Below are 57,671 nucleotides of genomic sequence, written 5' to 3'. Positions count from 1 at the left end.
CCGCGTGCCGACGAACCAGCCTGGAAAAGGAACGGGGTGCGCTGGGCACTTGGCAGTGCCAGGTGCGGACCGTCAATGGAGTAGTAGTCGCCGCGGTGGTTGATTTTGTTGACCTTGGCCGGATCTGCGTAGATTCCGGAAATCTTGTCGGCCAGCAAGGCGTCCTCTTCCCAGGAGCCCTCCCACAGCTTGTAGGCGGCGTCGACGTATTCTTCGGCCCAACCGTAGCGGTCATCATGCCCGACCAGTTCTTTCCCGCCGAAATTGCGGTGCGCATTTTCCAGTACGCTGGTGACGATATTCCAGGCCACACGCCCCTGCGAGAGGTGATCCAGGGTGGAGATCTGCCGGGCAAACTGGAATGGATGGGATTGGATGACCGAGCTGGTCATCGCCAGGCCGATGTCCTTGGTGCTGGCGGCCAATGCCGAAAGCAGGACCAGCGGATCATGGCTGGGGACCTGCAGTCCCTTTCGTACGTGCGATGCCCAACCACCCTCATGCTCGCCGTAAAGGCCAACCACGTCAGCGAAGAACAGCGAATCGAACTTTGCCTCTTCCAGCTTCTTGGCCAGGTCAACCCATAGGCCCAGTTCATGGAACCGATGCTGCTGCGCTTCGGGGTGGCGCCACATTCCGCCAAGGATATGGCTGGAGGTGTTCATCAAGAAGGCCGAAAGCAGCAAGCGCGGGCGTTCGTTGAAAGTACCCATGATTATTTTCCTGCCTTTGCTTCGCCGATCGAGTTCAAACCAGTAGGAATGCTGCCGTTGATGAAGTAGTCCCCCACCGAGCGTGCCTTGAAGGCCACCGGATTGTGGGTGGCCACCGTGCGGGCATTGCGCCAGAAGCGGTCCAGCGACTTGGAGGTCGAAATCGCCGAGGCCCCGGTGACGTCGAAGAGCTCGCTGGTGGCGTCCAGGACCAGCTTCGGCGTGGCCACGTGGGCTTGCTGGACGGCAAGCTCTGCGCGCAGGTAGGCCGCTTGCGGGTCCAAGCCCAGATCCTCGTCGAGCGCCGAATCCAGTTCCCGGGCTGCGGTGACCACGATGCTCTCTGCAGCGAAGACATTGGCCGCCAAACGGCCGACAAGTTCCTGGATCTGCGCGTCATCCTTGAACAGCGCGCCGGAGCCGGTGTTGAAGGTTCGCGTGCGGTTGGCAACGATGCCTGCTGCGGCATTGCGGGCCCCCTTGCCGATACCTGCCAGTACGGCGAGCAGGCACAGCTGGAAGAAGGCAGGTTCGAGGGTGGAAGCTATCTTGCGCTGAATGATATTGGCTTCTTCCACCGCAACGTCAGTGAATATCGCGGTGCCGGTACCGGTCAGCGGCTGGCCGAAGCCATCCCAGTCGTCAAGGATCTCCACGCCCTCGGCATGGCGATCGACGATGGCGTATTGGCGCCCCTCAATCCCGTCGGTGGTCGCCATGACCACTACCCAATCGGCGAAGATCGAGCCAGTGGTGTAGTACTTCTCGCCGCGCAGCACCCAGCCTTGCCCGGTCTGGACCAGCTTGGTATTGGTGGTGCCAAGGGCATTGCCGCCACGCTCGGTCGCAGCGTTGCCGAAGATTTCCCCGGCAAGCACCCGCGGGAACCAGCGGTCCTGGAACTCTGCCGGCTGCAGGGAGATGGTTTCGACGAAGGAGAAGTGGCTGCGCAGCAGGTGCGCTACATTCGAGTCCGCCGCGGCCAGCTCGATCAGCAAGCGGAACAGATGCTCGTGGCTGATAGGCGAACCGCCATGGCTTTCTGGCACACGCAGCGTGGTGAAACCGGCATCCTTGAGCCACTGCACCTGCTCGAAAGGCAGGATGCGCTGCTGCTCGCGTTCGGTAGCGCCCTGCGCGACACGGGTGAACACTTCGTTGAAGTGTGCCAGCAGTTCCTGGTAAGCCGCTTCGGTATGCTGCTGGGACGAAGGGCGGAAAATTGCCAAGGCTTCAGCGCTCATGGTTGCTCCTTTATGATCTGGGAAATGGTTTGGAATGGCTAGGCGCTGCGCGTGCCGGCCAGTTCGCGAAGTACGTTGCCGGGATTCGCCGCAAGCAGCGTTCTGGTGTACTCATGCTGGGGGTTGGAGTAGACCTCTTCGACAGTGCCCGACTCGACGATTTGCCCTCGGCACATCACGCCGACGCGGTGACTAATCCGTTCCACTACATGCAGGTCGTGGGAGATGAACAGATAGGTCAGTTGCTCTTCACGTTGCAGCTGGTCGAGCAATTCAAGGATCTGTTCCTGGGTCAGTACATCCAATGCACTCAATGCTTCATCAAGAACCAGAACTTTTGCGCCGCTAGCTAGAGCACGGGCTATAGCTACCCGCTGGCGCTGGCCTCCGGAAAGTTCACCCGGACGTCTGCCAACCAGCTGTTCAGGAAGGTTCACTTGTTCCATCAGCTGCGCTGTACGCTTCGCACGCCAAGCGCTATCACCCAGGCGGTAGTTGACCATTGGCTCAGCGATGATCGAGCCGATTGCCTGGCGGGGGTCAAGTGCCGAGTCAGGGTTCTGGTAGACCAATTGCGCTTCCCGCCACAGATCATAGCGCTGCTTGCCGCTGATGCCGGCAACTTCTTTTCCGTTGACCAACACCGAACCTTCGGTGGCTGGGTGCATTCCCATGATGATTTTGGCTGTAGTGGATTTTCCTGAACCCGATTCGCCGACCAGCGAGAACGTGGTGCCTCGCTGCACTTCAAAACTGACGTTGGAAAGAACTTGGTGTTCGTCGCGGCCTTTGCCGAAGACCTTGCTGAGGCCATCCACAGTGATTGCCATATCCTCCGAGTCTGAAGGTTGCTGTCGATCCTGATGCGCATAGGCCTGATCGAGCAGTGCCTTGGTATATGGTTCGGTGCTTTGCGCTACCAACGCTGGAACGCTGCGGTCCTCCAGGATCCGGCCAGAATTCATCACCAGTACGCGGTCCGCAATGTCAGTCGCAACAGCAAGATCATGGGTGACAAAGAGGACTGTGGTTCCCCTCTGGCGTGCCAGTGACACGAAAACTTCCAATACCGTGCGTTGCACGGTGACGTCCAAGGCGCTGGTTGGTTCATCAGCGATGAGCAGCTGAGGGTTCAAGGCAAAGGCAATCGCAATCAGCACGCGCTGCTTCAGGCCACCAGAGAGTTCGTGCGGGTATTGGTCCAGTCGGCTTTCCGCACGGTCGATATCAACGCTCTCCATCAGCTCAATTGCCTTGGAACGCCATTGCGCCTTGGGAACTGAACGTGACGGATGCAAACGGAAGACTTCAATGATCTGAGAGCCAATGGTCTTCACCGGATCCAGAGAAGCACCAGGATCCTGTGGAACTAATCCAATGCCTGCGCCACGAATCGCACGCCAATCGGCCATGGAAAGATTAGTGACTTCTGTACCGCCGAAACGCACGCTTCCCTTGACCTTCGCGCTTTGCGGCAATAAACCGATGAGTGTCTTGGCCAGGGTGGATTTGCCCGAGCCGGATTCACCAACAATGGCAATGATCTGCCCCGCGGGGACTTCCAAATTGATATTGTCAGCAGCTACTGTGCCCTGGTCGTACTGGACCGTTAGATCTTCAATGCGGATCGCTGCTGAAGAAGCGTCGTTCGTTGCGTTCATGGTCTTGTCCGTTCATCAAAGAGTAGGGCTAGAAGCGGAATGCCTTGTTGATGGCACGTCCCAGTACTGCTGTCAGCATTACCGCCGCCACGATAACCAATCCCGGCAAAGTGGTCAGCCACCATGCCACCGAAAGATACTGGCGTCCTTCGGAAATCAGCAGTCCCCATTCAGGGGTCGGCGGTGGCGAGCCGAAGCCCAGGAACCCCAAACCGGAAATTGCAAGAATCGCAGCACCCAGATCTACAGCCAGCAAGGAGAGAACCGGACCGATGATGTGCGGGATGATGTGGCGACGTAGCACAGTGAAGTATTTGCCGCCGCTCATCAAGGCCGCCTGCACGAAATCGCGTGATCGGACCCTGAGCACTTCAGTGCGCACGAGGCGAGCGAATGCCGCGATCGAAGCGATACCCACACCTAGGCCCAAGGACAGCGGTCCCGGTTCAGTTGCGGTAACCAGAATCAGCGCGATCAGGAAGGCAGGAACTGCCAGGACAACATCGACAAAGCGCATTGCAACGGTGTCTGCGAACCGTCCGGCGGTCGCCGCCAGCAGTCCGAGGACCGAACCCACTACGCTTCCAACCAAGCAAGCCAGACCGGCGGTCAGCAGTGTCTGGTGAGTTCCGTAGACAACTCGGCTGTATACGTCACGCCCCAGATGATCTGTTCCGAACAGGTGCTCCGCATTTGGCGCTAGCAGTTTGTCAGCCGGCACACCCGTAATTGGGTCTTGTCCAGTAAAGAACGAAGGGAAGAAAGCCCACGCCGCAAATAAGAACAGCGGAATGAGAACCCACCAGGCAGCTAACCAGCGTACTGCTGGATTACGTTGACTGGTTACAGTGCTGGTTGGAACTTGGCGCTGATCTTCATTGGCCACTGATCCAATGTGCTTGGTCAAGAGAGTCATTAGTCCTTCTTTCCTTATGCAACCAGCGAGCGGGTTGACCTGCTTGTCGAAGCGACGATTCGCGGATCAATCTGAGGGTGGATGAGATCTACCAGCAAGTTGACCCCCGTGAAGACAATGGCTGTCAGAAGCACCAGTCCTTGGACCAATGGGATATCCTGCGCGGTAACTGACTGCAAGATCAGCTGGCCTAATCCTGCACGCGAAAACACCGTCTCCGTGATAACCGAACCAGCAAGCAGAGCGCCAATGGTGATACCCGCAATGGCTAGTGCGGCAGGGGCCGCGTTCTTCAAGGTGTGCCTGTAGAAGATCCACGCTTCGCTGGCGCCTTTGGCTCTCAGCACGTCGATGAATGGCTGCCTATTAACTTCCTGCACGCTTTTGATTAGCACCTGGGCGATCGGAGCGCTCAGGTGCACGGCGAGTACGAAGATAGGCACTGCCAGCGACATGAATGAGCCGTCCGGGAACAGTGACATCACTCCGAGCTGCACTGCCAGCAGCTGCAGGAGCACCAGGCCCAACCAGAAAACAGGAATGGACACCATTAGCGGTGGCAGATTCAGCAGCGTCTTGCGCAGTTTTTCGCCCTTGGACAGGCTCGCCGCTGAGGCGATGATCAGGGCGAATACCACCGACAAAACGAATGCGCTGCCAGCCAGAATCAGGGTGGATCCAGCTACTTCACCGATTCGATTCGCTACTTCCGAACCGCTGGACAAGGAATATCCGAGATCTCCGCGAAGCAATCCCAGCAGCTGCGTGAAGTACTGCACGAAGACCGGCTGGTCGTATCCGTAGTACGCCTTCATCTGTGCAATGGTGGCCGGATCCGCGGCTGAGTCAGTGCTCAGGAAGATCGTGACCGGGTCATTCGGCAAGGCCTGCACAGCGATGAAAACCGCCGTGTAGGCCAGCCAAATGACCAATATTGCCTGTCCCAATCGTTTTGCGATGTAAATGCCCATGAGCTCGGTTCCTAGCCGTCGTTCTTCCAAGCACCTTGGAAGATTGGTGCGGTACCGGAAGTGAATTCAACGTTGGCGGAGTTATTGGCCCCATAGACCTGAACTTCGTCCCAAAGAATCAAGGTCAAGGCTTGGTCAAGCACCAGGGTACGCTGTTCTTCTTCCACCAACTTCAGGTGCTCTTCTTCGGTGGTTGCTGACTGCTCTTCGGCGAAAAGCTTGTTCAGTTCAGGATCGGCGCGAAGTGTCTGATTGTTGTTCGCAGTTGCGTAGACCGGGCCCAGTCCGCCGTATGCGAACTGGCGGGTGCCGAAGAACTCCACTTTGTCGTCGACAAGCGCGTTGGTCAGGAAAGTATTGTCCGCCGCGCGGTTGACCAGCTGGACGCCAATCTCTCGCCATTGCTGTTCAATCAGTTCGAACGCTGGCTTGATGACCACGGAGTTATTGGAGGTGGAGACCGTTACTTCCAGTTTCTTTCCGTCCTTCTCGCGAATGCCATCCGCGCCCGGCTTCCAACCGGCTTCATCCAATAATTGCTTGGCCTTTTCTGGGTTGTACGCCAGTTCGGAAGATAGGTCTACGAAACCTGGAGCCTTATGGTTCAGGATCGATCCGGAGATGACGTAGCTATCCGAGAGAACGGTTTCCTTAATGGCCTGGCGGTCGATTGCAATCTGCAGCGCTTGGCGGACTTTGACGTCTTCAAGCTTTCCCGAGCCAACACGTACTGCTGCGTGGTTGGTGGTCAGGTCTACGCCTTCAGCAGCTAACACCTTGCCACCGTTGGTACCCAGCACTTGTTCATCCACCGGTTGCAAGCCTCGGACGAGATCTACCTGCGCGGACTGAACTGCCCCGGCACGGCTAGCTACCTCAGGAAGGTATTTGATAACCAAGGTATCCAGGTATGCATCGCCCTGGTTAGAGGCAGATTCTGGTGCCCAAGCGTAGTCATCGCGGCTGGTGAAAACCACTTCTTCATCAGGCTTTTCCGATTCAAAGACAAACGGTCCGGAACCAACAATCTTGGAGATCGAGGACTGCGCGGCGTTATCCAGTTCAAGGGTTTTCGGGGACACCAATCCAGCAGTTACTGAAGAAGTCGCCCGAAGGAAATTGGCATCCGGACGCTTGAGCGTGACCTTGACCTTGTTGTCCCCAACGACCTCTGCCGACTTGTAGGCGGCAAAGTCAACGTTCGGTGCAATCTGAGCTTCCTTGATGCCCTGACCCAGCGCGTCCAGGTTCAGTTTCACGGCTTTGGCATCCAGTTTGGATCCGTCTGAGAAGGTGACTCCGTCGCGAATGGTGAACGTGAACTCGGTCTTGGCATCGTTGGCTTCGAATCCGCTGGCGATCCAGCCAACCAGCTTGCCAGCTTCCACGTCGTAGTAGGTCAGGCGATCAAGGACGGAATTCAGTACGTTGGCCTTCTCATAGAAACGCGCTGCCTGAGTCTGCCAATTGTTGATGGGGGTAACTTCAGCAAAAGTGAAGGTACCGCCTTCTACTGGTTCCCCTGGATCGGCTGCTGCTTCAGCGGCGCCAGTAGTATTGGCGTTGTTTCCGCATGCAGTGAGTGACAAGCCCAGAACGGCAAGGATTGCAGTGGCCTTCAGGCCAAAATGTGCTGTACGCATGGTTACAGATGTCCTCTCGGTTGGTGCCCCGAGGATTACGCATAGATTCCCTGTACGTTCTGCCTTGATTCCGGGACTACCCACGGCGAGTTTCTTCCGGCAGACCGTTGAGAAATTTAGCAATCTCCATCGGTCCTGGCCTTAGCACCGCTCCCGTTTACGGGTGGTTGCTGCGACTTCAACGAGCCAGGTCTCTCGGTCGCTCTGGATGGGGTGTCCGGCTGTACCGGCCGAACAGTTCAAGTCTGCAACCCCTGAATTCAGCAGACAAGCGTTACGTAAGCAGGGGTCATGAAGTCGCAGAACGCGTCCTGAAACAGCCGATACACGTCATGCTGCGCGTCATAAAATGCAATGCGCCGGACATAAAACGCTTTGTGACGCCAACTGTGGACAGATCCATGCGAATCCTTGCTTAATCGGCATTCCCATTCGATGGTTCCGGGAATTACCTCACGTCCTCGCCGGTTGTAGCAGATGCAGACCAACGAGAGGACCCCATGAAGATCGCAATTACCGGTGCCACCGGACAGCTTGGAAATCTAGTCATCGACGCGCTGCTTGCGCGCGGGGCGAATGCCGCTGATCTGGTCGCCATTGGCCGCTCCGAGCAGAAGCTGGAACCACTGGCAGGCAAAGGCCTGGAAACCCGCGTTGCCGATTACAACGCCCAGCCAACTCTCGTGTCCGCACTCGAAGGCATAGACAAGCTGCTGCTGATTTCGGCCAGCGAGGTGGGCCAGCGCGTTGCCCAGCATGAGAACGTCATCAACGCGGCCAAGCACGTGGATGTCTCGCTGATCGCCTACACCTCAATTGCCAACGCCCTGTCCGGCGGCATGAAGCTCGCCGACGAGCACATCGCCACCGAACGGCTGCTGGCCGGATCCGGCATCGACTACGTGCTGTTGCGCAATGGATGGTACATCGAGAACTACACCGACCAGCTGATGGGCTACCTCAACAGCGGCACGGTGCTCGGTGCCGCCGGCGATGGCAAGATCAGCGCTGCCGCCCGTGCAGACTATGCGGATGCCGCTGCGGCCGTGCTGCTTTCCGAGGAGGACCAGAACGGCAGGATCTACGAGCTGGGCAGCGATAAGCCATTCACCCTCGCCCAGCTTGCTGGCGCGGTTGGCGCTGCCGCCGGCCAGGACATCGCCTACCAGGAAATGGATCCAGGGCAACTGGAAAAGATCTACGCTGATGCCGGCGTCCCCGGACCGTTCGCGCACATCCTCGTCGATACCGACATGCGCATTCGAGAAGGAGCGCTGGAAGTGGACTCCGGGGAGCTGGCTCAGCTGATCGGCCGCGCCCCGGCTTCCTTGGGCAAAGTCATCAAGGACAACCTGGACAAGTAGCCCAGGTGCACTAGGGTTCCAGCGGGCAGGCATTGGCGGCGATCGAGGCCGCGGTGCCTGCCCGCCGCTTTAACGCGTCACAACCCGGAATATTCGCGCGGCAATGCCGAAATTGCCGCGCAAACCCATGGTGCTGCGTGTCACAACCGCGCGGCGAGTTCCCGCTCCCGTAAATTTGCGCATACTTCATCCCCACCTGCAGAGGAGATCAAAGCATGCCACGAGTACGTTTAAGATCAGTTGCCTGCGCGGCAGCCATCGCCTTGGGCCTGGGAGCTTTCTCAGCGCTTCCGGCGAGCGCCGAACCACGGCACACCCAGAAGGACCCGACCGCCATCGGCACTGGAGGCGCAGTCTCGTCGGTCGATCCGGAAGCCACCGCTGCCGGCATCGAAATCCTGCGCAAGGGAGGCAACGCTGTCGATGCGGCTGTGGCAACCGCGGCGGCACTGGGCGTCACCGAACCCTATAGCGCAGGCATTGGCGGCGGCGGATACTTCATGCACTACGATGCGAAGTCGGGCAAGGTCAGCACCATCGACGGCCGCGAAACCGCACCGGCAGGCATTGCGCATGATGCATTCATCGATCCTGAAACCGGCGAGCCGTATAACTTCACCCCGGAACTGGTCACCAGTGGCGTGTCCGTGGGCGTGCCCGGGACCTTGGCCACGTGGCAGCGCGCACTGGATAATTGGGGTTCGCAGAACCTGAAACAGGTTCTGCGGCCGGCAACCCAGATCGCTTCACGCGGCTTTGTCATTGATGAGACGTTCCGTGAACAGACCCTGGATAACAAGGAACGATTCGCCGCGTTCACCTCCACGAGCGAATTGTTCTTGCCCGGCGGAGATGCCCCGGAGGTCGGGAGCATTTTCAAGAATCCGGATCTCGCACACACCTACCGGATGCTGGCCAAGCAAGGCCTCCAGGGATTCTATGAGGGCGAATTGGCTGCCGAAATCGCCCTAACGGTGCAGGCTCCGCCAAAGAGCGAAGACACCGCCCTCCCGGTTCCCGCAGGGCAGCTGGGCACTGCCGACCTGGCCGGCTACGAAGTGGTGGAGCAGGCACCAACTAAGGTGGACTACCGGGGCTATGACGTCTTCGGCATGGCTCCTTCGTCCAGTGGCGGAACGACCATCGGCGAATCGCTGAACATTCTGGGCGAGTTCGATTTGCCAGCTATGGAAGCACCCGATGCCTTGCATCATTATTTCGAGGCAACTGCGCTCGCCTACGCTGATCGCGGCAAGTACGTCGGCGACCCCGCTTTCACCAACGTCCCGACCCAGACGCTGACGGACAAATTATTCGGTACGGATCGTGCTTGCGCCATTGATCCGGAGCAGGCTGCAACGAAGCCGGTCGCTCCGGGCGACCTTGAAAACTATGATGGCCAATGCCCCGCTGCCACCAGCGAACCGGTAGAAGAGCAGGATACGGAAAACATCTCCACCACCCATTTGTCGGTCGTGGATCGTTGGGGCAATGCCGTTTCCTACACTTTGACCATCGAACAGACCGGTGGCTCGGGCATGGTGGTTCCCGATCGCGGATTCTTGCTGAACAACGAGCTGACCGATTTCTCCACGGTGTACGACCCGCAGGATCCGAACCGCATTGAACCTGGCAAGCGCCCACGTTCCTCGATGGCTCCAACCATTGTCTTGCAGGACGGCGATCCGGTGCTGGCCATCGGTTCCCCCGGCGGTTCAACCATCATCACCACGGTTCTGCAGACCCTGGTGAACCGCATCGACCTGGGCATGAGCATCAGCGAAGCCATCGCCGCTCCGCGTGCTTCCCAGCGCAATACGGCCGCTGTCACCGCGGAACCGGAGTTTATCGAAGCCCACGGTTCCGCGCTCGAAGCCTTCGGCCACAAGCTCACGCCAGCTGGCGATTCCTTCACTCCGCAGGCGGAAATCGGAGCGGTTGAAGCGGTGGAAATCGCTGCCGATGGCACGCTCACCGCAGCGGCCGAGCCCACGAGGCGCGGCGGCGGTTCAGCCATGGTGCTGAAGCCAACCGAATAGGCCCGCAGGCAGATGGCGGCCCCGGCGACTTCTTCCGAAGTTGCCGGGGCCGCCATTTGCTGCGCTATCAGGCTATGCGCCTAGGCCTGCGCAGCCATCCGGTTGGCGATCTTGTACTGGGCTGCGCGGTGGGTGTCCTTCACGCGGTCTCCCTCGCCGAACATCTTGTGGCGCAGCGAGCCCTCGGTGTATTCGGTCTTGTAGACCCCGCGCGCCTGCAGCTCGGGAACCACGTACTCGACGATGTCCTCGAAGGTGCCCGGTGTGACGGCATAGGCGAGGTTGAAGCCGTCCACGTCGGTGTACTCCACCCAGTCGATGAGCTTCTCGGCTACCTCGGCGCCGGAACCGACGGAGACCGGGCCGAATCCGCCCACGCCGATCCATTCGGCCAGCTGGCGGATGGTCCACGGCTTGCCGGTATCGCCGCTGGCCTTCTTGAAGGTTTCCACCGAGGACTGGATGGCGTTGGACTTCACGTCGTCGCCGATGACATCGTCGGGGCCGTAGACGGACATGTCGATGCCGGTCCAGCCCGACAGCAGTGCGAGCGATCCCTCGATATCCACGTAGGAGCTGTAGTCCTGGAACTTCGCCTGGGCAAGTTCGGTGGTTTCGGCGGTAATGATGGTCTGCATGGCGAAGACCTTGATGTCGTAGCGGCCACGCCCGGCGGCCTCGGCAGCGTCACGGATCTTGCTGACCGCTTCCTTCAGCAGGTCGCGGGTGGGGCAATTGACGAAGATCGCTTCGGCGTTCGACGCGGCGAACTCGGTGCCGCGCTTGGAGGCGCCGGCCTGGTAGATCACCGGGGTGCGCTGGGTGGACGGCTCGGTGATGGCGATGCCCGGAACCTTGAAGTACTTGCCTTCGTGCTCGATCGGGTGCACCTTGGCCGGGTCGGTGTAGACGCCGGTGGCCTTGTTGTTCTGCACCGCGTCGTCTTCCCACGAGCCTTCGAGCAGCTTGTAGACCACCTCGAGGTACTCATCGGCGTGGTTGTAGCGCTCGTCGTGCTCCATCTGGTCTTCCTGGCCCATATTGCGGGCCGCCGATGGCAGGTAGCCGGTGACGACATTCCAGCCCACGCGGCCGTTGGTCAGGTGGTCCAGGGTGGCCAAGCGGCGGGCGAAAGCGTACGGGTGCTCATAGGCGGTACCTGCGGTGACGCCGAAGCCGAGGTTCTCGGTCACAGCGGCCATGGCGGAAACCAGCATCATCGGGTCGTTGACCGGCGCCTGCGCGCCGGAGCCCAGCGGGGTCACGTTGGTGCCCTTGTACACGTCGTAGGTGCCCAGCACGTCGGCAAGGAACAGCCCGTCGAACTTCCCCTTTTCCAGCACCTTGGCCAGGTGGGTCCAGTAGCCCAGGGTGTTGTAGGTCGAGGCCTTGTCCTGCGGATGGCGCCACAGGCCCGGCGACTGGTGCACCACGCAGTTCATGTCGAATGCGTTGAATAGGATCTCGCGCTTGTTCTCGCTCATGGCTTTGCCCCCATAGGTTGGTAATCGTGGAAAGTTGCTGGTGTGCGTCGCAGGCCCTCAGGCCCGCTGGGTCGAATCCTCGCCGGTGACGGACAGCCGTTGCGGCTGGACCCCATTGATCTCGTAGTCCCCGACGATGCGCGCCTTGTAGATCGCCGGGTTATGCGTGGCGATGGTGCGCGCATTGCGCCAGTGCCGGTCCAGGTTGCAGCCGCTTCTGGTGGAAGAGGCGCCCAGTGCGTCGAAGAGCTTGCTGGTCACGCCGATGGCCAGTGGCTGCACCACGGTTTGCGCGCGGTTGGCGGCCAGCTCGCATACTGCGTAGCGTTCCTCGTCGTTCAGTCCCGGATCGCCCAAGGCGGCTTCAACTTCAAGGACTGCGCCGATCACCACGGAGTCGGCAGCGAAGGACTCCGCGGAAACTTCGCCCACCAGCTGGAGGACCTGGGGTTCCTGGTATACCGGCACCCCGGTTCCAGTGGTGAAGATGCGGGTGCGCGCCTGCACCGCGTGACGCAGGTCGTTCAGTGCGGCGCGGGCGATGCCCGCCTGCACGGCCATGAGCACCAGCTGGAAGATCGCCGCTTCGGAGTCATTGGTCTGCTGCGGCATGAAGCAATCCACCGGGACCTGGTGGAATTCGGTGGTGCCGGTTCCGGTGAGGCCCTGGCCGAACCCATCCCAGTCGTCGAGGATCTTGACGCCGCTGCGCTGGGTGGAGACCACGGCGATCTGGCGGCCGGCGAGCTCCGGGTGGGCCACCGCAACGGTGGTCCAGTCGGCAAAAATGGTGCCGGTGCAGTAGTACTTTTCACCGTCGATCACCCAGCGTCCATCCAAGACGCTGGCCTTGGTGTTCAAGGTGCCCAGGGCGTTGCCACCGCGTTCGGTGTAGGCGTTGCCGATAATCTGCCCGGCAGCGATGCGAGCGACCCACTTCTTGCGCAGTTCTTCGTCGTCCAGCACCAAGACATTCTCAACGAATGCGATATGCGCGCGCCACAGCTGGCCTACGTGGGAGTCCGCCTCGGAAAGCTCGATGAGCAAGCGGAAGACATCCACCAGCCGTGCACCATAGCCCCCGTCGGCAACGGAAAGGCGCAACGCACCGAACCGCTCGCGATTCAGCAGGCCTACCTGCTCGAAAGGAAGCACGCGGTTCAAGTCGCGGTCCTTGGCGGTTGCAGCGATCTGCGCAAAAACGGGACGGAAGATTTCGGCCAGCCGGTCGTATTGCTCATCCGCACTTGGTCCGGGGGTGATTTTCAGCAATTGCCTAGTCGGCAACTGTTCTTCAAACTTGTCCAGGTCCATTGCGGTGGCCTGCGAAGGGTCACTGAGCTGGTTGAAGTCCAGTCCGAGGGCATTGTGCGATTCACCAATAGGCATCAGGGTTCTCAATTCTTTCCATCGGTCCTGGCGGTAGCACCGTCCCGCTATTGGGGTGGTTGCTGCGGCGTCGTGGAGCCAGATCTCTCAGCCGCTCTGGATGGGTCGTAATTCATTTGTAACGGTAATAAACCGGTGATTCCAACCCGCGAAGTCACATTTCGTCCCAGTGCCGGCAGTGCCCATCTTCAAATTTCACAGCCTATTCCGTGTCCTGCCGAAGATGAGTTGCAAAGTTTTGCTTAATGTCGAGCAAACCGGCCTGCAATAAAATAAATAACGAAATTTCTGGGCAATGTGACGTAGTTGTCGAAGATTTTTTCATATTACGCGAGATTTGCGTTCAAATCGTTCGACTCGTTGTAATGGACACGTAACCATCCCGAGCGGCCGAGAGATCTGGCTCGTTGACGCCGCAGCAACCACCTTTGGAGTTTTGCTCTGCAGGCCGGTGCTACCGCCAGGACCGATGGAGATGAACATGACTCTTTCCTTTGCAGCGCCCGAGGCAGCTCCCGTTGTCTCAGCTTCAAGCGCCCTGGACGTGCAGTTCAGCAACGTGTCGCGGACCTTCACCACCAAGATGGAAAACCGCACCGTCCTGGCCGATATCAACCTGCAAATTCCAGCAGGTCAAGTCGTGGCCATTCTTGGAGCCAGCGGTTGCGGAAAATCCACGCTGCTGCGTTCAGTATCGGGCTTGGACCACCCCACCACCGGCACCATCCGCACCGGCACCCGCGAGGTCACCGGCATCAACGAGTTATGCGCCGTTGCTTTCCAGGAGCCCCGGCTGCTGCCATGGCGCTCGGTTCGCCAGAACATTGCACTGGGCCTGGCACCGGAAACCGATAAGCGCTCCGGCAACGCGCTGATCGAGGAGTTGATCGAGCTGACCGGTCTGAGCCATGCAGCCAGCTTGCGCCCACGCGAGATCTCCGGAGGCATGGCGCAGCGGGTTTCGCTGGCTCGCGCGCTGGCTCGGCGCCCGGGTGTATTGCTTCTTGATGAACCCTTTGGCGCCCTCGATGCGCTGACACGCTTGAAGATGCAGGATCTGCTGCTCTCGATTCACGCATCGTTCCCCACCACCGTTCTCATGGTGACCCATGATGTGGACGAGGCGTTGACTCTGGCTGACCGCGTGATTGTTCTGGGGCGAGGCGCTGGGCATAGTGCAGCGGGCGTCATCGAAGATCTGTCCATCTCAGCTGGGCATCCACGCCGGCATACCGATGAAAAGTTCGTTGCAGATCGCCTGCACCTATTGCGCCTGCTCGGCGTCGACCCAACCAACCATTAGTCCCGGCCACGCCGTGGGTCCCGAACCATTCGTCCCCTTTGCCTTTTCACCTACACCGCTTGCACGCACAATTCTAGGATTCTCCATGCTTTTGAACCGTCTCACCCGCCGCACTGCATTGTCCGCCGCCGCCTTGATCGTTGGCGCAGTTGCCCTGACCGGCTGTGCTGGCGAAAACGCTACAGCCTCCTCGGATGGTCAGACCCTGTCCATCGACTTTGCCACTTACAACCCGCTGAGCCTGGTACTCAAGGAAAAGGGATGGTTGGAAGCAGCCGCCAAGGAGCAGGGCGTAAATGTCGAATGGATCCAGTCCGCAGGTTCCAACAAGGCCAATGAAGCTCTTCGCGCCGACGCAATCGATGTTGGTTCCACAGCCGGTTCCGCTGCGCTCCTGAACCGTTCTAACGGTGCACCCATCAAGACCATCGCACTGTATTCGCAGCCGGAATGGGCGGCCCTGGTAGTGGATAAGGACTCGAAAATCGAGTCCGTTGAAGATCTCGCTGGCAAGACCGTGGCCGCTACAAAGGGCACCGACCCATACTTCTTCCTGCTGCAGGCGCTGGAATCCGCGGGCTTGAGTGAAGCTGACATCAAGCTGCAGAACCTCCAGCATGCCGATGGACGTACCGCCCTGGCCAACGGCTCGGTTGATGCCTGGAGCGGTTTGGATCCGATCATGGCCGCTGCCGAAAAAGACGGCGCGCAACTGGTTTACCGGAACTTGGATTTCAACACCTACGGTGCGCTGAACGCTCGCGAAGACTTCATTGATCAGAGCCCCGAACTCGCCCAGCTCGTTGTCGATGCCTACGAAAAGGCTCGTGGCTGGGCAGCTGACAATCCCGAGGAAACCGCAGAAATCCTGGCCGACGTAGCAGGGCTCGAACCAGGAGTTGCTGCCACCGTCATTGAGGAACGCTCCAATCTGGACGTTCCGGCAGTTCCCGACGCCAAATTCACTGGAGTCCTGAGCAAGATTGCTCCCACGCTGGTCGCTAGCGGCGATGTCTCGGAGCAGGAATCCGTTGATGAAGCTCTGGAAACCCTCATCGATGACCAGTTTGCCGTCAAGGCAGACGCAACAAAGATCTCCGGAGAGTAACCAGCCATGAGTCCCACTAACGTGGCTGGAACCCGCGGAAGCCAAACACCTGCCAAGCAGAAGGCCAGCATGGCCGCAACGATCCTGCGTGCCCCGAAATGGCTGCTTGCGCTGGTCTTGCCGCTGACCACCCTGGCTGTGTGGCAATTTGTCACCGTTACCGGAATCGTTGCTCCGTGGACACTGCCAACTCCGGGTTCAGTGGTTTCTGCTGCCATTGAGCTCTTCCAGGATGGCGAACTCGGAAAGCACATCGGCATCTCCACTCAGCGTGTTCTTCTCGGTTTCGCCTTCGGATCATTGCTGGGCTTGGCGCTGGGTGCGCTTGTCGGGCTGTCCAAATTGGCAGATGCATTTCTGGGACTGAGCATCAGCGCCCTGCGTGCAGTCCCTTCCTTGGCTTGGGTTCCGCTGCTGGTGCTCTGGATGAAAATGGGTGAAGATTCCAAGGTCACACTCGTGATCATTGGTGCCTTCTTCCCGGTCTTTACCACCGTCGCCTTGGCGTTGCGCCATGTCGATGCCCACCTGGTCGAAGCAGCCCGCGCCTTCGGGTTGAAGGGATTGAAGCTGCTGCGCACCGTCCAGCTGCCCGCAGTGGTCCCTTCGATCTTCTCCGGACTGCGTTTGGCACTAGCCCAAGCTTGGCTCTTCCTGGTCGCAGCCGAACTCCTCGGCGCGTCAATGGGCCTTGGCTTCTTGCTCACCGACTCGCAGAACAACGGCCGATTGGACCGCCTAATCATGACCATCGTGCTGCTGGCCGTCTTTGGAAAGATCACCGATGCCCTGCTGTCGATAGCAGAACGCTGGGCTATCAAGCGCTGGACCTGAAACCGGACCAGCTAGTACCCGCTGACAAAACTACCCCTCACCAAAGAAAGTTTGCGATGACCACCGAATTGGCAACAACCTCAACTCAAGTTTCAGAGGCAGCACGCCAGGAATTCTGGGACGAAGCGGCGAACCTCTTGGATTGGGACACCCCGTGGCACACCACCAGCCGCATCATTCCGGCCGATCCGGATGCCAAGCGCGGACCGGAAATTTCTTGGTACCTCGGCGGCAAGCTGAACGCCGCAGTGAACTGCGCCGACCGCCATGTAGCTGCGGGACGCGGCCAGAAGGTCGCACTGTATTTCGAAGGCGAGCCCGGTGACCGGGTAGCCGTCACCTACAAGAATTTGCAGGAGCGGGTCTCCCAGGCAGCCAACGCCTTGGAATCCCTGGGTGTGGTGAAGGGCGACCGCGTGGTCATTTACCTGCCGGTGCTCATTGAAACAATTGTCATCACCTTGGCTTGCGCCCGCATCGGCGCCATCCACTCGCTGGTCTTCGGCGGGTTCTCCGCCGAAGCGCTGAGGTTCCGTGTGGAGGACACCAAGGCAAAGGTCCTGGTCACCACCGACGGCCAGTTCCGCCGTGGCACTTCGGTTCCGGTCAAAGGCAACGCCGATGCGGCCGTTGCCGGCGAGAACGAAATCGAAAAGGTCCTGGTTATCCGCCGCACCGGCGACGAAATCCCGTGGACCGAAGGCCGCGACATCTGGTGGCATGAGGTGGTTGATACCCAGTCCACCGAGCACCACGCGCAGGCATTCGATGCGGAAACACCGCTGTTCATCATGTACACTTCGGGAACCACCGGCCAGCCGAAGGGCTTGGTTCACACCACCGGCGGGTACCTGACGCAGGCGGCCACCAGCTACAACCTGCTGTTCGCCAACCCGGACGAGTCCCAGCGCGCCAAGGACGTGCACTGGTGCACCGCCGACCTCGCCTGGGTCACCGCGCATACCTACGAGATCTACGGCCCGTTGGCCAATGGCGTCACCCAGGTAATCTACGAGGGCGTCCCCAACGCCCCGCACCCGGGCCGCCACTTCGAGGTCATTGAACGCTACAAGGTCACCAGCTACTACACCGCTCCCACCTTGGTCCGCTCGTTGATGGGCTGGTTCCCGGATGGCATCCCGGCCCAGTACGATCTGTCCTCGGTGAAGATCGGCGGCACTGTGGGTGAAGCCGTCAATCCCGAGGCATGGAAATGGTTCCGCCAGCAGATCGGCCGGGACAGCGAAGCAGGACTGCCGATGGTTGACACCTGGTGGCAGTCCGAATCCGGCGCGACCGTGCTTTCTCCCCTGCCGACCGATGGACATTTCAAGCCAGGCTGCGCCGCACGCGCGCTGCCGGGCATCTCGGTGGACATTGTCGACGATGGCGGCCTGAGCGTGCCAGCCAACCAGCAGGGCAATATTGTCATCACGCGCACTGGCCCGTCGATGGCCCGTACCGTATGGGGCAACCCGACGCGCTACTACACCAGCTACTGGGAACAATACGTAGAGCAGGGCTGGTTCTTGGCTGGCGACGGTGCCCGCTTCGATGAGGACGGCGATATCTACATCCTGGGCCGCACCGACGACGTGATCAATATTTCCGGCCATCGGCTTTCCACCATTGAAATCGAATCGGCATTGGTCACCCACCCCGGCGTGGTGGAAGCCGGCGTTTGCCCCACCCCGGATTCCAAGACCGGACACGCTGCAACCGCCTTCGTGGTACCGCTGGACAAGACCCTGGTTGCCGAGTCGCCTGACGAGCAGCTCGTTGCACGGCAGGCCGAGTTCATTGCTGAACTCCGTGATACCGTCGCGGTGCAGATCGGCCCGATTGCCAAGCCGCGGGAAATCGTCCTGGTTCCGGATGTGCCCAAGACCCGTTCGGGCAAGATCATGCGCCGCCTGCTCACCCAGCTGTTCGAGGGCACCACGCTCGGCGACACAACGAGCCTGCAGAATGAGCCGTGCATTCCGGAGATCAACGCGATCTGCCGCGCGCGCGGCTAATCGCTGCTCCCAAGCCCCTTGGGGTTAAACAAATGAAGCTTCTTCCCCGGCTGGGGAAGAAGCTTCATTTGATTTGCCGGTTAGGAATCCCCGGCCGTTGGCTTCTGGCTCTGGCCATCGGCCGCGCTGCCCTTGCCGTCCTGCACCGGGTCAGCGGTGGCTTCGGTGGCGAAAAGCTTCACTTCGGAGGCCCTTCCCTCGGCCCTGACCAAAGGGATTTCGGTGGTCATCAAGCTGAACTGGCCACCCTCATGGCGGTCAACCGCCTGGCCCACGGACTGCTCCAGGACCTTTCGAGCCACCTTGCCGCGAAGCACCAGCGGATCCTTGCTCAGGTCCTTCCACAACGCCACGCAGAGCAGGAGCATCACAATCACGAATGGCAGCGCCGAAACAATAGTGATGTTCTTCAGCCCGGTCAATGCCTCCGCCGGATGATCGCCGCCAGCCAGCAGCATCACCGCGGCCACAGCGCCGGTGGCCACGCCCCAGAAGATCACGGCCTTCTTGGATGGCTCTTCAGCGCCGCGTTCGCTGAGCGCACCCATCACGATCGAGGCCGAGTCTGCGCCGGTCACGAAGAAGATCGCAATCAGCAGCACGGTGACGACCATCAGCACGGTAGCCATCCAGCCCGACAGCGGGAGGCTGCCAAGCATGTCGAAGAGGATCAAATCGAAGTTGATGTCTGGTGCGCCATCAACAATGCTGGCCAGCTTTTCCCCGGTTTCCCCGGCGCGTTCAGCGCGTTCCTGAATACCGATGGCGCCACCGCCGAAGATTGCGAACCAAATCAGGGTGACACTGGATGGAACAAGCAGCACACCGGTGACGAACTGGCGAATAGTGCGGCCACGGGAAATGCGGGCGATGAACAAGCCGACGAATGGGCTCCAGGAGATCCACCATGCCCAGTAGAAGACAGTCCACGAGGACAGCCAATCAGACATTGCACCGTCGCCGGCGGCCGTACGCGAGGCCATCTCTGGCAAGTCGCCGATGAAAGCGCCAATGGCATCGGGAATGACGTTCAGGATGAACAGAGTTGGGCCGCCAATGAAAACGATCAATGCGATGATCAGTGCCAATACCATGTTGGTGTTGGACAACCACTGGATACCGCGCTCGATGCCGGAAACGGCAGAAGCGACAAACAATGCGGTCAGAATGCCAATGATGATAACCAGAACGCCGGAACCGACCTTCTCCATCATCCCGGTGGCCTGGATGCCGCCGCCAATCTGCAATGCGCCCAGACCCAGCGAACAAGCCGAACCGAAGAGCGTGGCGATGATGGCCAGGATATTGATGGTGCGCCCGCCCCAACCATGGATGGCCCGGTCGCCGAAGATCGAGCTGAACATGGCTGAGAACAGCTGGGGGCGTCCCAGCCGGAAGCTGCCGTACGCCATACCCAAGCCAACGATGGCGTACATGGCCCATGGGAATAAGGTCCAGTGGAAGAGCGTGGTGCCCATAGCGGTGCTCAATGCATCACTGGTGGAACCTTCCACCGTTCCCGGAGGAGGCGACATGTAGAAGTACAGCGGCTCGCCCACGCCGTAGAAGACCAAGCCGATGCCCATGCCGGTTGCGAACATCATCGAGATCCACGAGACCGTGGAGAACTTTGGCGTCTCGCCGTCCTTGCCCAGCGGGATGCGTCCAAAGTTCTTGGCCGCTACGACGATGGCGAAGACCGCGAAAACCGCGGCAGCAATGACAAAAAGCCAGCCAGTGTTGGTGATAACCCAGTCAAGGGCCGCGCTGGAGGCCTTGCCCAGCCCTTCGGGGCTAGCGAAACCCCAAATAATAAAGGCCAGCGCTAGAGCGCCGGCGATTCCGAATACCCAGTAATCCGTACCGGAAAGTGAGTACTTCTTAGGTCGTCTGTGACGAACTGAATGCAGTTCCTCAACGAGGTCGCCGATTGATTGATCCGTCTGCTTCATTGCGGTCTTCCTTCACTGGTGAGATCCCGCGGATAAGATCCGGGCGGAATCTGCCGAGCCATCGCCTCTCGAGTAAACGATCGCCATGCAGTGTGATTGATTGCGAATTGCTTTTCGGGTGTCGGTCCACTGTGTCTAAATCTCGCGTTGAAGCAGCCTGAAAGAAACAACCATTCTCCGCTAATATCCCGCGAATTATTCCTGCGAGTTGACTCGATTTAGCACGATTTTGACACGATAAATCCCAAAATGGGCCTTTTCCAGCATGGTCGACATCTCATCAAGGGTCAAATCAGATCCTTGATTTCTCGCCGTTTCCGGATCTTCAGCACCCCGGGATCACATTGTTTACGCTGGCAGCGCCATCCATGTGAGCTTCCTCGCCCCACAGGATTTTTCGCTCCCCGAACCCGTGGAATCATCAATTGGACCGCAATATTTCCCAAGATAAAACCACGCACTATTCGCTTTCTTATTTCGGGTGAAATGTCTGCGATTTCGTAATTTTCCTCCCCCAGAAGCAAACCACGCTTGAACATGCATCATACGGAATACTTACTAATGAAGCACCGATTCAACCAGTCAGCTGGAGTCCACCCACTTTTAACGCGAAATACACTGGAACTTATCTTGACTGATTCAAAATAAGCAGGCATGCTGGGTACATGACATCACAGGCAAGGATCGAGCAGGTGCTGAAGGCGGCATCGATGCGGGTCACGCAACCGCGCGTTGCGGTACTTTCCGCCGTCGCGACGCACCCGCACGCGGATACCGAAACTATCATTTCGGCTGTCCGTGAAGATCATCCCAATGTGTCGCACCAAGCTGTCTACGATTCACTCAGGCTCTTCACGAAACTGGGTGTCATTCGGCAGATACAGCCACAGGGCCATACTGCCCGCTATGAAGCCCGCGTTGGCGACAATCACCACCATGTGGTGTGCCGCCAGTGCGGAACGCTGGCGGACGTCGACTGCGCTGTCGGCGGCGCCCCGTGCCTGCATGCTTCCAATGACCATGGGTTCAGCATTGATGAAGCCGAAGTGATCTATTGGGGCACCTGCCCGGATTGCCAGGCTGCGAACGCATAGTTGCTGTCTAAGTAAACCCCTAGATTTGCCATCGTCATCAGCGCAGCTGCTGCGCGATGGATAAAACCAGATAAACCCTAAACAATCCGGAAGGAAAGAGCACATGTCTGAGATGACTGCAGGTCAGTGCCCAGTAGTTGGCGGCGCGGGTCGAATTCACCCTACCCAGGGCAATGCCAACACCGAATGGTGGCCGAATAAGCTGAATCTGAGGATTCTGGCCAAGAACCAGCAGGTTTCCAACCCGCTGGACGAGAACTTCGACTACATTGAAGCCTTCAATGCCCTCGACTTGTCGGCAGTAAAAGCCGACCTGACCGAAATCATGACCCAGTCGCACGACTGGTGGCCAGCAGACTTCGGCCACTACGGCCCGTTCTTCATCCGCATGGCTTGGCACTCCGCAGGCACCTACCGCTCGCACGACGGCCGTGGCGGCGGCGGCGCAGGCCAGCAGCGCTTCGCTCCGCTGAACTCGTGGCCTGACAACGTTTCGCTGGACAAGGCTCGCCGCCTGCTGTGGCCAGTGAAGAAGAAGTACGGCCAGTCGATTTCCTGGGCCGACCTTATCCTGCTGGCTGGCAATGTGGCTCTGGAAGACATGGGCTTCGAGACCTTCGGTTTCGCCGGCGGCCGCAAGGACGTTTGGGAAGCAGATGACGATGTCTACTGGGGCCCTGAAAAGGTCTGGCTGGACAGCGAACGCTACACCGGCAAGCGAGACCTGGATGCTCCTCTGGCAGCAGTGCAGATGGGCCTGATCTACGTGAATCCTGAGGGTCCTGACGGAAATCCGGATCCGCTGGCCTCGGCCGTAGACATCCGCGAAACCTTCCGCCGCATGGGCATGAACGACGAGGAGACCGTCGCGCTGATCGCCGGTGGCCACACCTTCGGCAAGACCCACGGCGCGCATGCCGATGACAAGATCGGCCCGGATCCAGAAGCAGCTCCGCTCGAAATGCAGGGACTGGGCTGGAAGAACGGCCACGGCACCGGCAAGGGCGCGGACACCGTCTCCTCGGGTCTTGAAGTCACCTGGACCTACCACCCAACCCGCTGGGACAACGAGTTCTTCCACATCCTCTTCGCCTACGAATGGGAACTGTTCGAATCCCCAGCAGGCGCCAAGCAGTGGCGCCCGGTCAACAATGGCGGAGCCGGCTTGGTCCAGCCTGCATTCGAGACCTTGGAACACCGCGAGCCACGCATGCTTACCAGCGACCTGGCCCTGCGCTTCGACCCGGTCTACGGCCCGATCTCCAAGAACTTCAAGGAGAACCCAGACCAGTTCGCAGACGCCTTCGCCCGCGCATGGTTCAAGCTGACCCACCGTGACATGGGCCCGAAGTCCCGCTACTTCGGCCCAGAGGTTCCCGCTGAGGACCTGCTCTGGCAGGATCCACTGCCAGCAGCTCCGCAGACCACCTTGGGTGCAACTGAAGTTGCCGCACTTAAAGCCCTGATCAACGATTCGGGACTGACCGTCCAGCAGCTGGTATCCACGGCTTGGAAGGCCGCTTCGACCTTCCGCACCTCGGATAAGCGCGGCGGCGTTAACGGCGGCCGCATCCGCCTGGAACCACAGGTCTCCTGGAGCGTGAACCAGCCTGAGCAGCTCAAACCGGTAATTGCCAAGCTGGAAGAGATTGTTGACAACTTCAACGCCACTTCCGGGATCAAGGCTTCCTTCGCGGACGTCGTTGTCCTAGCCGGCAACGTCGGAGTCGAGCAGGCAGCCCTGGCAGCTGGCCAGCAGGTCGAGGTTCCATTCACCCCGGGCCGCGTAGACGCAACCCAGGAGCAAACCGACGTTGACCAGTTCGCATGGCTGGAACCAGTTTCCGACGGATTCCGCAACTACGACTCGGGCTTCGTCAAGCTGCCTAGCGAGTACCTGCTGATCGACCGCGCGAATCTGCTGGGCCTCTCGGCACCGGAAGCGACCGTACTGCTCGGTGGACTGCGCGTCATCGGCAATAACTGGGACGGCTCCAACTTGGGCGTCTTCACCGACACCCCAGGCGCGTTGACCAACGACTTCTTCGCGAACCTGCTGGAGCTGGGGTTGGAATGGACCCCGTCCGCTGACGAGCAGACCTACACCACCACCGATGGCCGCTGGACCGGTAGCCGCGTGGATCTGGTCTTCGGTGCCAACTCCGAGCTGCGTGCACTGGCCGAGGTTTACGCTTCGGATGATGCCAAGGAGAAGTTCGTCAATGACTTCGCCTCCGCTTGGGCCAAGCTCATGGACGCAGATCGCTTCGAACTGCGCAGCAAGTAGCAGCTGCTGGGCTGCAAGCCCGTAGCAATTAGTGCTGGGCTGCTGCTTCCCGCAAGGGAGGCAGCAGCCCAGCACTTGTTTCATGCGGGAACTGCCCGTCAGAACAGCGTCGCGGCGCCGCTGGCGAAGTCCGGGTTCTCCAGCTTCAGCAGCTCGGACTTGGCTTCCAAGCCTCCCAGGTAGCCGCCCAATGAACCATCGGTGCGCAGCACCCGATGGCAGGGCAGCACGATGGGAATCGGGTTGGTGGCGCAGGCTGAACCGACGGCCCGCACCGCCTTCGGCTTGCCGATCTGCTGCGCCAGCTGGGCGTAGCTCAGGGTACGCCCGTAATCGATATGACCCAGTTCCAGCTGCACCTGGCGGCGGAACTCGGTGGAGAGCTGCAAGTCCACCGGAAGATCGAAGCCATGCCGTTGGCCCGCGAAATACTCATCCAGTTGCCGGACGGCACTATCCAAGCTCGACTTGTCGCGCAGGATCCGCGGGCTGAGCCTTTCCGAGAGCACCTCCAGAATCCGGTCATGGCCTTCGGATTCAAAAGCGACCCGGACCAGCCCGGCATCGGTACTGGCCAGCAGCAAGGCCCCCACGGGGCTATCGACCACGCGATAGGCAACATCAACAAGTTCCCGTGCACGGGCCCGTTCAACGAGCCGGTCCTGCAGCGAGTCGAGGACTTGCGCTTCAGCGGCCGTAGCCTGCTGCCGATAATTTTTTCCGTTCATGGCTGCTCCCGCCATAGTTCTTGGTCATCCATCCGGGCCCGCAGATTCTTGATCCCATCGGCGCCCGAACGCCGGGCGGCAGCTTCGGTGCCGGAAAGGATTCCGGCAATTTGCGCGTAGCTCATTCCGCCCAGGTAGCGGTAGGCCACCACCTGCCGCTGCGTGCCAGGAAGCTGGTTCACCTCATGCCACAGCTGCAGGTTTTCCAACTGCAGATCCGGCCGTTGGGCTGATGGGGCCAGGCTGTCCACGTCTTGGCCGATGAGGATTTCCGGCTTGTTCCTGCGCAACTCGTCAATGGCTTTGTTCCGGGCAATACGCACTAGCCATGCCAGGACATTGGCGTCCTCCGGCAGTTGCGGGTACGCCTTGAGCGCGGCAAGGAACGTTTCGGACCAGGCGTCTTGCGCGCGATGCTCATCAAGCAGGGCACGGCAAACGCGCAGGACGTTCAGTCCATAGTCCTGGACTATCCGCTCGAACGGTGCTTGCATGGCTCTCCTGGAATTCTTGCGCCTTCATGGCTTCTCACCATGTAAACGTACGAGGAGACCATTTTGTGAGGCGTGAACGAAAAAAAATTTACTTCTCGCAGAGACCCCATGGATTCCTAGAATGCCACCAGATCCAATTCGCTGGCGATCTGCTCAAGGCGGATCAAGTCCAAGTGGAGCATTTCGCCATTTTCCACGCCTTGGGGATCCGTGGTTCCGGCCAATGCGTCGCGGATGGTGCGCATGGTGGCCCCATGGCTGACAATCATGACCTTGCGCCCGGCATGCCTGCTGGCCAAGTCCAGCAGCGCTGGCACTGCACGGCTCAAGATCTGGGCACGCGGCTCACGCAGGTCCTTGGCAGCAGCCGATTCCGCTTCGCTGACCTCGGCCATGATCCGGCCTTCCAGCGGGCCGAAGCCGCGTTCAATGAGTTCCGGAACAGCGTTCCCCGTCTCAGCCCCGATCTGCTGGGCAATCAGCGCGGCAGTTTCCTGGGCACGTTCCAAGGGTGAAGCAAGTACCAGCGACCAATTCTGGCCGATGAGCCTGCGTCCGACCTCGCGAGCCTGTTCGCGCCCGGTATCGTTCAACGGAATATCGGTTCGTCCCTGCAAGCGTCCTGCAAGGTTCCAGTCTGTCTGCCCGTGTCGAACCAATGCCAGAGAAGTATCCATGAATCCAGCCTAACCGGGGCAACAGGTATCGAAGAATCTCCGATATCAGCTCCAATACGCAACGTTACGACTCATAGTTGGGTCACGAACGGTCATGTTGCGAAGATTATTACACCATCCCGAGCGGCTGAGAGATCTGGTTCGATGACGCCGCAGCAACCTGCCACATCCGGTGGATACGGTGCTACCGCCAGAAACGATGCAGCCGCTTACCCGTTGGACCACGGCAGGAAGCGACATTGATTCCGGGATTCCTGCCTCGATCGCGGCCCGCCCTGCGGTGCACGCGAAACCCCAGTCGACAAGGAGTCGTAAGCCACCATGGCAGATCACAAGTTTGGTTTCCGCACCCGCGCATTGCATGCCGGAGGCACCCCCGATGCCGAGCACGGCTCACGCGCAGTGCCGATCTACCAGACCACTTCGTTCGTTTTCAAGGACGCTGACGATGCGGCCAACCTCTTTGCCCTGCAAAAGTACGGCAACATCTACTCGCGTATCGGCAACCCGACCGTGGCGGCTTTCGAAGAGCGCATGGCTTCGCTGGAAGGCGGCATCGGAGCGGTAGCCACCGGCTCGGGCATGGCCGCGGAATTCGTCACCTTCGCGGCCTTGGCCCAGGCAGGCGACCACATCGTGGCATCCTCCAAGCTCTATGGCGGCACCATCACCCAGCTGGATGTCTCGCTGCGCCGCTTCGGCATCAACACCACTTTCATCGACTCCAATGATCCCGCCGACTTCGAAGCGGCGATCCAGGAGAACACCAAGGCCGTCTACACCGAAGTTGTGGCCAACCCGTCCGGCGACATCGCTGACCTGAAGGGCCTGGCCGAGGTGGCGCACCGCCACAATCTCCCGCTGGTGGTCGATTCGACGCTCACTCCCCCGTACATCCTGCGCCCTATCGAGCACGGCGCGGACATCGTGATCCACTCGGCTACCAAGTTCATCGGCGGGCACGGCACCACCCTGGGCGGCGTGGTCATCGAGTCGGGCAAGTTCAACTGGGGCAACGGCAAGTTCCCCACCATGACCGAACCGGTAGCCAGCTACGGCAACGTCTCCTGGTGGGACAACTTCGGCGAGTACGGCTTCCTGACCAAGCTGCGCAGCGAGCAGCTGCGCGACTTCGGACCGGCCCTGCCGGCCCAGTCCGCATTCCAGCTGCTCCAGGGCCTGGAGACCTTGCCGCAGCGCATGGACAACCACCTGTCCAATGCGAAGCAGGTCGCGGCCTGGTTGCAGGCCGATGAGCGCGTGACCTACGTGAACTACGCGGGCCTGGAGTCCCACCCGCAGCACGCGCAGGCCAAGGAGCTGCTGCCCATGGGCGTCGGCTCGGTCTTCAGCTTCGGGGTCAAGGGCGGGCGCGAAGCCGGCTCGAAGTTCATCGAGGCCCTGCAGCTGGCCAGCCACCTGGCCAACATCGGCGATGCCCGCACCCTGGTGCTGCACCCGGCCTCCACCACCCACCAGCAGCTGAGCGCCGAGCAGCTGGTCTCCGCGGGCGTGCCAGAAGATTTGATCCGACTGTCGGTAGGGCTGGAAGATGTCGAGGATATTCTCTGGGATCTGGACCAGGCGCTGGCCGCTTCGCAGGAAGTGATTGCCGGTTCCGCCGCAGGGTTCGAGGCACCGGCCTATGACGGTTCCGCCTGCGCATTGCCAACCGCTTCGAAGGGAGCAATCTAATGGCTGCCGTTGAAACCACTTGGGAAGGCCCGGGAGCCGCACAGCGCCTGGAGATCCTGCGCGACACCAAGTCCATCGCCATTGTCGGCGCCTCGAACAAGCCATCGCGCGCCAGCTATTTCGTGGCTACCTACCTGCTCTCCTCCTCCAAGTACAAGGTGTACTTCATCAACCCGGTACTCGATGAGATCCTGGGCCAGCCGGTGTACAAGTCGCTGGCCGATCTGCCGGAAACCCCGGATCTGGTGGAGGTCTTCCGCAAGCACGATGACCTGCCTACCGTGTTGGACGAGGCTCTGGCCGTAGGCGCGAAAACACTGTGGCTGCAGCTGGGATCCTGGCACGAGGAAGTGGCCCAGCGCGCCGAGGCCGCGGGCATGAATGTGGTCATGGACCGCTGCGTGAAGATCGAGCACGCGCGCTTCCACGGCGGCCTGCGCCTGGCTGGATTCAACACCGGCGTGATTTCTTCCAAGCGCCAGGTACTTGCCTAGGGAGTCCAAGATTCCAGGAAATGGGTGCATGCAACATTGCGTTGCATGCACCCATTTTTCTGCGGCAATTCCCCGGAATCGGCCGGTTTGGTCAACGACGCTGAACTTTTGCACGGAGCATTCCGAAGGAAGAACAAGACCTCTAACGAACCATGGTCGACGCAATTGGCCCACGGCATGCCGTGGGTGTGGCCCCGAAGTGCTCGACGCGTTCAATCACAGATCGAAAAATCTGCAAACCACAGCACTGCAACGCAAGGCCAAACGACCCAAACCCTAAAACAGGCAGAGAGAATCGATTTCGATTCGCTACGAGCGCGAACGAAAGAAGAAAAATCCCGCCCGCACTGCTATATGAAAACTCAATTCCCCTGGCCCGAGAACATTCCAGCATCTCGCAATAGCATTGCGCCTGAGCTGGTCAAGTTTTTGGGACACGAACTTTGATCTTTTTGTACATTTCCTCAAGCCGTCAAAGCTAGAGGATCCCTTTCCTGATATGAGTCCAGAACCGCCTGGGGCTAACTCCGCCATTTGCCGTATACGGGCGCTTCCGGTTGTACCAAACCGCGATGCACTCCTTCACTGCGGCACACGCAGCCACCCTGCTGCTGAAGAACCTGTGGTGGAACATTTCCTTCTTGGTCGTCCAGAAGGCTGACTCGGCGACGGAATTATCCCAGGGACACCCCGGCGCGTCCCGTCGACTACCGCACCCTGTGCGCAGCACACCACCTCTGGAACGCGCCGAGGTACATTGGGGCCTCGGTCTGAATGGAACACACTACCAAACTGGATGAACGCCTGCGACGCAGCAAGCCCCCTCGAGTCAATGGCCAACTACGTTTACATGTTCTTACCCATTGACCAGCCCACGATCTGTCGCGAATTCAAATCGATCACCGTCGCCAAATACAACCAGCCTTCACCGGCGCGCAGGCAGGCAATATCGCCTAACAGTTTCGCCGCAAGCCGCGAGGAGCGGAAGTCAGGCATGCCGAGATTGTCGACCCTATGGTTTTCTATACGCACCGTCCGGGATTGGCGCTCACGCACGGTCGTGGTTTTGAAGGCGCTCATCCGCCTGGCCCGGATTCTCAGCTCTTTCATGAGCGACATCACCGTGGATGTCGAGATGTCTTCCTCATGGTTTTTGCGGATCAAATCCACTAATTGTCCGCCACCGGCGACCTGGTTGGACGCCTCACACTCGTCCTGGAGCAGTTTCGTGCGGTGTGCTCGCAGGACTTAGGCTTCGCTCAGCTCTTGGCAGGCGTTCAGACATCGGTAGTGACTGCCCCTGGAATTCTGGGTTTCCTGCCCATCCAGTTCACTGGATACTCGCCTATGTGGGCTTCGATGAAGTCTAAGACCGCGCTTACTCCTTACTGTTCGAGGCGCGATAGGCACCGACAACTTTTATGAAGCCGTTCTCCCGTTTCACCTTCAACAGTTCTTTGCGCAGGTTCTCGTTGTGGACCGTTTCACTGGGCCGTGTTCTTCGGTTTCCGCTATGGGACGCTCGGCGCGGTCGGCGCGGGATTCTGAGCGCTCATTGACCTCTATTTGAAATAAGAGCGCCATAGGTACGTCTAGTACTGTTTAATGCATTTAAGAGTTTTTTAAATTTACGACATCGAAAGGCTTTGGATGTCGCGCTCACAATCAATTACCCTGCGTCCATTTCGCAGCGCAGACACCGAATTCTTTGCCAGCATGGCCTCGGATGAACGTGTAGCTCGTTTTATTGGGTATGGGGAGCCATGGGACCGGCAAACCATCAACGCCTGCGTTAAGCAATCCCTCCAACATGAACCACTCGACACTGTGGGGGGCTCTCGATGGTTCCTAGCTACTGAAGCAAATGCAGCAGTGGGCCTCGTGTTTTGCACCCGGCAGGAAAGTTGCGTGGAAATCGGTTACTGGGTATCTCCAGATCAATGGGGGCGAGGAGTTGGTGGAGCCGTGCTCGATAGCACCCTGATTTCAATTCCCAAGATATACGGAATTACGAAATTCAGTGCCCGCGTAGCTCCGGCTAACACTGCTTCAACCCGACTGCTCACCAGTCGAGGATTCAGACTGGAAAAACGTGATGACATGCTTGAGTACTACACACTGGAATAGCCTTCTGTGGGTAACCGAACGCAGCCTAGATTCCTGATTGAACCAGTTGGGGGTGAAATGTATTTGGTTTAGTAGCCGATCCGTAGAATTTTGGCACGCGATTATTGAACCGTTCTTCAAGGGGTTCGGTAGAACTAACATGAAACCTGCTATGTCATGCCGAATACTTTCTATACTGCAAATATGACTTCCCCTCCTACCTCGACCATCGGGCTTGGTACTTGGTCCCGTGAACCAGGTACTGCTCTAGTGCAAGCAACTGCCTTGCCTAGCGATGCGACCTCATCATTTGTGATTCTGAGCGAAACGCACACCATTGATGTCTCTACGGAGTGGGAGCCTCATTCGCACCTGGCCCATGAGCTCTTATGGACCCAAGATGGGACACTCACCGCTCGAATCGAAGGACAGATTTTTACGGTCTCCGAGGGTCATGGTCTGTGGATTCCGTCCGGAGCGCTGCACGGTGGACGCCTGACCGCAAATGTAGAACTTTTCAGCGCGTTCTTTTCCCCTGAACGAACCACCACCCCATTCAGTACCCCTACAGTGATCGACATGAAACCGTTGCTTAAGTCGTTGCTGGTCCATTTATCCAGTCGGGAACTGAGCCAAGAAGCCAGAGCGCGTGCGGAGGCTGTAGTTTTCGACGTACTCAAACCATCAGCTCATCAGCTAGCGCTGCGCTTGCCCGATGACCCTCGTATCCATGGCATTGCCAACCGTTTACTAGCCAACCCTGCGGATAACCGATCTCTCGAGCGATGGGCGGTAGATGCTGGAATCAGCTCACGAACCATCACGCGAGTCTTCCGCGAAGCAACCGGCTTATCCTTTGCCCAGTGGCGTCAAGCGGTGAAAATTCATCGCGCCCTGGAGCTGCTCACCAACGGTGAAGGCGTCCAAGACATCTCTGAAATGCTGGGCTACGCGCAGCCGAGTACTTTTATCGACGCTTTTCGACGCACCTTGGGCTCCACACCTGGCACATTCGCCTTAGCAAATGTGAATAGGTGACCGAAAAGCCGGATGCACTGTCAGAAATCATCGATTGCTGACATCGATTAGTTAACTTAGACTTACCTAAGTGAAAATACCTATTCAAATCGGACGTATTCAATCCGTTCCTTACGCATGCTAGACGTGGCGTCCGGAGCAGCATCCGCCGCAGCCGGAACGATGCTCGCCCACGAGGTAGTACTGCGCTACGGCAAAAGCACTGTAGTGGACGGTGCTTCCATCCGTTTATCCCCGGGTGAAGTCACCGCACTCATTGGACCCAATGGCAGCGGGAAATCCACACTTCTCCGTTCCATGGCAAGGTTGCATGAGCGCGCCGCGGGGGTGATCACGCTCTCCAATTCTCACGGGGAGGCCCGCGAAATTAGCACGCTGAATGGACGAACATTCGCCCACGAAGTTACGCTCTTCGCGCAGTCCCACGCCACCCCGGAAGGGTTAGCCGTGGCAGATATCGTCGCCTTCGGTCGCCATCCATATCGGCGCGGTTTCTCGGGGCTATCCGATGCGGATCATGCGGCGATTGCCTCGGCCATGGAACTGACTGGCACTACCTCGATGTCCCGGAAGGCAGCTGGGGAACTATCCGGTGGAGAACTTCAACGTGTCTGGTTGGCCGTGTGCTTGGCACAGCAAACCAATGTGGTGCTTCTCGACGAGCCGACCAATCACCTCGACTTGAGATATCAGGTCGAGACCCTAGATCTGGTCCATGATCTGGCCCGTCAAGATCGGCTAGCCATCGGCATCGTCCTGCATGACCTGAATCAAGCCGCCGCGTTGGCTGATCGGCTGGTGCTGATGAAACACGGCCGGGTATACGTCTCAGGAACTCCCGCTGAGGTCCTCACAGCAGATAACCTCTCGGAGGTCTATGAGATCCCTGTGCAGGTCCTCTCTGATAAGCAGAATGGATTGTTGCGCATCGAACCGGTTAGCCGCCACCGGATGAGCTGACCACTTTCTTTCTACCACCGAAACATATAATTACAAGGGAAAACCTATGCCTACACTCGCTCGAAATGCAGTCACTTCAGCGGCCGCTCTAGCACTGTTGTTCTCAGCCACCGCTTGCGGTACCACGGACATTAGCAGCGCTGGTGCCGAACGGAGCCCCGCTGCCGCATCCGCAAGTTGCGCGAATGACACCACCGCCACTAGCACAGATCCGGTATCTATGACCGATGATCTGGGTCGCACACTTGAATTGGATAAACCAGCCGAGCGCGTGGTGGTGCTCGAATGGCAGGAAATTGAAGATGTACTGACCTTGTGCGTCACTCCGGTGGGCGTCGCTTCCCCAGATGGATATAGCACCTACGTCACTGCAGAGGAGCTGCCTGAGGGTGTCGCTTCGGTGGGTGAACGTGGCGAGCCAGATCTGGATTCGATCTACGCGCTGGACCCCGACTTAATCATCGTGGACGCTTTTAGTGAAGAAGACCCCGTGCTGTCGCAGCTTGATAAGGGCGACGTTCCCGTATTGGCGGTCAAGGGCAACGATTCTGCGGATCCCATCGGCAACATGAAAAATGTCTTCTCACAGGTCGCCGAAGCCACCGGCCGCACCGAGCGTGCTGCCTTAGTGCTCAACGAATTCGACGCCCACTTGGCGCAGAAAAAACAGGAAGTCTCCGAGGTGAAGTTGGAAACCACCGACTTCCTCTTCTTCGACGGTTGGGTTGACGGCTCCAACCTGACGATTCGCCCATACACTGATGGGGCTCTGTTCACAGAGCTTGGCAAGGAACTGGGCCTGAGCCCAGCTTGGAACGATGACATCAACAAGTCCTTCGGATCCGGCGGCGTGAACAAAGAATACGGGCTGGCCCAGACGGACATAGAAGGCCTAGCGGGCGTTGGCGACGTCAACCTGTTCTACTCCAACGACGCAGGCACCGGGTGGACCACCGAGCTGGAATCCAGCGAGATCTGGAACAACTTGACCGCAGTCAAGGAAGGCCGGACCTTCCAGTTCCCAAACATCTGGGGTGCCGGCGGGCCGAAATCCACCAGTCAAGCGGTAGATGCCTTCACCGATGCACTGACCTCCGCCTCGGAAGCCAAGTAGCGTACAACTGAAATGAAAACCGCTGAAAAATCAGCAGAGCGACACATCGTGGACAGCGGGGTCGGCATCCAAATGACCGGCCTTGGTTATTCCCCCGCGCCGGTCACCGGTACCCGTCTCGCCACTGGCCTAGGTCTGCTAGCCGCCTTAGCGGCAGCGGTACTGCTGGTGGGTGCTTGGCACCTCACCCAGGGGACCTCTGGTATTGGTTTGGGTGAACTGCTACGCGCACTCACCGGAGATGACACCCGTATCGGAGGGGTGGGAGCCGCCGAGATCTTCACCGGCTCCCGGCTACCGCGCCTCTGTGCGGGTGCCGCCGTTGGTCTGGCTTTGGGGGTAGCAGGTTCACTGCTCCAATCCGTCACCCGCAACCCGCTGGCCTCGCCGGACACATTGGCTGTCACCTCAGGTGCATTCTTCGCGTTGAGCGTGGCTGCTGCCTTGGGAATAAGCATGTCCACGCTGGCTTCCAGCACTCTCGCATTCGCTGGCGGGCTGCTCGCCGCCGGGATCGTATTGGCTATCTCTGGGCGCAGCGCGGGAACCGCCACCACCCGGTTGATCCTCGCTGGCTCAGCCATCGCCATGGCGTTGGAAGCAGGCAGCGGAATCATCTTGCTGCTGTTCAAGGAAAATACGACTGGACTGTATGCCTGGGGTTCAGGGTCGCTGGCCCAACTAAATCTCGATGCATTCTTGCGCAGTCTGCCAGTGATCTTGGTGGTGCTGGCCATCTGCCTCTTGCTCTCTCGCCGACTGGATGTCCTGTCCTTGGGTGATGAAAACGCTGCGGTGCTCGGCATCCCGGTGCGCTCAACCCGCGCTCTGGCCGTCCTGTGTGCTGTTCTGCTCACCGGCGTTTCCGTTTCGCTGTCCGGCCCGATTGCTTTTGTAGGGCTTGGCGCCCCCGTGCTCGCCCGACTGCTGTCGCGCCGCCTGGTAGTGTTGCGCCGTCAACTGTTCTTGCTCCCCGCCACCGGCCTGATTGGTGCGCTACTGATCCTGCTGGCCGATGTTTCGCTTCGTGCCTCGCTCGGTGCGCAAGGTGCGGCTTCCATTCCTACTGGAGTTCCCACCGCGATCCTGGGCGGCGTGCTGATCATCATCTTGGCAATGCGACTGCCCGAAGCTTCCAGCTCTCGCAACCCGTTACAGGTAGCAAGCAAATTGCGTAGCAACCGCCGATTCATTCTCACCATGACGCTGGGATTCAGTTTGCTGTTGGGAGCGGTGATTCTAGGCCTTTTGGCCGGGAGCATGTTACTCAAGCTGGGAGATCTCGCCTTGTGGTTCCAGGATGATGCGCCCAAGCTCATTGCCCGCGCCTTCTCCGAACGTGCACCACGGACCAGCGCGGCGCTGGGTGCCGGAGCCGCCTTGGGACTGGCTGGTTGTTTGGTGCAGGGCGCCGTGCGCAACCCATTGGCCGAGCCCGGAATCCTGGGTATTACCGCGGGGGCAGGGCTGGGCGCGGCTGTAGTGGTCACCGCCTTTGGCGGTTCCCGCTCGCTACTGGTGATTTTTGCGGTGATTGCCGGGCTCGCGACCTTCGCTGCCATCACCGCCCTAGCCTGGCGTCGAGGATTCTCCCCTGAACGTTTTGTGCTAATCGGCATCGGTGCAGGCTACACGCTCTCTGCGGTCACCACCTACCTGCTGCTGAGCATTAATTCGTGGGAAACTCCGCGCATCTACACCTGGCTGTCTGGCTCAACTTATGGACGTCAGTTCGCAGACGTGTTACCTGTTCTGACGGTGTTGGCATTAGCTCTTCCGGTCGTACTGCTCATGGGACGCAAACTGGACCTGCTAGCCATCGACGAAGACCTGCCCCGGGTGCTGGGCGTCAAGACCATTCGCATCCGATTAGTCTCATTGTCCATTGCCGCGCTGCTTGCGGCACTCAGCGTCGTGGCCGTAGGTGTGGTTGGCTTCGTCGGACTCATCGCCCCGCATCTGGCGCGGTCGTTGGTGGGTTCCCGCCATCACCGGGCGATCCCGGTGTCCATGGTTTTCGGAGCCTTGCTAGTTTGCCTGGCCGATACCTTGGGCCGTACCGCAATCGCGCCGGCACAGATTCCCGCCGGTCTGATCGTGTCGTTGCTCGGCTCCCCGTACTTCATTTGGCTTTTGTACCGATCACGCGGCTAGGTGTTAAGCGAGGATCCTAACCGACTCCGCCTCCACCCCACCTAATAGTAAGGAATCATGGCGAAACGCTCTGCCCGGCAAACGAGAATCCAGGCCTTTGACCCCGAGCAGCACCCGGCGCAACTACGGCATCTGGGTTCCATATCAGGTCCGTGGGAAAGTCTCATGGCAACGGTCAACGCTCGGCTGCTCACGATACAGTCATCAGATGCCACCATACTCGGTGCCGCATTGCTTACCGCCCGTTCGGCGACTGCATACGTGAAGATCTCTGGGGTTCTTGCCCGCGACACAGCTGCATATGAAGAGCTCGTCCGTGCGGTGCTGGACTATGCCAGGGAAAAAGATCTGGCCTGCGTGAAATGGGAAAGCTGGTCGGGAGAACCGTGGCTAGCAGACCTGGCTGAACAAATGGGTTTCCAGTCGTTGCCTGCTCCACGCTTCACCACAGATGCTTCGGTATCGATTCCAAAATTCGGCTATGTGCACTGGTCACATCCAGCCCGATATCTGCGTACCTCGCACTACCAGCAAAGCGAGAACTTCACCTGCGCGGCGGTTTCCGCGCTGGCCGCGCACGGGGAAACGATGAGCATTGCAACGATGGATCGCCTACGTACCGCCGAGTTGTTACTGTGGCGTCAAGCGACTAATTTCATGGCTTGCGAACCCGTGGGGCTCGGGCTGGCCATCGCTGAGCGCTGGCCAGCAAGCTCAGTTCAGGTGTCTTTGGATACCGATAAGCCAGTAATCGTCGACTATTATCCCGAGGTTGAACGTGGTTGGCGGGGCATCTTGCAGGCTGACTCGCGCCGCCGTGCAGAAGCTACCGGGTTGCCGGTGACCTCTATGCGTATGGAAATCTCACAGATTCACAAAGTATTAAGTCAGGGTGCCCGCGTCTTGTTGCTGGTGTCATTGCAGCAGATGCTCGGCTACGATGTTCCGCACTGGCTACTCTGCCATGGAACGGCTGGTTCCACGGAACGTCCCGTCATTCTCATCGAGGACTCTTGGGTCGATGTTAGTAGCGGGGAGAGCTGGGTGGATGCTACCTGCCTACCGATAGCTTTCCAGCAACTAGAAGCAATGTCTTGTCTCGAGTCAGATGGCTATCGAGCTGCGCTAATTCTGACTGAGAGTGCTCAGTAATCACCAATCAAGTTCGTCAATGACAAAAGAATTCGACACCCATCCAGAGACATATTGCAACTCCATGGTTGCGAGAAGTCTCGCCGGGCACCGCTCCCCAGCCGAGAATCCTTGAGAACTCACTAGTCCTAGAATCTCCCAACTATGTGTCGCACTAATATCGTTGGATCATGCGGGCCCTATTAGTCGCGAGAGGCTTTTCAAGGACTCCATAACCAGTCTCTTCGGATCCCCTCGCGGATCAATCAAGGCTAAGGCCGCCGATCGCCAAGTCCAGGGCTTCCTCGTCATTCGATTCCGCTGCGATGACCACTGGATTCATCACGAGCTATTCGGTGCTCTGGTAGGCCGGCCCGAATTCGATACAGCCCTCGACGCGATACTTCCCCGATGCTACTCCGGTGATCATGTACTTGGTTTGGGAGGAACGCTCGAACTAGATAACAATCGAACTCTCCGACGAAGTTCGCGAATACAACCTCGAGCTGCGGGCCTCTGGCTTCGACGGCAGTGACGCCGATCCGAGATTGCCGGTGGGCCCCATGGTTTTCACCGTCATGGTAAATTCGACCCCAATGCAACTAGGAAGCCTGCAAGAACGCAATAACGAATCCATCGCCAAATGCCAATCCAACGGAAAGACTTTAACAGACGCCCACTAGTGCAAATATCAGAGCTGACCTCAGATCGCCCCCATGCTGTTCCGGTCGAAGTTATACCTTGGCAGAGTAACATCCGAGGAGAAAAGGAATGCACAAAGGGCTGTTGCATTTCAGCCAACTCGACCGAACGCATTCAAGCGCGGAGAGTGGCATGGCTTGATCCAGGCACGTCGTCCTGACGCAACTCATTCGCCCAGCAACCTATGATTCCTGTCGAATTCATGAACTGCCCGCCCTGGTTCCTGGCCGTACAGACGTCTTGCTCATTAGCTGGGTTTCCAGTCAACTGAGGCCGCACAGATGGCGATTTCAGGAGGACAGAATCAAGTCGCACGCTGCTTGGGTTGCGCGTATCCCCCACCGTTGATTCTGCATAACCCCTAGCAAACCCACTCAAAACCAACTAAAGCCAAATATTCCCCGGATTTTCACTTGACGATGCCACACAATCGGGCATAAAGTCATGGAAACACAGATCGATGTGTTGCAGGTCATGAGGAATTGCGGAGGCAAGAATGTTCGCCGAAGAACGACACCGGCTGATCGTTGAGCAGCTGGAAGCTGACGGGAAAGTAACCGTCGCCCAGCTCGCGCAGCGCTTCGATATCACCCGGGAAACCGTGCGGCGGGATCTGGCCCAGCTGGAATCCGAGAACTACCTGCGCCGCGTCCACGGCGGAGCGGTCACCATCACCGAAGCCAGCACCCGCGAGGAAAGCTACGTGGTGCGCACCGCCATCCATTCCGAGTCCAAGGCCCGCATCGCCCAGCGCGCCCTGAGCCTGCTGCCGGTCTCCGATGCCTCGGTCATCATCGACGCGGGAACCACCACGGAAATCCTGGCCGAACGCATGCTCAAGAGCACCGCGGGCACCGGACTGGTGGTTATCACCCACGCCCTGCCCATTGCCTCGGTGCTGGTCCACAGCCCGGATGTCGCCTTGGAGCTGATCGGCGGGCGGGTCCGCGGCATCACCGGCGCCTCCAGCGGAGCCCGCACCGTGCAGGAGTATTCCCAGTACCGGGCCGACATCGCCTTCATCGGCACCAACGGGCTGCATGCAGGATTCGGCCTGAGCACCCCGGACCCGCTGGAAGCTGCCGTCAAGCGCGCCCTGGTCGCCAGTGCCCGCCGCGTGGTGCTGCTGGCCGACGGATCCAAATTCGACCAGGAAACCCTGGTCTGCTTCGCCCGGCTCGAAGACATCGACACCCTGGTCACCGACCAGCAACCCGGCACTGAACTTGCCGCTGCGCTGGAAGCGGCGGATGTCGAGGTGGTGATCGCATGATTATCACGCTGACCGTCAACCCGGCGCTGGACAAGACCATCGAGCTAGGCGCGCCACTGGCCCCCGGCGCCGTGCAGCGCGCGGCTTCCAGCCACGTCCAGGCGGCAGGCAAGGGAGTGAACGTCTCGCGCGCCATTGCCGCGGCCGGTGTTCCCACCCTGGCAGTGCTGCCCGGAGCCGGCACCGACCCGCTGATTACCGCGCTGTCCCGCGACCAGCTGGCGCACCGGAACCTGCCGATCACCGAAGCGCTGCGCACCAACACCACCCTGACCGATCCCGATGGCACCACCACCAAGATCAATGAGCCAGGCCCTACCCTGGACGCGCAGCAGCTGGCCGATCTCGGCGACCTGGTCGCCGAGGCCGCCGCCGGCGCCAGCTGGATGGTGATGGCCGGTTCGCTGCCGCCGGGAGTTCCTGCCAGCTTCTATGCGCAGCTGACCGCAAAGCTGAGGGCGGCCCTGGGCGGGAAGTGCCCGAAGATCGCCGTGGACACCTCCGGCGCACCGCTTCTGGAGCTCTTCGCCCACAGCCAGCAGCACATCCCGGATCTGGTCAAGCCCAATGCCGAGGAGTTGGCGCAGCTGGCGGGCGGCTACGGCGAGGCGGCACTGGAAGGCTCCCGCGAGCTGGCCACCGGCTGCGCGCAGCAGCTGCTGGACCGAGGCGTCGGCGCGGTACTGGCCACCCTCGGGGCGCAGGGCGCACTGCTGGTCACCAAGGCCGGTGTCTGGCACGGATCGCACACCCCGATCACCCCGCGCAGCACCGTGGGGGCTGGCGATTCCTCGCTGGCCGGCTACCTGCTGGCCGATGCTGCAGGGGCCAGCGCCCCTGAACGGCTGCGCAATGCCGTCGCCTACGGGGCCGCCGCCACGCAGCTGCCCGGCTCCACCATCCCGACCCAATCCGATCTCACCGTTGGCGCCGTCACCGTCCACGAACTTACTTCAACGCAAGGAACCGAGTCATGAGTGAACTAATCACTGCAGAGCTCGTGCTGCTCGATGCCGACCTTGGCAACAGCACGAGCGAGGTCATCGAGAAGCTGGCCCTGCTGGTGGCCAACCAGGGGCGCGCCACCGACGCCGCCGCCCTGGCCGCCGATGCCAAGGCCCGCGAAGCCAAGACCGCTACCGGGGTGCCCGGAGGCATCGCCATCCCGCACTGCCGTTCGGCTGCGGTGACCGAGCCGACCCTGGCCATGGCCCGCCTGGAACCGACGGTGGACTTCGGCGCCAAGGACGGCGAAGCCGACCTGGTGTTCTTCATTGCCGCCCCCGATGGCGCCGACCAGGCCCACCTCAAGCTGCTCTCCAAGCTCGCCCGCGCCCTGGTGAAGAAGTCCTTTACCGCCTCCCTGCGGGCAGCAGCCAGTGAAGCCGAGATCGTGGAACTGGTGCGCGCGGTGGTTTCCGATGCTCCGGCCGCGGCTCCTGCCTCCCTTGCTCCGGCCGCCCCCAAGAAGAAGTCGATCGTCGCGGTCACCGCCTGCCCCACCGGCATCGCCCACACCTACATGGCCGCCGATTCGCTGGCCCAGACCGCCGAGCAAATGGGTGTCGGCTTCGCGGTGGAAACCCAGGGTTCCTCGGGTTCCACCCCGCTGGACCCGGCGGTCATCGAAGCCGCCGACGCCGTGATTTTCGCGGTAGACGTCGATGTGCGCGACCGCGGCCGCTTCGCCGGCAAGCCGGTGATCCAGGTTCCGGTCAAGCGCGGCATCGACGAGCCGAAGAAGCTGATCAATGACGCCATCGCCGCCTCCGAAGATCCCAAGGCGCGCCGCGTTCCCGCCGGTGCCGCCGCATCCGGCGAGGAATCCGGCGGCAGCGAATCCTTCGGCGCAGGCCTGAAGCGCGCGCTGCTCACCGGCGTCTCCTACATGATCCCGTTCGTCGCCGGCGGCGGCTTGCTCATCGCGCTGGGCTTCCTGCTCGGCGGGTACTCGATCAGCAACGTGGCCGATGGCGTGCTGGGTTCCAGCACCCTGTTCAACTTGCCAGGTGCCGAGATCATGGCGCAGCTCGATACCCCGTTCGGTCCGCTGGGCGCCTATCTGGGCGCCGTCGCGTTCAAGATCGGTTCCCTGTCCATGTCCTTCCTGATTCCGGCGCTGGCAGGCTACATCGCCTATGCCTACGCCGACCGTCCGGGCATCGCCCCGGGCTTCACCGCGGGTGCCGTGGCAGGCTTCATGGGTGCCGGATTCATTGGCGGCATCATTGGCGGACTCATCGCTGGCCTGGCCTGCCGCTGGATCAATTCCTGGACCGTGCCACGCTGGCTGCGCGGGCTGATGCCAGTGGTCATCGTGCCGTTGCTCGGTTCCATCATCGCTTCGGGCCTGATGTTCCTGTTCCTTGGCGGGCCGATTGCCCAGCTCACCGAAGCCCTCAACGGCTGGCTGGCGGGCATGTCCGGCACCGCGGCGGCGATCCTCGGCCTGGTCCTGGGCCTGATGATGGCCATCGATTTGGGCGGGCCGATCAACAAGGTCGCTTATTCCTTCGCGGTAGCCGGCTTGGGCGCCGGTTCGGTGGCCGAGAACCCGGCCCCGCTGATGATCATGGCAGCCGTGATGGCTGCCGGCATGGTTCCGCCGCTGGCGATGGCCCTGGCCACCGCGGTGTCCCCGAAGCTGTTCACCGGGGCGGAACGCGAAAACGGCAAGGCGGCCTGGCTGCTGGGTGCCGCGTTCATCTCCGAAGGCGCCATCCCCTTCGCCGCGGCCGACCCGCTGCGCGTCATCCCGGCCTCCATGGTGGGTGCCGGGGTCACCGGCTCGCTGATCATGAGCTTCGATGTGCTCTCCCAGGCACCGCATGGCGGCATCTTCGTCTTCTTCGCGATGGACAGCACCTGGCCGATGTTCCTGGTGGCCACCGTGATCGGCACGCTGGTTTCCGCGGCGCTGGTGATCATCCTGAAGAAATATGTCCGCAAGGCCCCCGCACGGGCCGCTGAAGAGGCAAAGGCCGCAGCATGAGCCAGAAATTCACCGGAGTAGGCGTCAGCGCCGGACGGGTCATCGGATCCGTGCGCCGCATGCCCGACCCCATCCTCCCGCCCGCCGACGGCGCGCCCCTGCCAGCAGGTTCCAGCGCGGAAGCCGAATCCCTGCGCCTGGCCGAGGCCACGCAGGCGGTCGCCGCGCAGCTCAAGGAACGCGCGGCGCAGGCCACCGGCGATGCCCAAGCCGTGCTCAAGGCCACCGCGCTGATGGCCAGCGACCGCACGCTGCTCAAGTCGGCCACCAAGCTGGTGGCATCGGGTACCTGCGCCGAATCGGCCATCTGGGAGGCCGCCGACGCGGTCGCCACGCAGCTGTCGGCGCTCGGCGGCTACATGGCCGAACGCGCCGGGGATGTGCTCGATGTGCGCTCGCGCATCGTCGCCGAGCTGCGCGGCGTGCCCGCCCCGGGCATCCCGGACTCGGACCAGCCCTTCATCCTCGCCGCGGTGGACCTGGCTCCGGCCGATACCGCGACGCTGGATCCGGCCAAGGTCCTGGCGCTGGTCACCTCCGATGGCGGGCCGCAATCGCATACCGCCATCATCGCGCGCTCGCTGGGCCTTCCGGCCATCGTGGCCGCTGCCGGCACCACAGCACTGGCCGACGGGGACCATGTCTTCGTGGACGGCATCGACGGGCTGGTCATCACCGGTCCCGGCGAGGCCGAAGAGCACCTGGCCGCCACCTACGCCAACCGCGAGGCGCTGCCGGAGTTCTCCGGCACCGGGCAGCTGCGCGACGGGCACCGCGTGCCGCTATTGTCCAATGTCGGCAGCGGCGACGACGCGCAGCTGGCCGCCGCGGCGGGCGCCGAGGGCGTGGGCCTGCTGCGCACCGAGTTCTGCTTCCTGGGCAAGGACAAGGAGCCCTCCCATGACGAGCAGGTGGCAGCCTACGGTGCGGTCTTCGCCGCCTTCCCCGGCCGCAAGGTCGTGGTGCGCACCTTGGATGCGGGAGCGGACAAGCCGCTGCCCTTCCTGACCGATGCCAGCGAGCCGAATCCGGCCCTCGGCGTGCGCGGCTACCGCACCGACCTGTCCAGCCCGGGCGTGCTCGAACGCCAGCTGCAGGCCATCGCGCAAGCCGCCGGCGAGCACCAGGCCGAAATCTGGGTGATGGCGCCGATGATTTCCACTGCGTCCGAAGCGCAGGAATTCGCGCAGCTGGCCAAGGCCGCTGGCCTGGCCACCGCCGGGACCATGATCGAGGTCCCTTCGGCGGCGGTGCTGGCAGGCCAGATCCTGCAGCGCTGCGATTTCGTCTCCATCGGCACCAACGACTTGACCCAGTACACCATGGCCGCGGACCGCCAGCTCGGTGCCCTGGCCGAGCTCAACGACCCCTGGCAGCCGGCAGTGCTGCACCTGGTGGCCGCCACCGCCGCCGGTGCGCAGGCGGCCGGCGGCAAACCCGTCGGGGTGTGCGGCGAAGCGGCCGCCGACCCGGCGCTGGCCGTGGTGCTGGTGGGCCTGGGAGTGGACACCCTGTCCATGAACAAGCGGGCGCTGGCACCGGTTGCCGCGGTGCTGCGCACCGTAGACCTGCCCACTGCGCAGCGCCTGTCCCAGCTGGCCTTGGACGCCGAGTCGGCCGAGGCGGCACGCACTGCCGTGCGCGCGCAGCTGGGCGAGCTGGACCGATTCGGCCTCTAGGCCCCCCGAATTTACCGTAATCAACCGTTCAAGAGATCCTGAAGGAGCCATCATGGCAGAACGTACAGCAATCATCGGCAGCCGCGTCGGCCTGCACGCCCGCCCGGCAGCCATCTTCGCCGAGGCCGCGGCCGAGGCGCCGGTCGAGGTCACCATCGCCCTTCAGGGCGAGCCTGTGGACGAGGCGCTGGACGCGTCCAGCATCCTCTCGCTGATGGGCCTGGGCGCGGAATACGGAACCACCGTAGTGCTGCGTGCCGAGGGCGAAGGAGCCGAAGCTGCCCTGGAGCAGTTGGCGGCCATCCTGGAAACCGACCACGACGCCGAGTAGCACGAAGCCGAGCTCCGGGGACCACGCGCCATCGCGTGGTCCCCGGAGTTATTTAATTACCATCCACTGATTGACAAAGCTCAATCAGTGGATGGATGATAGTTCCTACGCACTACCGCAGGAGCTTCCATGAGCGCGCTCAAAACCTCTGCACTGCGCCTCATCAAGCCGTTCGCCTACCGCGACTACGCCCTGCTGGCCAGCGCACTTGTCCTCTCCACCTTCGCCGCCGGCATGTGGGCCGTGGCAATGGTCTACCAGGTGCGCCAGCTGGGCGGCGGGCCCATCCAGCTTTCTGCCGTGGCCACCGCCAGTGCCGCCGGGCTGCTCTGCTTCGTGCTGCTCGGCGGGATCATGGCGGACCGCCATTCCTGCCGGCGGATCGTGATGCTGGTCGAGGCGCTATCGCTGGCGGTCATGGGCATCACCGCGGTGCTGGCCATGGCCGGTGCCCTGGAGCTGTGGCACCTGATGCTCGCGGGCTTCTGCGGCGGGGCCGGGTCGGCCTTCTTCTACCCCGCCTACTCCGCACTGCTGCCCAAGATGCTGCCCGCCGAGCAGCTGCTGGCCGCCAACGGATTGGAAGGGACAGCCCGGCCGGTGGTGCACACCGCCCTGGGCCCGATGGCCGCCGGATTCGTGGTGGCGGGACTCTCGCCGGCGCACGCCATCGTCGGCATCTGCGTAATCCACCTCGCGGCGCTGCTGATGCTGCGCCGGATCCCCAACCGCCAGGCGTACAACGCGCCAGGCCCCGTTGACGGCCAGGGACAGCCCGGGATGTTCCGGCAGCTGCGCGAAGGCATCGGCTACACGGTGCGCACCCGCTGGCTGCTGTGGACGCTGCTGTTCTCGGTCATTTCGGTGTTCACCTTCATCGGGCCCTTCGAGGTGCTGCTGCCCTTCATCGTCAGCGGCAACCTGCACGGGGACGCGAAACTGTTCAGCTTCGCACTGGCCTTCTTCGGCCTCGGTTCGGCGATCGGCTCGCTGCTGGTCGCGTCCGCGAAATTCCCGCGGCGCTACTTGAGCTTGATGACCGCCTGCTGGTGCCTGGGCACCTTGCCCCTGGCCCTGGTGGGCTACGTCGATGCCGCGTGGATGCTCTTCGCGATCCTGCTGGCCTTCGGCATCACCGACGCCGTGGGCATGGTCATCTGGGGCACCTTGCTCCAGCGCCGGGTTCCCGGACACCTGCTCGGGCGGATCTCCAGCCTGGATTTCTTCGTTTCGCTGGCGCTGATGCCGCTGTCCATGGCGGCGGCGGGACCTTTGACCCAGGTGCTCAGCTTGCAGGCGATATTCGTCATTGCCGGCCTCGCCTCGCCGCTGTTCGGAATCATCGCATGGTGGGCCGGGAAATTTGCCCGCGACGAAATAGCGCATCCGCTCTCGGACCCCGTTCCGGCGGAGCTGGACGGCGAGCGCAGTTGACCGGTTGCGACCAGCTGGCGCTGGGCCGGCACTGATCAAACTCCCAGCAGATTTTCGCGTGTAGTTCCCGGGCACGGACCGGGCATGACGGGAAGGTGGAAGGATGACTTCTCGATTGCCCGACATGGCGCGCCTGGCCCTGTTGGCGCTGTTGGCGCTGGGCCCGGCATTCCTGGTTTCCTGTTCCCCTGCACCAGCGCCTGCTCCCGATGCGCAGCCCACGGGCTCCGCGGCAAGCGAGCAGGTGGATTGCGCCGTGGCTCGATGCGTGGCGCTGACCTTCGATGACGGACCTGGCCAGTACACCGGGCGGCTGCTCGACGAGCTGAACGCCGCGGAGGCGCCAGCCACCTTCTTCATGGTCGGGAAGAACATTGCCAAATACCCCGACGCGGTCAAGCGCATGGCCGCCGAAGGCCACCAGCTGGGCAGCCATACCTGGGACCATGCGGATCTCACGACGCTGACCAGAGAACAGATCCAGCATGAGCTGGGATGGACCAGCGAAGCGGTAGAAAAGGCCTCCGGCCACGAGCCCACCGTCTTCCGCCCGCCCTATGGGAATCACGGTGCCGTCTATGACCGGCTGGTGCCCTACCCGTTGGTGCTGTGGGATGTTGACACCCTGGATTGGAAGCACCACGATCCGGAGAAAACGGTGCGCATCGCCATGGACGAAGCCCATCCGGGCTCCATCATCTTGATGCATGACATCCATGAGAGCTCGGTCAAGGCACTGCCGGATCTCGTGGAGAAGCTGAAGGCCGAGGGCTACACCCCGGTCACCGTGGACCAGCTATTCAATGGCCAGCTGGAGAATTCGACGGCCTATGCTTCGGCTCCTGCTCCCGGCGCGACGAAATAGTCTTGCGCCGCGCAGGTGCTCAGGGGGCCTGCTCTGCGTACAGCCGCAGCTGGTCCAGCTTGTCCCCTTCGCTTTCGCGGATATTTGCCGCCAGCTCCTCGCACTGCTCCACCGTCAGATCCGGGTTGATGATTGCCACCTGCAGCACTACCTCGGTATGCCCCGCGTCGTCCTTCAGGTCGTAGCGGTAGGAGAGCCCATCGGGATTCTCCGAAGTGTGCAGGATCAGCAAGCGGTTCTCGATCAGGTCATGGACGCGATACACGCGTTCATGGCCGGCAACGCGGTATACCAGCTGGGTGCCGACCTTGAGCTGCGGGTCGTCCGAATGCATGGAGCCGATCCCATGGATCCACAAGGGTGTTGCTGCCCAATCGGTAAGCAGCTCCCAGACACGGTGCACCGGCAGGTGAATGACCACGGTGCTCTCGAAAACGCTGAACTGGCTCATATCCGCATAGTGCCACCCTCGGCGGCCAAATGGAATAGCTTCATGGCTGTTGGCATGCAATCCGGTTTCCGGCCGCCCGCAGCAAAGGCCGGCACCCAGCGCGCGTACGCTGCTGGGTGCCGGCCCCTGGGCGGCAGAAGGCTTACCAGTCTTCTTCGTCGTCGCCATCCGCCTCGGAGATACCCAGTTCCGGCTCATTCTCGAGGTCGAAGTTGTACCAGGCCTCGGTGAAGTCAACCATCGCATCCAACGCGTCCTGCGCATCGGAATCCAGGGCTTCCAGCGCCTCTGGGCTGTTGAGCACTGCGGTCACCGCGAGGAATGGGTGATTATCGAAGTAATCGGTGGGGGTGGCCTCCCCATTGAACGTCAAGTTCTCGCTCTGCGCGAATAGGTCGACGTACTGAGCCACTGCCTCGGGCAGACGGCTCAGATTAATGCCAGTCAGGGACTCATTGTAGATTTCAGCAGTTGCGTCAGCCCACTGCTCAATGAGCTCTTCGCTCATCTGTGCCATCAGATTATCCACCTCGTGGTTGGGGTTCTAGTGCTCACGGGAATCGGTAGCAATTCATCTTATTTCTTCAGCGGGCGCGTGCCAAGACAGAAAGGCCCACGGCGTTGTGATCTTTTCCGCGTAGGTTCCTGCTCACTGGTTCGGGACGCCGAGGGACGGAATATCGGGCATGTCCGGCAGCGAAGGGATCGAGTATTCACGGGGCTGGGAATCCGGAGTTTCCACATCCTTGAGCTGATTCAGCAAGTCTTCGTCGAGGACGCTATCCTGGCTTGGATGACGGGGCTCCGGTGGCGAATCCAGCGAACCCTCCACTCCCGATATGAGCAGCCCCAGCGAAGCAGCTGCGGCAAACAGCCCGGCGAACAGATGCACTCCGATGAAATACAGGCCGCCGATATTGCCGCGCAGCATGGCCCAGTTCCGGTTTTTGGCCGAGGAGCTGACAGCCAGCCCGTAGGCAAAGGCATTTTCCTTGAATCCAAGACGGACTTGGGCTGCCAGCAAGGAAATGCCAGGCACCAGCAGTCCGGCGGCCACCGATCCGGCTGGCACGGCAGCGATCCTGCTTTCATTGGCCAAGCAAATCCCTAAGAGCACTAGCTGGATGAGCGCCAGGCACGCCCGCTTCCAGAAGCCAGCCGCGTGCAAGCCGCTGCACCGGACCAGGTACCGGCGTTGCTCGTGGCGGTCGGAGCCCTTTCTTGGCGGGCCAGCATTTTCTTGCAGGATCCACAGTGCTCCTAGCTGGCTTGCCAGCACACCGAGCAGCATCACGATGATGCCAGCCACCGGCAGGAAACAGCCCAGGACCGCTCCGCTCGTGCTCAGGAGCCAACCAATCCGGTAGGAGCGAATGGCTCGGGGCAGTTTGGGGAAGCGCGCATCAATGTCCTTGGCGTAGCCGGCGGGCAACGACCTGGCCGCCTTGCTGTACGCCTTCTTGTTCCACCATCCAAAGAGCCCGGCCACGATGGCAGTGGCGGCAATCGCCAGCAGCGCCCCGGTTCCACCAGCCCGCTGCCCCAGGGCGGCGGCAACTGCCAGCACCGGAGTGAAAAGCCAGAACCGATTAGCGTAGGCAGTTTGCTTCGCAACGAAGGTTTCCGCGTAGTCCTGATGCAGGCCTTCGTTCATCGGATCCATGGATATCAATCCACGCAGCACATCGCCTTGTTCCCCGACGATTTTTTCGCCATTGCCGATACTTCCGGCCGCCCGCAACAGCCCCTGGTGATTGGGGTCGATCTGCAGCCCGGATTGGAGGAATCCGAGAGCCGCCAGGTTGTCATCTTGGGTTTCGGCAGCAATTGCCGCGCCCTGGTAGTAATCGGGGTTCCCCGGCTCCAGCCGAATCGCGTGCTCGATGGCTTGGCGGGCCAGCACCCTGTCATCGTTGCTCCGAATATCGCTGAGCGTGATCATGCTCAGCCAGTAGTGCCCGTTGCCGTATTCCGGTTCCTTTTCGATTACCTGCCGGATCGCCAGCAGCGCCTCCTCCCGTCGATGCTGGCGCATCAGGGCGACGGCCAGGCACTCCCCGGCCACCGGGTTGGCAGGATCCAAATTCAGCCCGGCTTTGGCAGCGGACTCCGCTTCGGCCCACTGCTTGAGGCTCAAATGGCATGACGAATAGAGGATCCAGAAGGCAGGGACCTGATGGTGCTCGTTGAGGTTATCCTTCAGCAAGGCAATCGCTTCGGTTTCCCGTCCGATCGCCAGGTGGTGGGTGATCCGGTGATGCAGTCGCTCGAATTCCATGCGGTGTACTCCCCCGGTGCTTTCTAGAGCATGTTCTGCGAAACCAGATACTCGGATAAATCATCGTAGCGGCCATGCTGGTTGCTGAAGCGCACCACATTTCGCGCGGATTCCAGCCACGGCAAAGTCGACGCCTTGATTTCCGCCAGGGCAGTTCTGATATGGCTCATGTCCAAGGGGAGAACCTCGTTGCGCTCGATGGATTGCATCATTGCCTTCTCGGCGGCAGTGGTGCATACGTGCTCCAGGTCCGCACCCGAGAACCCGTCGGTCTGTGCCGCAATCCATTCCAGGTCGATTCCGGCAATCGGGCGGTTCTTCAAGTGGTACCGCAAGATGGACTCACGTGCCGGCGCGTCCGGCGGAGTCACCAGCAGGGTCCGGTCCAACCGGCCTGGACGCAGCAGTGCTTCGTCCAGATCCCATGGGTGATTGGTAGCCCCCAGAACGTAAAGGCCATCGTTGTTTCCCGCAAGCGAATCCATCTCGATCAGCAGCTGATTGACCATCTGGCGCATCCACGCGCCCGATCCAGTCAGCGAACCGCGGCGGATGCCGATGGCATCAATCTCATCGATGAAGAGAACCGTTGGAGCCTTCTTGCGGGCCTGGTCGAAAATCGCCTTGAGCCGCTTTTCCGTTTCACCGATGTAGGAGTCAACCACATCGGTAATGGTGACAGACATGAAATTGGCTTTCAGCTCACCGGCCACCGCGCGAGCCAGGAAAGTCTTGCCGCATCCCGGTGGCCCATACAGCAGCAGCCCGCCGCGCAATGATTTGCCAAAAGCCTTGGCAATTGCGGCGTTGCGCATCGGTGCCAGGAAGGATTCGTCCAGGCGGTCCTTGACCGCCTGCAAGCCACCCACATCATCCAGGGTGACACCCGTTCCGGCCGGGTTCTCGATGGGAGCTTCCGGGGCATCGGACCCCGCATCTGAGCGCAGCGGGACCCGTCCTTCAATAAAGGGCGCCGGCAGCGAACTGCCGAGTTCCTTGGAACCCGCTTCCCAGTCGTAGCCTGGTGGCGTATCGTTCTGCTGGTTTCCAGCCGGCGCGGCATCCGCTGCGGGTTCGACGGGCGCCTGCGGGGCCATCGCTGCGGCCATCGACGCGCTGATCGTTCCAAGCCTTCCCAGCGCGGACGCGTTCCCCGGATCCTGCTGCAGCACGATGCTGACATGGGACAGCGCTTCGGCGGATCGGCCGGCACCATCGAGCTGTTCAGCCAGGTGCAATCGCAGGGCATGGTCGTCCGGCGCTGCTTCTACGGCCCGGAGAAGGCTAGCAATAAGGGCATCGTTCATTCTAGGGCCGCTCCACGGTTGAAGGTCTCGGTCTGTTGCCTCTGCTGGTTAAAGCATCCAGCGGGTATCGCTAGAAACGACACCCGCTGGAATTATACGTCGCAGACCCGACTGTTCGCTGAGCGCACCCAGTGCCTAGTAGGCCTTGACTCCCTGCTCTACCACCAAATGGATCAACGCGAATTTCTTGTTCTCGTCAATGGCCTTCAGCGCATTTTCCAGGGCAGCCGGGACATCTGAATCATTCTCGACGCGGACGCCGAACCCGCCGAAGGACTGCGCCATCAGCGCGAAGTCGGGGTTGGCCAACTGGGTTCCGGAAACCCGTTCCGGGTACTGGCGTTCCTGGTGGGTGCGGATGGTGCCGTACTGCTGGTTGTCCATGACGATCACCAGCGGGGTGGCGCCGTACTGGGCAGCGGTAGCCAGCTCCTGGCCATTCATCAAGAACTCGCCGTCACCTGCGATGGTCACCACGCGGCGCCCCGGGTAGTTCAGCGAAGCGGCGACGGCGGAAGGAATCGAGTAGCCCATGGAACCGTTGCGTGCCGAGAGCATCGAAGCGTAGCCGTTGGTTGGGAAGTAGCGGTGGGCCCAGTTGGTGTGCTCGCCAGCGCCGAAGGTCACCAGGGCGTCTTCGGGCAGGGATCCAACCAGATTAGCCATCATGGTCGCCATCCTCGCCTGGCCCGCGGAAGGCTGCGCTGGTGGAAGTTCGGCGAACTTCTCCTGCTCGCCGCGCATCCGGGAAGTCCACTCCTTCCAGGATTCCTTGACCGGCAAATCCATCAGCAGCAGGTCGCGAACGAAGACATCGGGCTTGGCGACAATCTGGTGCGATACCGGGCCGGAACGTCCGCGCAGCGACGGGTCGATGGTGACCAGGAAGTTCTTCTTGTCCCAGTTCTGGCGGACATTGAAGCCGTCGGTGATGACGTCGCCTGGAACCGTGCCGACGAAGATCAGCAGATCAGTCTCTTCCAGCAGGTCATAGGTCGGCTTGGGGCGGCCGTAGCCGATCGGGCCAACATAGGATGGCGAGTTGAAAGGCACGGTACCCTCGCAACGCCATTCGGCAGCGGCTGGCAGGTCGTGTTCCTCGAGCCAACGAGTGAAGTCCGCGGCGCCTTCGTGGGACCAGTCGTTGCCGCCGAAAATGAACAGCGGCTTATCCGCTTCCTGCAAGGCAGTATTCAGCGCCTTCCAGTCGGTCACGGTCATGCCGCCGGTAGCCACCGGGATTTCCGGATGGACTTCGGCGGAAACTTCGTTGCGGATGATGTCTTCTGGCAGGCCGACGACCACCGGGCCCGGGCGTCCGGACATGGCAGCAAACATGGCCTCGGCGACGACTTCGCTGGCGCGATCGGCGTGGTCCAGGATCATCACGCGCTTGGCGCCGGTGCCGAACCATGCCTTGGGATCGAATTCCTGGAAGGCTTCCTTTTCACGGTGCTCGAACGGGATCAGCCCCACGAATAGCACCAGCGGGGTCGAATCCTGCCATGCGGTATGCAGGCCGACGTGGGCGTTGGCAGCTCCCGGGCCACGGGTCACCATGGCAATGCCGGGGCGCTGGTGCATCTTGCCTTCGGCTTCGGCCATGTAGGTGGCTCCACCTTCGTGGCGGCAGACCACGGTTTCGATTGGCGAGTTGTGCAGCCCATCAAGGACATCCAGGTAGCTTTCACCCGGCACCACGTAGGCGCGTTCCACGCCGTGCGCGGCAAGCGTGTCGACAATGACGTGTCCGGCCGACTTCTTTGTCAGGCCCTGACCATTTTCACTCATCTTCTAGGCGTCTTTCTGGTTTCGAGAAATCGTCTGACGCAACGGCGGAGAAAACGGCCCTGCTGGCCAATGATGCAACGCTGCGTCAACGTGAAACAGTACTAAACAAGCTGCGATTGCACACATTGCCGATCGAATGCTACGCATATGTGACACGATGCCGTATGTGAATCATATTTGAGTGCAAAATGTCTAGAAAGTTTCACTGAATGGAACGGTTTGCTTCGTCACATTGCGGCTGGCCAGAGCAGTGCGGTGGGCAATGTTCGCGATTTCCATTGATCGGCAGCGCCAGCGCTAGTAGCCTGTGATGCAACAAAAGTTTACTTAAGGTAAGCGCTGCTTTTATCCGGACATCGAGGTTCTCCATGGAATTCATCAACGGCGCGATTGTCGCCGCCTACCTGGCCGCAATGCTGGCCTTTGGCTGGTGGGGCAAATCCCGCACCAAGAACAGCAGCGACTATCTGGTGGCCGGCCGGCGCCTGGGCCCCTTCCTCTACACCGGAACCATGGCGGCGGTGGTGCTCGGCGGAGCCTCGACCGTGGGCGGCGTTGGCCTGGGCTACAAGCACGGGATCTCCGGCATGTGGCTCGTGGTGGCTATTGGCGCAGGCGTGATCCTGCTGTCGCTGGCTTTCGCCCCGACGCTGCAGAAGCTCAAGGTCTTCACCGTTTCGCAGATGCTGACCCTGCGCTACGGCAGCGCGGCGGCAACCAATACCTCCGGCATCGTCATGCTGGCCTACACGCTGATGCTCTGCGCCACCTCAACCAGCGCCTACGCCACCATTTTCGTGGTGCTCTTCGGCTGGGAGAAATGGCTGGCCATCGCCATCGGCGGCGCCATCGTAGTCATCTACTCCACTATCGGCGGCATGTGGTCCATCACCCTGGCCGACCAGGTGCAGTTCATCATCAAGACCATCGGCATCTTCGCCCTGATGCTGCCCTTCTCCATGCATGCCGCCGGCGGCCTGGATGGCATCCGCGAGCGCATGGGCGCCGAATTCTTCAGCTTCACCGGCATGGGGCTGCAGTCGATCATCACCTACTTCGTGGTCTACACCCTGGGCCTGCTGATCGGCCAGGACATCTGGCAGCGCGTCTTCACCGCCAAAACCCCGAAGGTCGCCCGCTGGGGCGGGATGACCGCCGGCATCTACTGCATCTTCTACGGAGCTGCCGGCGCACTGATTGGCATGGCCGCGAAGGTGGCGCTGCCGAACATCGCGGGCGCGGCGGAGAACAAGGACGTGGTTTATGCCGAGGTCGCCACTCAGCTGCTGCCAGTTGCGGTGGGAGGTTTGGTCATGGCCGCAGCCGTGGCCGCGATGATGTCCACCGCCTCCGGGGCGCTGATCGCCGCCGCAACCGTGGCCCGCACCGATGTCACCCCATTTGCGGCCAGCTGGTTCGGCAAGCGCGTGGAAGTGAATACCGATGAGAACCCCGAGCATGATGTTCGCGCGAACCGCATCTGGGTGATGGCGCTGGGCGTCGTCACGGTCACCTTGGCGATCCTGGTGGACGACGTGGTCGCAGCACTGACCATTGCCTACGACATCCTGGTGGGCGGATTGCTGGTGGCAATCATCGGCGGCCTGCTGTGGAAGCGCGGCAATGGCGCTGGGGCCACAGCCTCCATGGCGGCAGGATCAATAGCTACTTTGGGCACGATGATCATCTTGGAGATCCAGGCTGAGAACAAGTTCGACGGCGTCTACGCCAATGAGCCGATCTACTACGGTCTGATCGCTTCGGCAGCAGCGTTCATTGCTGTTTCGCTGTTGACCAAGTCGACGGACCGACAGGTGATTGAGCACTGGAACCTGCGCGTTGCGGGCAAGATCCAGGACGCTCCGGTCAATGCCACGGCACAAGAGCCTACGCTCTAGTCCGCCAAGAATACCGAGTGGAGCATATAAGATTCGAGCCCTGTGCCCAGCGGTGAAAACCGCTGGGCACAGTACTCGTTTTCTGTTCGACATCCAGCGCCCCAGAATAGGCTGCGCAGGAATCCAAGCGGAACATGAAATTATGAGTTCACAATTCAGCAGGACGCGTCTTTGCCGCACGGGAACTTAGAAACGGCAGTATTGCAGCGTTGGCATCTCGGCTTCTTTATCGCTCCCGCAGACTTGAAACCCTTTATTTCTGATCTGTCGTTGATGCTCATATTTTCATCACCCGAAATAGATGGTGTGGCAGCTGACCCAGGCCGATCATGATGATTGCCAGCACCACCAGCACGACCAGCTTGCTGGTGGTGCTGGCCTTTTGGCACCTTAGCGGTAATGCGCAGTTTTTTGGTCTTTAGTGGCACACAGTGATTAAAGATCAAATTTCTGGGCATTAATGCTCACCATGCGCTAATGCACAAGATTCTGCTCATTAAAGCCACTGACCTACTAAAGCGCAAAAATCAGTACATTATGATGTCATCGGGGTTAATTCACGATAAAATGGGCTTTAAGAGAAAGGCGGGCGCATGCGAAACGACCCCAAAGCCATAGGAAGCACCTTGCGCAAACAGCGCATCGACCTCGGACTGAGCCAAGAGGACGTCGCCGACCAGCTCGGCATCTCCCGCAACACCATCAGCGCGATCGAAAACGGCAAGCTCGGCAACGCCAACATCCTGCTCGAAATCATGTCCATCCTCGGCCTGGATCTGCTCATCGCCCCGCGCCACTCCGGCGAGACCAACGCCATCCGCAACAGCATGGCCCACAACGCCCGCAGCATCCACCACCGAGTCAAGAGGAGCTGAGGTGGCGGACCCACAGCTGGCACTATGGTTCGATGGAGTGCACACGGCCACCATCACCGATCACGGCTTCGGCACCATTTCCCTGCAGTACACCCCCGAAGCTCAAAACAGCAGCGCACTGCTGTCCACCAAGCTGCCCATCCGGGAAGAACCCTACCCCTGGGTCGAATGCGTCCACTTCCTGGACGGCCTGCTGCCAGAAGACGACATCCGCAAAATGCTCGCCGACAAGGCGAGAATCGCTCACGTGGACACCTTCATGATGCTCGGCGCCTACGGTAAGGACTGCGCCGGCGCCGTCCAAGTGCTCCCCCTGGGCGAAGAACCCAACAACGAACCGCACAATATCCGCTGGACCACCGCCGAGGAACTGGCCAAAGCCATCACCAACCTGCCCACAGCACCCCTGGGCATCGGCATCGACAGCTCCATCCGGGTGAGCCTGGGAGGACTCCAAGGCAAGCTGCTCGTAGTCCGCGACGGACCCCGCATCGGCATGCCCCTGGACGGCAGCCCCACCACCCACATCCTCAAACCCGCGCGGCTGAACGAAGACGGCACCGAACAATGGCCGTCCATCGCCGAGCTGGAACTGTTCGGCCTGAGGCTGGTCGAAGCCTCCGTGCGCCTGAGCCGCTCCAAACGCCAAATCGCCGCCGCCGCCGAAGTCATCACCGTCCAAGGCCGCAAAGCAATCCTGGTTGAACGCTACGACCGCGACGCCCAATCCGAACCTGTGCGGCGCATCCACCAGGAGGACTTCTGCCAAGCGCTCGGCATGAAGCAGAAGTACCAGAAACCCGCAGAGAAATCCCCCACGCTGAAGCTAATCGCCCAGGTCCTCACCGACAACGCTTCAAATCCTCCGCGAGAGCGCGAACTCCTGCTCAAATACCTGACCGTGAACTTGGCCTTGGGGAACTGCGACATGCACGCCCGGAACATCGGGCTGACCATCGACCGCGGAACCGTGCGACTGGCGCCGGCCTACGATGTGGTCCCCACCGCAGCATGGGAGCACGCCGACCGCGAGCTGTCCCTGCACGTAGGCGCCGGCGTGCACATCGACGAAGTCAACGGCAGGCACCTGATGGACGAAGTGTCCTCGTGGGGTATCCCAGCGAAAATTGCCGCCAGGCAGATCCGCGCCACTCTGGAAGCGATGCTGGATGCGCTCCCGGCGCTCATCGAGCAATCGCGCGCAGAAGGCTGGTTCACCCCCATGATCCTCGACGTTGCCGCTGACACCAGAAAACGGATCGACCGGCTCACCCCGCCAGGTACATAACAAGACACGGGGTTGTCCGTAGCTCCTCACTCACTTCTCGCACGGCCGCATCGATAGGAGGTCCGTCCGGCTCCGGCTTGCCACCCGGAAACATGAAAGATGCCGTGCCTCATTTGCGGCCTGTCAGAACCTGCCCGGCCTCATGCACGGCAATGCCCGCTGACAAGTAATCTGTTCCGGCATTCGAGTTTCTTCGTGATCCATCCACGTGCTGGTTGTGCATGTCCGAAGAAACCGCCATGCCCGCCATCCAGTCCGAGAATTTCATCTTGGGGTGCCTGAACCGCACTACCAGCATGTCTTAGGTTCTAGTGCACGAAAAGGAGCCGCCGCAGTTCATCAGCTGATGAACTGCGGCGGCTCCTTGGCTACAGGAACTAGTCCTTGATCAAATCGTGGCGCACGATCGTCTGATCGCGGTCCGGGCCTACGCCGATGGCGGAGATGCGGGTTCCGGAGATCTTCTCCAGGGCCAGGATGTAGTTCCGGGCGTTCTCCGGAAGATCTTCCATGGTCTGTGCGCCCGAGATGTCCTCGGTCCAGCCCGGGAAGTACTCGAAGATCGGCTTCGCGTGGTGGAAGTCGGTCTGCGTCATCGGCATTTCGTCGTGGCGCACGCCGTCAACGTCATAGGCCACGCACACCGGGATCTGCTCGATGTTGGTGAGCACGTCCAGCTTGGTCACGAAGTAGTCGGTGAAGCCGTTCACGCGCGAGGCGTGGCGAGCCAGCACGGCGTCGTACCAACCGCAACGACGCGGGCGTCCGGTGTTTACGCCGAATTCGCCACCGGTCTTCTGCAGGTAGAGGCCCATGTCGTCGAACAGCTCGGTAGGGAACGGACCAGCACCCACGCGGGTGGTGTAGGCCTTGATGATGCCGATGGAGCGGGTGATGCGGGTCGGGCCGATGCCCGAACCCACGGACGCGCCACCAGCAGTCGGGTTGGAGGACGTCACGAATGGGTAGGTACCGTGGTCCACGTCCAGGAAGGTGGCCTGGCCGCCTTCCATCAGCACGACCTTGTCCTCGTCCAGAGCCTTGTTCAGCTCGTAGGTGGAGTCGATGACCAGCGGGCGCAGGCGCTCGGCGTAGGAGAGGAAGTACGAGACGATTTCCTCGACCTCGACGCTGCGGCGGTTGTAGATCTTGACCAGCAGCTCGTTCTTCTGGCGCAGTGCGCCTTCGACCTTCTGGCGCAGGATGGACTCGTCGAAGACGTCCTGCACGCGGATGCCCAGGCGTCCGACCTTGTCCATGTAGGCGGGGCCGATGCCGCGGCCGGTGGTGCCGATGGCCCGCTTGCCCAGGAAGCGTTCGGTGACCTTGTCCATGGTCTGGTGGTACGGGGCCACCAGGTGGGCGTTGGCCGAAACGCGCAGCTTCGAGGTGTCGGCGCCGCGCGATTCCAGGCCGTCGATTTCTTCGAAGAGGGCTTCAAGATTCACCACGCAGCCATTGCCGATAATCGGAGTGGCGTTCGGGGAAAGGATGCCGGCAGGAAGGAGCTTGAGCTCGTACTTCTCGCCGCCTACGACCACGGTGTGCCCGGCGTTGTTGCCGCCGTTTGGCTTCACTACATAGTCGACCTTGCCACCGAGCAGGTCGGTAGCCTTTCCTTTGCCTTCATCGCCCCATTGGGCTCCGACGATCACGATTGCTGGCATGGGATCCTCCCCCTTGCTTAAAGCAGCGGTTGCGGCGTGCTTAGCGCCGTCCCGGCACGGTGCCGGACAAAAAATATGCCCCTGTCCTGCTCACTGAAACCTGAAGGTCCGTTGCAAGAGTTAGGGGCTCTTACGACCAAAGTTTACCGAAACGATTAGCGAATCTCGAGTTGCACGTCACGATGTCGCCCACGCAGGCCATAAGCGACAACCAGAAAAGCTATTCCCG

Annotated in this window: 47 protein-coding genes, 1 pseudogene and 4 riboswitches (2 of these 52 running past the window's edge); of the genes and pseudogenes, 26 read left to right on the top strand and 22 right to left on the bottom strand. The window is 60.7% G+C overall.

Translation table 11 applies throughout. The annotated features are described in order from the left end of the window. The 6 genes in view from ACIOU9_RS15715 to ACIOU9_RS15690 are tightly spaced (at most 38 nt apart) and all read right to left on the bottom strand, a layout consistent with a single transcriptional unit that may run on beyond the window. Positions 1-713 carry the 5' portion of an NtaA/DmoA family FMN-dependent monooxygenase gene (locus ACIOU9_RS15715; protein WP_105657963.1) on the bottom strand. It extends 706 nt beyond the left edge of the window, so the window shows 713 of its 1,419 coding nt (coding positions 1-713); it begins with the start codon at positions 711-713; the stop codon falls past the left edge of the window. Between the two features lie 2 nt (positions 714-715). Further along, complete coding sequence (locus tag ACIOU9_RS15710; protein ID WP_388024581.1) at positions 716-1,957, bottom strand: acyl-CoA dehydrogenase family protein; 1,242 nt, start codon at positions 1,955-1,957, stop codon at positions 716-718. 38 nt (positions 1,958-1,995) lie between these two features. Continuing rightward, positions 1,996-3,618 (bottom strand): ABC transporter ATP-binding protein, encoded by a 1,623-nt coding sequence (locus ACIOU9_RS15705; protein ID WP_133834323.1) that lies wholly within the window; start codon positions 3,616-3,618, stop codon positions 1,996-1,998. Between the two features lie 28 nt (positions 3,619-3,646). Further along, entirely contained in the window at positions 3,647-4,534 is an 888-nt protein-coding gene (locus ACIOU9_RS15700) for an ABC transporter permease (RefSeq protein ID WP_133834322.1), read from the bottom strand. Positions 4,535-4,548: 14 nt separating this feature from the next. Continuing rightward, on the bottom strand, positions 4,549-5,505 hold the full coding sequence (locus tag ACIOU9_RS15695; protein WP_133834321.1) for an ABC transporter permease: 957 nt from the start codon (positions 5,503-5,505) through the stop codon (positions 4,549-4,551). An 11-nt stretch (positions 5,506-5,516) separates the two neighbouring features. Continuing rightward, a complete protein-coding gene (locus tag ACIOU9_RS15690; RefSeq protein ID WP_388024584.1) occupies positions 5,517-7,148 on the bottom strand; it encodes an ABC transporter substrate-binding protein in 1,632 nt (543 codons plus the stop codon). 123 nt (positions 7,149-7,271) lie between these two features. After that, positions 7,272-7,363, bottom strand: a riboswitch (SAM riboswitch). 285 nt (positions 7,364-7,648) lie between these two features. Between ACIOU9_RS15690 and ACIOU9_RS15685 the strand changes: the two genes are divergently transcribed. Together ACIOU9_RS15685 and ggt are read left to right on the top strand one after the other, a co-directional pair. After that, entirely contained in the window at positions 7,649-8,512 is an 864-nt protein-coding gene (locus tag ACIOU9_RS15685) for an NAD(P)H-binding protein (protein ID WP_133834320.1), read from the top strand. A 215-nt stretch (positions 8,513-8,727) separates the two neighbouring features. Next, entirely contained in the window at positions 8,728-10,551 is a 1,824-nt protein-coding gene (ggt, locus tag ACIOU9_RS15680; protein WP_402697498.1) for a gamma-glutamyltransferase, read from the top strand. 80 nt (positions 10,552-10,631) lie between these two features. Here the strand turns inward: ggt and ACIOU9_RS15675 are convergent, their stop codons facing one another. Beyond that, a complete protein-coding gene (locus ACIOU9_RS15675) occupies positions 10,632-12,035 on the bottom strand; it encodes an LLM class flavin-dependent oxidoreductase (protein ID WP_402697496.1) in 1,404 nt (467 codons plus the stop codon). 57 nt (positions 12,036-12,092) lie between these two features. Beyond that, positions 12,093-13,424 (bottom strand): acyl-CoA dehydrogenase, encoded by a 1,332-nt coding sequence (locus tag ACIOU9_RS15670; RefSeq protein ID WP_388024589.1) that lies wholly within the window; start codon positions 13,422-13,424, stop codon positions 12,093-12,095. A 15-nt stretch (positions 13,425-13,439) separates the two neighbouring features. Next, positions 13,440-13,531: riboswitch (SAM riboswitch) on the bottom strand. Positions 13,532-13,798: 267 nt separating this feature from the next. After that, positions 13,799-13,900: riboswitch (SAM riboswitch) on the top strand. Between the two features lie 5 nt (positions 13,901-13,905). On the opposite strand from ACIOU9_RS15670, the gene ACIOU9_RS15665 reads away from it, so the two are divergent. The 4 genes from ACIOU9_RS15665 to acs all read left to right on the top strand — a co-directional run bounded on the left by ACIOU9_RS15665 (position 13,906) and on the right by acs (position 18,687). Then, entirely contained in the window at positions 13,906-14,727 is an 822-nt protein-coding gene (locus ACIOU9_RS15665; protein ID WP_133834316.1) for an ABC transporter ATP-binding protein, read from the top strand. An 85-nt stretch (positions 14,728-14,812) separates the two neighbouring features. Further along, a complete protein-coding gene (locus ACIOU9_RS15660; protein ID WP_133834315.1) occupies positions 14,813-15,835 on the top strand; it encodes an aliphatic sulfonate ABC transporter substrate-binding protein in 1,023 nt (340 codons plus the stop codon). 69 nt (positions 15,836-15,904) lie between these two features. Beyond that, positions 15,905-16,669, top strand: a complete 765-nt coding sequence (locus ACIOU9_RS15655; RefSeq protein ID WP_388024657.1) for an ABC transporter permease — start codon at positions 15,905-15,907, stop codon at positions 16,667-16,669. A 56-nt stretch (positions 16,670-16,725) separates the two neighbouring features. Beyond that, on the top strand, positions 16,726-18,687 hold the full coding sequence (gene acs / locus ACIOU9_RS15650) for an acetate--CoA ligase (RefSeq protein ID WP_133834314.1): 1,962 nt from the start codon (positions 16,726-16,728) through the stop codon (positions 18,685-18,687). 80 nt (positions 18,688-18,767) lie between these two features. Here the strand turns inward: acs and ACIOU9_RS15645 are convergent, their stop codons facing one another. Then, entirely contained in the window at positions 18,768-20,639 is a 1,872-nt protein-coding gene (locus tag ACIOU9_RS15645) for a BCCT family transporter (RefSeq protein WP_133834313.1), read from the bottom strand. Positions 20,640-21,304: 665 nt separating this feature from the next. Here ACIOU9_RS15645 and ACIOU9_RS15640 point away from each other — a divergent pair. Further along, a complete protein-coding gene (locus tag ACIOU9_RS15640) occupies positions 21,305-21,733 on the top strand; it encodes a Fur family transcriptional regulator (protein ID WP_133834312.1) in 429 nt (142 codons plus the stop codon). A gap of 103 nt (positions 21,734-21,836) precedes the next feature. Next, entirely contained in the window at positions 21,837-24,020 is a 2,184-nt protein-coding gene (katG, locus tag ACIOU9_RS15635; RefSeq protein WP_105657950.1) for a catalase/peroxidase HPI, read from the top strand. Between the two features lie 98 nt (positions 24,021-24,118). Here katG and ACIOU9_RS15630 read toward each other — a convergent pair whose 3' ends face one another. From ACIOU9_RS15630 to ACIOU9_RS15620, 3 genes are all read right to left on the bottom strand, one after another. Further along, entirely contained in the window at positions 24,119-24,748 is a 630-nt protein-coding gene (locus ACIOU9_RS15630; protein ID WP_402697493.1) for a methylated-DNA--[protein]-cysteine S-methyltransferase, read from the bottom strand. Continuing rightward, on the bottom strand, positions 24,745-25,242 hold the full coding sequence (locus ACIOU9_RS15625) for an RNA polymerase sigma factor (RefSeq protein WP_133834310.1): 498 nt from the start codon (positions 25,240-25,242) through the stop codon (positions 24,745-24,747). The genes ACIOU9_RS15630 and ACIOU9_RS15625 overlap by 4 nt, the downstream gene beginning before the upstream one ends. 116 nt (positions 25,243-25,358) lie before the next feature. Then, complete coding sequence (locus tag ACIOU9_RS15620; protein ID WP_133834309.1) at positions 25,359-25,919, bottom strand: histidine phosphatase family protein; 561 nt, start codon at positions 25,917-25,919, stop codon at positions 25,359-25,361. A gap of 111 nt (positions 25,920-26,030) precedes the next feature. Next, positions 26,031-26,125, top strand: a riboswitch (SAM riboswitch). A 115-nt stretch (positions 26,126-26,240) separates the two neighbouring features. Here ACIOU9_RS15620 and ACIOU9_RS15615 point away from each other — a divergent pair. Continuing rightward, the gene (locus ACIOU9_RS15615) at positions 26,241-27,614 is read left to right on the top strand and encodes an O-acetylhomoserine aminocarboxypropyltransferase/cysteine synthase family protein (RefSeq protein ID WP_402697491.1); all 1,374 of its coding nucleotides are present in this window, start codon (positions 26,241-26,243) and stop codon (positions 27,612-27,614) included. Further along, positions 27,614-28,108: a CoA-binding protein gene (locus ACIOU9_RS15610; protein ID WP_402697489.1), complete on the top strand. Its 495-nt coding sequence runs from the start codon at positions 27,614-27,616 to the stop codon at positions 28,106-28,108. Before ACIOU9_RS15615 ends, ACIOU9_RS15610 begins: the two co-directional genes overlap by 1 nt. 464 nt (positions 28,109-28,572) lie before the next feature. Here the strand turns inward: ACIOU9_RS15610 and ACIOU9_RS15605 are convergent. Beyond that, positions 28,573-29,647: pseudogene (locus ACIOU9_RS15605) on the bottom strand (IS3 family transposase); the annotation flags it as partial. 111 nt (positions 29,648-29,758) lie between these two features. On the opposite strand from ACIOU9_RS15605, the gene ACIOU9_RS15600 reads away from it, so the two are divergent. From ACIOU9_RS15600 to ACIOU9_RS15540, 13 genes are all read left to right on the top strand, one after another. Further along, positions 29,759-30,235, top strand: coding sequence for a GNAT family N-acetyltransferase (locus ACIOU9_RS15600; protein WP_402697487.1), 477 nt, complete (start codon positions 29,759-29,761; stop codon positions 30,233-30,235). Positions 30,236-30,418: 183 nt separating this feature from the next. After that, a complete protein-coding gene (locus ACIOU9_RS15595; protein WP_402697485.1) occupies positions 30,419-31,252 on the top strand; it encodes an AraC family transcriptional regulator in 834 nt (277 codons plus the stop codon). 117 nt (positions 31,253-31,369) lie between these two features. After that, positions 31,370-32,212: an ABC transporter ATP-binding protein gene (locus tag ACIOU9_RS15590; RefSeq protein ID WP_105657938.1), complete on the top strand. Its 843-nt coding sequence runs from the start codon at positions 31,370-31,372 to the stop codon at positions 32,210-32,212. 250 nt (positions 32,213-32,462) lie between these two features. Then, complete coding sequence (locus tag ACIOU9_RS15585; protein WP_286134247.1) at positions 32,463-33,326, top strand: ABC transporter substrate-binding protein; 864 nt, start codon at positions 32,463-32,465, stop codon at positions 33,324-33,326. Positions 33,327-33,338: 12 nt separating this feature from the next. Continuing rightward, the gene (locus ACIOU9_RS15580) at positions 33,339-35,480 is read left to right on the top strand and encodes an iron ABC transporter permease (protein WP_402697483.1); all 2,142 of its coding nucleotides are present in this window, start codon (positions 33,339-33,341) and stop codon (positions 35,478-35,480) included. Positions 35,481-35,645: 165 nt separating this feature from the next. Further along, complete coding sequence (locus tag ACIOU9_RS15575) at positions 35,646-36,632, top strand: peptidase C39 family protein (RefSeq protein WP_332595360.1); 987 nt, start codon at positions 35,646-35,648, stop codon at positions 36,630-36,632. Between the two features lie 1,177 nt (positions 36,633-37,809). Then, on the top strand, positions 37,810-38,586 hold the full coding sequence (locus ACIOU9_RS15570; RefSeq protein WP_105662630.1) for a DeoR/GlpR family DNA-binding transcription regulator: 777 nt from the start codon (positions 37,810-37,812) through the stop codon (positions 38,584-38,586). After that, entirely contained in the window at positions 38,583-39,563 is a 981-nt protein-coding gene (locus ACIOU9_RS15565; protein WP_402697482.1) for a 1-phosphofructokinase family hexose kinase, read from the top strand. The genes ACIOU9_RS15570 and ACIOU9_RS15565 overlap by 4 nt, the downstream gene beginning before the upstream one ends. Continuing rightward, positions 39,560-41,578: a fructose-specific PTS transporter subunit EIIC gene (locus ACIOU9_RS15560; protein ID WP_402697480.1), complete on the top strand. Its 2,019-nt coding sequence runs from the start codon at positions 39,560-39,562 to the stop codon at positions 41,576-41,578. The genes ACIOU9_RS15565 and ACIOU9_RS15560 overlap by 4 nt, the downstream gene beginning before the upstream one ends. Next, positions 41,575-43,257, top strand: coding sequence for a phosphoenolpyruvate--protein phosphotransferase (ptsP, locus tag ACIOU9_RS15555; protein WP_402473721.1), 1,683 nt, complete (start codon positions 41,575-41,577; stop codon positions 43,255-43,257). Before ACIOU9_RS15560 ends, ptsP begins: the two co-directional genes overlap by 4 nt. Positions 43,258-43,309: 52 nt before the next feature. Continuing rightward, a complete protein-coding gene (locus ACIOU9_RS15550) occupies positions 43,310-43,588 on the top strand; it encodes an HPr family phosphocarrier protein (RefSeq protein WP_105657931.1) in 279 nt (92 codons plus the stop codon). Positions 43,589-43,717: 129 nt separating this feature from the next. Continuing rightward, on the top strand, positions 43,718-45,022 hold the full coding sequence (locus ACIOU9_RS15545; RefSeq protein ID WP_105657930.1) for an MFS transporter: 1,305 nt from the start codon (positions 43,718-43,720) through the stop codon (positions 45,020-45,022). 103 nt (positions 45,023-45,125) lie between these two features. Continuing rightward, positions 45,126-45,887: a polysaccharide deacetylase family protein gene (locus ACIOU9_RS15540; protein ID WP_402697477.1), complete on the top strand. Its 762-nt coding sequence runs from the start codon at positions 45,126-45,128 to the stop codon at positions 45,885-45,887. Between the two features lie 19 nt (positions 45,888-45,906). Here ACIOU9_RS15540 and ACIOU9_RS15535 read toward each other — a convergent pair whose 3' ends face one another. The 5 genes from ACIOU9_RS15535 to ACIOU9_RS15515 form a co-directional block, all read right to left on the bottom strand. Then, positions 45,907-46,338, bottom strand: a complete 432-nt coding sequence (locus tag ACIOU9_RS15535) for an SRPBCC domain-containing protein (protein ID WP_166650869.1) — start codon at positions 46,336-46,338, stop codon at positions 45,907-45,909. Between the two features lie 142 nt (positions 46,339-46,480). Next, positions 46,481-46,855: a hypothetical protein gene (locus ACIOU9_RS15530; RefSeq protein ID WP_105657927.1), complete on the bottom strand. Its 375-nt coding sequence runs from the start codon at positions 46,853-46,855 to the stop codon at positions 46,481-46,483. 132 nt (positions 46,856-46,987) lie between these two features. Beyond that, a complete protein-coding gene (locus ACIOU9_RS15525) occupies positions 46,988-48,616 on the bottom strand; it encodes a hypothetical protein (RefSeq protein ID WP_402697475.1) in 1,629 nt (542 codons plus the stop codon). Between the two features lie 23 nt (positions 48,617-48,639). Beyond that, complete coding sequence (locus ACIOU9_RS15520) at positions 48,640-49,923, bottom strand: AAA family ATPase (protein WP_402697474.1); 1,284 nt, start codon at positions 49,921-49,923, stop codon at positions 48,640-48,642. 135 nt (positions 49,924-50,058) lie between these two features. Further along, the gene (locus tag ACIOU9_RS15515; protein WP_105657924.1) at positions 50,059-51,714 is read right to left on the bottom strand and encodes a thiamine pyrophosphate-dependent enzyme; all 1,656 of its coding nucleotides are present in this window, start codon (positions 51,712-51,714) and stop codon (positions 50,059-50,061) included. A 368-nt stretch (positions 51,715-52,082) separates the two neighbouring features. Between ACIOU9_RS15515 and ACIOU9_RS15510 the strand changes: the two genes are divergently transcribed. From ACIOU9_RS15510 to ACIOU9_RS15500, 3 genes are all read left to right on the top strand, one after another. Next, positions 52,083-53,612 (top strand): sodium:solute symporter, encoded by a 1,530-nt coding sequence (locus ACIOU9_RS15510; protein WP_402697471.1) that lies wholly within the window; start codon positions 52,083-52,085, stop codon positions 53,610-53,612. A gap of 593 nt (positions 53,613-54,205) precedes the next feature. Continuing rightward, positions 54,206-54,487 carry a helix-turn-helix domain-containing protein gene (locus ACIOU9_RS15505; protein ID WP_133834948.1) on the top strand — a complete coding sequence of 94 codons (282 nt, stop codon included), beginning with the start codon at positions 54,206-54,208 and terminating at the stop codon, positions 54,485-54,487. Position 54,488: 1 nt separating this feature from the next. Continuing rightward, positions 54,489-55,775: a HipA domain-containing protein gene (locus tag ACIOU9_RS15500; RefSeq protein WP_133834949.1), complete on the top strand. Its 1,287-nt coding sequence runs from the start codon at positions 54,489-54,491 to the stop codon at positions 55,773-55,775. Here the strand turns inward: ACIOU9_RS15500 and ACIOU9_RS15495 are convergent. The 4 genes from ACIOU9_RS15495 to ACIOU9_RS15480 form a co-directional block, all read right to left on the bottom strand. Continuing rightward, positions 55,756-55,869, bottom strand: coding sequence for an NUDIX domain-containing protein (locus ACIOU9_RS15495; protein WP_286172329.1), 114 nt, complete (start codon positions 55,867-55,869; stop codon positions 55,756-55,758). The two genes, ACIOU9_RS15500 and ACIOU9_RS15495, sit on opposite strands and share 20 nt — an antisense overlap. 15 nt (positions 55,870-55,884) lie before the next feature. After that, on the bottom strand, positions 55,885-56,043 hold the full coding sequence (locus ACIOU9_RS15490) for a hypothetical protein (protein WP_402697469.1): 159 nt from the start codon (positions 56,041-56,043) through the stop codon (positions 55,885-55,887). Positions 56,044-56,152: 109 nt separating this feature from the next. Continuing rightward, a complete protein-coding gene (locus ACIOU9_RS15485) occupies positions 56,153-57,442 on the bottom strand; it encodes an adenylosuccinate synthase (RefSeq protein WP_133834950.1) in 1,290 nt (429 codons plus the stop codon). A gap of 155 nt (positions 57,443-57,597) precedes the next feature. Beyond that, a protein-coding gene (locus ACIOU9_RS15480) for a Pr6Pr family membrane protein (protein WP_105657920.1) crosses the window boundary here: on the bottom strand, positions 57,598-57,671 show its 3' portion. The gene runs 580 nt beyond the window's last position; only the last 74 of its 654 coding nucleotides appear in the window; its start codon lies off the right edge, out of view; its stop codon occupies positions 57,598-57,600.

The organism is Glutamicibacter sp. NPDC087583, from assembly GCF_044743685.1.
In the GTDB taxonomy this organism is placed as follows: Bacteria; Actinomycetota; Actinomycetes; order Actinomycetales; family Micrococcaceae; genus Glutamicibacter.
Note: the sequence above shows the minus strand (reverse complement) of the source record. Positions and strands in the feature narration are given on the sequence as shown.

What these genes read in the sequence shown, in the direction of transcription:
- ACIOU9_RS15710 (WP_388024581.1), bottom strand. Translation starts at nt 1,957, where the DNA reads ATGAGCGCTGAAGCCTTGGCAATTTTCCGCCCTTCGTCCCAGCAGCAT.
- ACIOU9_RS15705 (WP_133834323.1), bottom strand. Translation starts at nt 3,618, where the DNA reads ATGAACGCAACGAACGACGCTTCTTCAGCAGCGATCCGCATTGAAGAT.
- ACIOU9_RS15700 (WP_133834322.1), bottom strand. Translation starts at nt 4,534, where the DNA reads ATGACTCTCTTGACCAAGCACATTGGATCAGTGGCCAATGAAGATCAG.
- ACIOU9_RS15695 (WP_133834321.1), bottom strand. Translation starts at nt 5,505, where the DNA reads ATGGGCATTTACATCGCAAAACGATTGGGACAGGCAATATTGGTCATT.
- ACIOU9_RS15690 (WP_388024584.1), bottom strand. Translation starts at nt 7,148, where the DNA reads ATGCGTACAGCACATTTTGGCCTGAAGGCCACTGCAATCCTTGCCGTT.
- ACIOU9_RS15685 (WP_133834320.1), top strand. Translation starts at nt 7,649, where the DNA reads ATGAAGATCGCAATTACCGGTGCCACCGGACAGCTTGGAAATCTAGTC.
- ggt (WP_402697498.1), top strand. Translation starts at nt 8,728, where the DNA reads ATGCCACGAGTACGTTTAAGATCAGTTGCCTGCGCGGCAGCCATCGCC.
- ACIOU9_RS15675 (WP_402697496.1), bottom strand. Translation starts at nt 12,035, where the DNA reads ATGAGCGAGAACAAGCGCGAGATCCTATTCAACGCATTCGACATGAAC.
- ACIOU9_RS15670 (WP_388024589.1), bottom strand. Translation starts at nt 13,424, where the DNA reads ATGCCTATTGGTGAATCGCACAATGCCCTCGGACTGGACTTCAACCAG.
- ACIOU9_RS15665 (WP_133834316.1), top strand. Translation starts at nt 13,906, where the DNA reads ATGACTCTTTCCTTTGCAGCGCCCGAGGCAGCTCCCGTTGTCTCAGCT.
- ACIOU9_RS15660 (WP_133834315.1), top strand. Translation starts at nt 14,813, where the DNA reads ATGCTTTTGAACCGTCTCACCCGCCGCACTGCATTGTCCGCCGCCGCC.
- ACIOU9_RS15655 (WP_388024657.1), top strand. Translation starts at nt 15,905, where the DNA reads ATGGCCGCAACGATCCTGCGTGCCCCGAAATGGCTGCTTGCGCTGGTC.
- acs (WP_133834314.1), top strand. Translation starts at nt 16,726, where the DNA reads ATGACCACCGAATTGGCAACAACCTCAACTCAAGTTTCAGAGGCAGCA.
- ACIOU9_RS15645 (WP_133834313.1), bottom strand. Translation starts at nt 20,639, where the DNA reads ATGAAGCAGACGGATCAATCAATCGGCGACCTCGTTGAGGAACTGCAT.
- ACIOU9_RS15640 (WP_133834312.1), top strand. Translation starts at nt 21,305, where the DNA reads ATGACATCACAGGCAAGGATCGAGCAGGTGCTGAAGGCGGCATCGATG.
- katG (WP_105657950.1), top strand. Translation starts at nt 21,837, where the DNA reads ATGTCTGAGATGACTGCAGGTCAGTGCCCAGTAGTTGGCGGCGCGGGT.
- ACIOU9_RS15630 (WP_402697493.1), bottom strand. Translation starts at nt 24,748, where the DNA reads ATGAACGGAAAAAATTATCGGCAGCAGGCTACGGCCGCTGAAGCGCAA.
- ACIOU9_RS15625 (WP_133834310.1), bottom strand. Translation starts at nt 25,242, where the DNA reads ATGCAAGCACCGTTCGAGCGGATAGTCCAGGACTATGGACTGAACGTC.
- ACIOU9_RS15620 (WP_133834309.1), bottom strand. Translation starts at nt 25,919, where the DNA reads ATGGATACTTCTCTGGCATTGGTTCGACACGGGCAGACAGACTGGAAC.
- ACIOU9_RS15615 (WP_402697491.1), top strand. Translation starts at nt 26,241, where the DNA reads ATGGCAGATCACAAGTTTGGTTTCCGCACCCGCGCATTGCATGCCGGA.
- ACIOU9_RS15610 (WP_402697489.1), top strand. Translation starts at nt 27,614, where the DNA reads ATGGCTGCCGTTGAAACCACTTGGGAAGGCCCGGGAGCCGCACAGCGC.
- ACIOU9_RS15600 (WP_402697487.1), top strand. Translation starts at nt 29,759, where the DNA reads ATGTCGCGCTCACAATCAATTACCCTGCGTCCATTTCGCAGCGCAGAC.
- ACIOU9_RS15595 (WP_402697485.1), top strand. Translation starts at nt 30,419, where the DNA reads ATGACTTCCCCTCCTACCTCGACCATCGGGCTTGGTACTTGGTCCCGT.
- ACIOU9_RS15590 (WP_105657938.1), top strand. Translation starts at nt 31,370, where the DNA reads ATGCTAGACGTGGCGTCCGGAGCAGCATCCGCCGCAGCCGGAACGATG.
- ACIOU9_RS15580 (WP_402697483.1), top strand. Translation starts at nt 33,339, where the DNA reads ATGAAAACCGCTGAAAAATCAGCAGAGCGACACATCGTGGACAGCGGG.
- ACIOU9_RS15575 (WP_332595360.1), top strand. Translation starts at nt 35,646, where the DNA reads ATGGCAACGGTCAACGCTCGGCTGCTCACGATACAGTCATCAGATGCC.
- ACIOU9_RS15570 (WP_105662630.1), top strand. Translation starts at nt 37,810, where the DNA reads ATGTTCGCCGAAGAACGACACCGGCTGATCGTTGAGCAGCTGGAAGCT.
- ACIOU9_RS15565 (WP_402697482.1), top strand. Translation starts at nt 38,583, where the DNA reads ATGATTATCACGCTGACCGTCAACCCGGCGCTGGACAAGACCATCGAG.
- ACIOU9_RS15560 (WP_402697480.1), top strand. Translation starts at nt 39,560, where the DNA reads ATGAGTGAACTAATCACTGCAGAGCTCGTGCTGCTCGATGCCGACCTT.
- ptsP (WP_402473721.1), top strand. Translation starts at nt 41,575, where the DNA reads ATGAGCCAGAAATTCACCGGAGTAGGCGTCAGCGCCGGACGGGTCATC.
- ACIOU9_RS15550 (WP_105657931.1), top strand. Translation starts at nt 43,310, where the DNA reads ATGGCAGAACGTACAGCAATCATCGGCAGCCGCGTCGGCCTGCACGCC.
- ACIOU9_RS15545 (WP_105657930.1), top strand. Translation starts at nt 43,718, where the DNA reads ATGAGCGCGCTCAAAACCTCTGCACTGCGCCTCATCAAGCCGTTCGCC.
- ACIOU9_RS15540 (WP_402697477.1), top strand. Translation starts at nt 45,126, where the DNA reads ATGACTTCTCGATTGCCCGACATGGCGCGCCTGGCCCTGTTGGCGCTG.
- ACIOU9_RS15535 (WP_166650869.1), bottom strand. Translation starts at nt 46,338, where the DNA reads ATGAGCCAGTTCAGCGTTTTCGAGAGCACCGTGGTCATTCACCTGCCG.
- ACIOU9_RS15530 (WP_105657927.1), bottom strand. Translation starts at nt 46,855, where the DNA reads ATGGCACAGATGAGCGAAGAGCTCATTGAGCAGTGGGCTGACGCAACT.
- ACIOU9_RS15525 (WP_402697475.1), bottom strand. Translation starts at nt 48,616, where the DNA reads ATGGAATTCGAGCGACTGCATCACCGGATCACCCACCACCTGGCGATC.
- ACIOU9_RS15520 (WP_402697474.1), bottom strand. Translation starts at nt 49,923, where the DNA reads ATGAACGATGCCCTTATTGCTAGCCTTCTCCGGGCCGTAGAAGCAGCG.
- ACIOU9_RS15515 (WP_105657924.1), bottom strand. Translation starts at nt 51,714, where the DNA reads ATGAGTGAAAATGGTCAGGGCCTGACAAAGAAGTCGGCCGGACACGTC.
- ACIOU9_RS15510 (WP_402697471.1), top strand. Translation starts at nt 52,083, where the DNA reads ATGGAATTCATCAACGGCGCGATTGTCGCCGCCTACCTGGCCGCAATG.
- ACIOU9_RS15505 (WP_133834948.1), top strand. Translation starts at nt 54,206, where the DNA reads ATGCGAAACGACCCCAAAGCCATAGGAAGCACCTTGCGCAAACAGCGC.
- ACIOU9_RS15495 (WP_286172329.1), bottom strand. Translation starts at nt 55,869, where the DNA reads ATGTTTCCGGGTGGCAAGCCGGAGCCGGACGGACCTCCTATCGATGCG.
- ACIOU9_RS15490 (WP_402697469.1), bottom strand. Translation starts at nt 56,043, where the DNA reads ATGAAATTCTCGGACTGGATGGCGGGCATGGCGGTTTCTTCGGACATG.
- ACIOU9_RS15485 (WP_133834950.1), bottom strand. Translation starts at nt 57,442, where the DNA reads ATGCCAGCAATCGTGATCGTCGGAGCCCAATGGGGCGATGAAGGCAAA.